Consider the following 56,117-nt stretch of genomic DNA (forward strand, 5'->3'; position numbering starts at 1 on the left):
GCCGCCGCTGCCGGGACCACCCTCGCAGCCGTGGTCGAGCAGCTCAAGTCCCTGACCGCGCAGCTCGTGCCGACGTCGGAGACCTACGCCGCGGTCGCCGTCGCTGCCGAGGGTTCCGGCGGGCGGGACGTCGACGTGGTCCGGCTGGCCCTGCAGGACCGTTCCGCCGTCGCCGCCCGGAAGCAGGCCGAGAAGCCCGAGCCCGAGGAGACCGGCGTCGTCATCGACATCTCCCGCAAGCGGGTCACCCTCGACGGCGAGCCGGCTCCGCTGACCTACAAGGAGTTCGAGCTGCTGCAGTTCCTCGTCCTCCGCGAGGGCAGGACCGTCGACCGCTCGGCGATCATCGACGGACTCTGGTCCGACGGCGAGGACGAGACGCCGAACGAGCGCACCATCGACGTTCACGTGCGGCGGCTGCGGTCGAAGCTCGGTGCGTTCGAGGAGATCGTCCGGACGGTGCGCGGCGTCGGCTACCGGTTCGACCGTCACGCCGACGTGGCCGTGCGGTACGCGTCGACGCCGTCGCCGGACCTCTTCTGACGGTTCTGGGCGGGCACATCGACCACTGTGGGTGAACTCGCAGCGAACACGGCATTCCCGGTCTAGCGCGCCGTTACCGCTTCGTTATACAGTCGTCCCCGCAGGCAGTGTTTGCTGTGGCACCGCCTGTGGAATGTGATTGCAGGACACTCTTGGTGCAAGGGAGAGGGCCGGTCGTCTTCGGGCGGCCGGCCCTCGTGCTTTCCGGAACTGCACCCACCACGCAAGGGAGAGGGCCGGTCGTCTTCGGGCGGCCGGCCCTCGTGCTTTCCGGAACTGCACCCACCACGCAAGGGAGAGGGCCGGTCGTCTTCGGGCGGCCGGCCCTCGTGCGTTCCGGAACTGCACCCACCACGCAAGGGAGAGGGCCGGTCGTCTTCGGACGGCCGGCCCTCGTGCTCCCCGGAGTGCTCCGGCTGGCGGCGGCGTCCGTCTGTCGGGCGTCGTCGGTAGGGTTGGGCGACGGACCGGAGGGAGCAGCAAGGTGAGCGACAAGGCCACTGCGGTCACGGCATGGGAGGCCCTCTTCCGTGCCCAGGTGCAGGTGATGCGGAACCTCAACGCGGAGTTCCCCGGCGGCGAGATCTCGTTCAACGAGTACGACGTCTGCTTCAACCTCTCCACCCAACCGGGCCGACGATCGCGGATGCGCGACCTCACCGGGCACCTCCTCCTCACCCAGCCGAGCGTGAGCCGGCTCGTCGACCGCCTGGCCGCGCGCGGCATCGTCGAGAAGCAGCCCGACCCCACCGACGCGCGGGGGGTCTACGTCGCGCTCACCCCGCACGGGTTCGACGTCTACCGCGCGGTCGCGGTGCAGCACGCCGCGAGCATCGCTGCGCAGCTCGGCGCCGGGCTCACCGAGGGCGAGCTCCGCACCCTCACGGAGCTCTGCACGAAGGTCCGCCGGGCAGCCGGCAGCGGTGTCCCAGCACGACGTCCGTCCCCCGACACGGCCTCCGTGTGACCGGCGCGATCGTCTGGCTCCGCGACGACCTCCGGCTCGCGGACAACCCGGCACTCCGGGCGGGCATCGACCACGGCGGGACACTCACGGTCGTCTACGTCCTCGACGACGAGTCCGCCGGCGTCCGGACGATCGGCGCCGCGGCTCGGTGGTGGCTCCACCACTCGCTGACGGCGCTCGACGGCGCACTCCGGGAGCGCGGGTCACGACTGGTCCTCCGTCGCGGTGCCGCGGCCGACGTCGTCGACATGCTCGTCGCCGAGACCGGGGCGGACGCCGTGTTCTGGAACCGCCGCTACGGTAACGCAGAGCGCGAGATCGACGCCGGCATCAAGTCCGCCCTCCACGAGCACGGCGTCGAGGCGCACAGCTTCGCCGCGAACCTGCTCTGGGAGCCGTGGACGGTCACGACGGGTCAGGGCCAGCCCTTCAAGGTCTTCACACCCTTCTGGCGTGCAGCGCAGGCGATGCCGGAGCCACGGCACCCGCTCCCGAAGCCGCGCGACCTCCCGGCTCCGACGGACGTCACTGGCGACGACCTCGACGACTGGGCGCTCCTGCCGACGAAGCCGGACTGGGCCGCCGGACTCCGCGACGCCTGGACACCCGGCGAACTCGGCGCACACCGTCGCCTCGAGCACTTCGTGGAGCACGCCCTCGAGGACTACGACCAGCGCGACGAACCGTCGATGGACGCCACGAGCGGCCTCTCCCCGCACCTGCGATGGGGCGAGATCAGCCCGTACCAGGTGTGGCACCGCCTGCACGGGGAGCTCGAGCCGTCGCAGCGGCAACAGGCGCCGGCGTTCCTCCGGCAGCTGGCCTGGCGCGAGTTCAACTGGAACGAGTACTTCCACTGCGAGGACATCGCGACGGTGAACGTCCGTCGTGAGTTCGATGCCTTCCCGTGGCGCGACGCCCCCGAGGCCGAGCTCGACGCGTGGCGGACCGGCACGACGGGGTTCGACCTCGTCGACGCCGGCATGCGGGAACTCTGGCACACCGGTGCGATGCACAACCGGGTGCGCCTGGCGGCCGGCAGCTTCCTCGTGAAGAACCTGCTCGTGGACTGGCGCGTGGGTGAGCAGTGGTTCTGGGACACCCTCGTCGACGCGGACGCCGCGAACAACCCGGGCAACTGGCAGTGGGTGGCGGGATCGGGCTTCGACGCGGCGCCGTACTTCCGGGTGTTCAACCCGGAGCGCCAGCTCGAGCGCTTCGACCCGCACCGCGAGTACGTCCGACGCTGGGTCCCCGCGGACGAGGAGCGGCCGGAACCGATCGTCGACCTCAAGGCGACCCGGCAGCGGGCGCTCGACGCCTACGACCGGATGCGCCGCTCGTGACCTCGGCGGAGGTCGTCGCCCGGGTCGACGCGGTCTTCGCAGACCGTGTGGCGCGTGGTGTCGCACCGAGCTCGGTCTGGGGCGTCTTCGACCCGAGCGGGCTCGTTGCGTCGGGCGGGCACGGCGACCGTGGTGACGGCACCGCACCCGATGTCTCGACGGTCTACCGGATCGCGTCGTGCACGAAGAGCGTGACGGCGGCGACCCTGCTCACCCTCGTCGCCGACGGCCGCCTCGACCTCGACACAACGGTGACCGAGTTCGTCCCGGCGTTCCGCGTGGTCCGGCTCCCGACGCCGGACTCCCCCGTGCCCACCGTCCGGATGCTGATGACCATGTCCGCCGGGTTCCCCACCGACGACCCCTGGGCGGACCGTCAGGAGTCCATCAGCGACGCCGAGCTCGACGCGGTGCTCGCTGACGGCCTGCTGTTCGACAGCGTCCCCGGCACCGGCTTCGCCTACTCGAACCTCGGCTACGCCCTGCTCGGTCGGGTCGTCGCGGTCGCGTCCGGGACGCCCTACACGACCGCTGCGAGGGACCGGGTGCTCCGCCCGCTCGGACTGCACGACACGGTGTTCTCCGCCGCCGACTCGGACCGCTTCGTCGTGACCGGGGTCCGACCGCACGCCGGCACGTGGGAACCCCTGCCACTGACCGGCCCCGGCGCGTTCTCGTCCATCGGAGGGCTGTTCTCGACCGTCTCGGACCTGGCTCGGTGGGGTGGTCACCTGGCGTCGGCGTTCTCCGACCAGCCCGAGTCCGGGCCCGTGTCACCGGCCGACCGACGGCTCATGCAGCAGGCGATGCGGGTCGTCCCACCGGTCGTCGTCCCGGGTTCGACCCGTCCGACCGCGTACGGGTTCGGTCTCTTCGTCGAGCAGGACGACCGTCACGGTCCGATCGCCTCGCACTCCGGCGGCTACCCGGGCTTCTCCGCCCACATGCGGTGGTCCACCCGGCACGGCATCGGCATCGTCGCGTTCGAGAACGCGACGCAGGCCAAGGTGTCACAGGCCGCCACCGAGGCCCTCGACCTCGTGCTCGACGCGCGCGAGGGCACGCCCCGGCGATCCGCGCGGCCTCCGGTCGGGGACGACGTCGCGGTGCTGCCGCAGACCCGCGACGCCCAGCGCCTCGTCTCCACGCTCCTCGCCGCGTGGGACGACGCCCTCGCCGAACGGGTCCTCTCGCCCAACGTCGCACTCGACGAACCCTACGAGCGCCGGCGTCGACAGCTGGCCGAGGCAGCCGCTGCCGTCGGCGCCGACCTCGCAGCGGCGCCGGTCGAGGAGCGCTCGGTCGCGCCGACGCACCTCCGGTGGTGGTTGCCCGGCACGAGTGGTCGGCTGCGGGTCGAGATCCGACTCGCGCCGCTCGCCGTCGGCCTCGTGCAGACGATGACGGTGACGGCCGAGCCGAACGAGGCCTGAGCAGCGGTCGCAGGTCAGACCGGCGGACGCCCACCCACGAACCCGAGCGCCCGCGCAGCGACGCGGCCCCCTTCCCGCGCGGCCGAACCGATCCGCACCGGGTCGGTCGCCCAGGCACGGAGGAACCCCGCGGCGAAGGCGTCCCCCGCCCCGAGCGTGTCGACGACCGTCGCCGGCGTGGCCGCCACGCGCTGGGGAGTCCGCCCGGGTCGCCCGACGAGTGCCCCGTCGGCGCCGACCGTGACGACGACCAGCGGGACGTGTTCGGTGAGCCGCCGGATGCCCTCGCGGAGGTCGGCGGCCCCGGTGAGCGCCAGGGCTTCCGCACGTCCGGGGAACAGCACGTCGACACCGGCGAGGGCATCGAGGAACGCCGGGGCACCGACCGCCCGGACGACCGCCGGCGACGACGGGTCGAGTGACACCCGGGCCGTTCCGGAGCGGGCGCACGCGACGAGTTCGGCGAGTCGGCCCGCGCCGCCGCCGGACAGCATCCCCGCACCGGTCAGGTGCACGATGTCCGCGCGGGCGACGAGGTCGGCCGGCACGTCGTCCGCCGACAGCACGCCCGCGGCAGCCGGGTCGGACATCGCCGTGCGCCCGCCGCTGTTCCGCACCGACACCTCGGTCCCGGTGCTCGACCGTGCGTCGTACCGGATGTGGGGACGGACACCGGCGTCCTCGAGACCCCGCTCGTGTCGGTGCACGTCGTCGACGCCCACCCGGGCCACGAGGTCGACCTCGGCTCCGAGCCACCCGAGCCACGTCGCGGTGTTCCCGCCAGCGCCGACCGTTCGGTGGCGGATGGTGGCCGCCGGGTCGTGGACGCCCATGGTGTCCGCGGTGGTGTGCACGAGGATGCCGTCGAGGACGTCGCCGATGACCAGGAACCGTTTCCCGGCGCCCCGGCGCCGTCCACGGTCAGCCGGCAACGCCCGCCGCGTCGCGGACGTCAGTGGCGGCACAGGGTGCTCGTGGGACGTGGACATCGCCCCCAGTGTACGTGGAGCCGAGCATTGCTCCGCTTTCCTCGCAGGTCACACAGGATCCGACTGGCCGAACACATTGCACGTACGGTAATATTTCTTCTGGTCGCACACCGCGGCCGTGCCATCCGTCCCGGAGGACCCCGTGCCCAGGAAGCCCGATCCCACGCTCAAGCCCGCGATCATCGAGAAGGTCACCGAGCACCTGCACGACACCAAGCTCGAGGCGGTCTCGGTCCGGAGCCTCGGGCGGGTCCTCGGGACGAGCGCCTACCCGATCGTCTACCACTTCGGGTCGCGCGAGGCCCTCATCGACGCCGTCGTCGAGCACCTCGACCGGGACCTCGCCCACGTCCAGCTCCTCCCCGATGCCGACGGCACTGCCCTCCGCGACTGGCTGGTCACGGTGTTCGGCGGGCTCACGCATCGCGAACGTTCCCTCGCAGCACGGCTCACCTTCGAGCTCGGCGCGGTCGAGACCCTCGACGGACGGGAGCGCGAGCGCCTCGTGCACCGTGGGCACCTCGCCTCGGTCGCCGCCTGGTGCACCACCCACGGCTACGCGACGGCCCACGCCGAGCTGGCAGCGAGCGAGGCGATCTGCGCCGCGCGGGGCGTCCAGTGGGCAGCGCTCGTCGACCCCGACGGCACCGACGTCGACGGCGCGCTGCGCGCGATCGGCGGGCGACTCTCCGAGGCAGCGCCGCTCCCCGCCGCGTAGGGCGGCCCCGGGGCGCGGTCGACTGCCCCACAGACGGACTGGAGGCGCGGTGCCAGCCGGCACCGCGCCTCCAGTCCGATCCGGATCGCGTCACGCGACCCGCTGCACCCGACTCAGAGCGTGACGAAGCTCTGCGACTTCGCGTTCGCGAAGCGCGCGGCCACGTTCTCCCAGTCGACGATGTTCCACACGGCCTTGACGTAGTCCGCCTTGACGTTGAGGTAGTCGAGGTAGAACGCGTGCTCCCACATGTCGAGCATGAAGATCGGCACGACGCCCAGGGGCACGTTGGCCTGCTGGTCGAAGAGCTGGAACGTGGTGAGCTTCTGGCCGACCTGGTCCCACGCGAGCACCGACCAGCCGGAACCCTGGATGCCGGTCGCGACGGCGGTGAACTGCGCCTGGAACTTCTCGAACGAGCCGAAGAACTCGTCGATCGCCGCGGCGAGCTCACCCTCCGGGACCTTCGTGTCCGGGCCGAGGTTGGTCCAGAAGATCGAGTGGTTGACGTGGCCACCGAGGTTGAACGCGAGGTCCTTCTCGAGCTTGTTCACGTTCGCCAGGTTGCCCGACTCGCGGGCCTCGGCGAGCTGCTCGAGCGCGGTGTTGGCGCCCGTCACGTAGGTCTGGTGGTGCTTGTCGTGGTGCAGCTGCATGATCTTGCCGCTGATGTGCGGCTCGAGCGCCGCGTAGTCGTACGGCAGCTCCGGCAGGGTGTACTCAGCCATGTGAGGTCCTTTCGATCGGTGGTTGGCGGAACGGTGCTCCGCGGCTCACGAGAGCCGGGAACGGTCGGTCAGGGAGTGGAATTCCCGGTTGTGGTAGACGAGCGGCTCGCCGCGCTCGAGACCGACGACGATGTCGAGGACCTCGGCCACGACGACGGTCGACGAGCCGATCGGCGTCGTCGAGAGCGGCCGGCACCGGAGCGCGGTCGCGGCACCCGGCAGGTAACGGTCCCCGGAGGGCAGCGTGCCCCAGATCGGGTCGTCCGCGGCGGGGCTCCCGGTGCTCGCGAACCGCTTGGCCAGCGCGACGCCGAACGAGTCGACGAGGTGCACGACGAAGATCGGCGCGCCGAGGACGACGCCGGCAGACCCGGAGTTCGTCGACAGCGAGAAGACGAGGACCGGCGGGTCGACCGCGACGCTCGCGACGCTCGACGCGGTGAGCCCGGTCGGGCCGTCGGGCCCCTCGGCGGTGATGACGGCGACGCCGGCGGGGTGGCCACGGAAGGCGGACTTGTAGGCCTCGGCGAGGTTCGCGGGCGCGTCGGGCATCGTGGTCGTGGTCGTTCCTGTCGTCGGGGGTGGACCACGAACATCGCGGCCAGGTCCCAACGTAGGACCTGAACCGGGGTTGAGGTCAACGATTCACAGGTTCCCGCGATCCCGGGCGCGCCGTGTGTCCCGCTAGCGACGGCGGAGCATCACCACGGCACCGGACGCGGCGACCACCATGAGCACCGCGGCCACCGACCCGGTGATCGTCACGCCGGAGTCGAACGCCGCGCGGGCCGAGGCGAGCAGCGCCTGCCCGGCCGAGCCGCCGAGGTCCGCAGCCGCCGAGACCGCACCGCCGAGGGTCTCCTGGGCCGCGATGTGCGCGGTGGAGGACAAGCCGTCGGGCACCGCCACGTGCGCACGGTAGGCGGTCGCCAGGATCGTCCCGAGCACCGCCGTCCCGAGCACGGCCCCGATCTCGTACGCCGTCTCGGACAGGGCGGACGCGGCACCGGCCTTGTCGGCGGGCGCCGTGGAGATGATGAGGTCGTTCGTCACGGTCTCCGACGCACCGATCCCGATGCCGAGCAGCACGAAGGCGAACCCGAGGGCGACCACCGTCGCGTGGTGCCCGAGGACCGCGACCATGGCGTACGCGGCCGCCGAGAACAGCAGCGCCACGGCGACGACCCAGCGCGGTGCGACGCGGGCGACGATCGGCACGACGACGAGGCCGGCGACGATCGTCAGCACGGAGCCGGGGATGAGCACGACACCCGAGGCGAACGGGTCGAGCCCGGCCACGAGCTGCAGGTGCTGCGCGATGAAGAACAGGAACCCGGTCAGCGAGAACATCGCCGCGAGGTTCATGAGCACGCTGCCCGTGAACGCCGTACTGCGGAACAGCGTCAGGTCGAGCATGGGCGTGCGGGAGCGCAGCTGCCGACGGACGAACGCGATGCCGCACACCACGCCGACCGCGAGCATCGCGATCGCGAGACCCCGCTCCTCCGGGTGCACGACCGACTTGATCGCCCAGGCGACGGGACCGAGGGCGCCGAGGGACAGCAGCATGCTCGGCACGTCCACCGGCCCGGGCGCGGGGTCGCGCGACTCCGGGACGAAGAACGGCACGCCGACGAGCATGAGCACGAGGATCGGCACGGCGACGAGGAAGACGCTGCCCCACTGGAAGTGGGCGAGCAGGACACCGCCGACGAGCGGACCGAGCGCGTTGCCCGCCGCGAACATCGTCGACCAGACCGCGAGCGCCAGTCGCCGCTCCCCCGCCTCCGTGAAGACGTTGCGGATGATCGAGAGCGTGGCGGGCATGAGCATCGCACCGAACACGCCCATCGCGATCCGTGCGGCGACGAGCATCCAGGCGTCGGTGGCGAAGGCAGCCGCAACGGAGAGGAGCGCGAAGCCGGTGGCACCGACCACGAGGATGCGTCGGCGTCCGATCCGGTCGCCGATGCTCCCCATCACGACGAGGAGACCGGCGAGGACGAGCGGGTAGGCGTCGACGATCCACAGCTGGGTGGTGGCGTCGGGGTCGAGGGCGCGGCTGATCGACGGGAGCGCGAAGCTCAACACGGTGTTGTCGATCGAGATGAGCAGCACGGGCAGCATCAGCACGGCGAGCGCCGCGAAGCGTCCGGCGCGGCTGCCGGCGGCGACGGTGGGGACCGAGCTGGTGAGCAGAGCGGACACGCAGGACTCCTGGAGGACTTCGAGCCGGACCAGGTCGACGGCACTTCGGTGGGGGTGGTCCGGGACGGGGCGCGGAGATCGACACGCGCCCCGTCAGGACTCCGTTAGTGTACCGTCTGGACGGTGTTGGTTGCAAATGCAACCAAGCGTCGGCCGGGAGGCACGGTGCGGCCTCGCCACGAGCCTCCAGGCCGGTACGCGGCGCGCCGCGCTGACGCGACCCGGGACTGCTACGCGCTCTCGCGCACCAGCAACCGGTGCCGGACCGTGCGCTGCACGGTCGCGCCGCTGCGCGGCAGCTCCCCCGCGAGCATCCCGAGCGCGAGGTCGAGGGCCTCCCGCGCGACGGCGTCGAGGTCGACCGCCAGGGTGGTCAGGGTGGGTGAGACGAGCGCGCCGAGGGGCAGTCCGTCCACTCCGACGACGCGGACGTCGCCGGGGACGTCCTTGCCCACGCGACGGCAGGCCTGCAGCACCCCGAGTGCCATCACGTCGTTGAAGGCGAGGATCGCGTCGAGCCGGCGCCGGCGGGCCAGCACCTTCGCCGTCTCCTCCGCCCCGCACTCCGCTGTGCCGTGCGGCCCGTGCACGAGCTCGGGCAGGTACCCGCGCCGGTGGAGGGCGTCGAGCATGAGGACGCCCCGCGCGCTCGGCTGCCCCGGCTGGGAGTTGTCGAGCACGACGGGGTGCCGGACCCCGGTCGCGACGAGGTGGTCGGCGAGCTCCTCGACGGCCTCAGCGGGGTCGATCCACACGGCTGCGGTCGGCGGGTCCGCCGACGGGTCGAGCTCCACCATGGGCACCGACCCGAGGAGCGCGGTCCAGCGCTCGCGCCGGTTGCCGAGGTAGCCGATGACGACGTCCGTCTGACTGCCCAGCGCCGCGACGATCCGGTCGGCGTCCCCGGCGAGCGTCGTGTCAGCGAGCATGACGTTCCAGCCCTGCTCCGCCGCGAGCCGGTACACGGCGGACGCGAGCTGCGGGGAGTAGGGGTTCCGGAGGTCGTTGACGACCAGGCCGAGCTGGTGGTCGCCGCCCGTGACCAGACCGCGGCCGAACCGCGACGGCCGGTAGGCGAGCTGCTCGGCGACGGCGAGCACCCGCTCCTTCGTGGCGGCGCTGATCCCGGACATGCCGTTCATCGCGCGGGTGACCGTCTGGCGGGAGACCCCGGCGGCGGCGGCCACGTCGATGATCGTGGCCCGGGGCCCCGCCGGGCTCGCCGGCGCCTGCGCCTGCGGTGCCTGCTCCGCTGGCGCCTGCGCCGCGGGCGTGCCGGACCGGTCCGGCGCGCCCGTGGCGTGCTGCGGATCGGTCAGTCGCGGAGGTCCAGCCATGCCACCTGTTCGGGAGTGAGGTCGACGGAGAGGCCCTGCATCGAGGACCGGGCTTCCGCGATCGTACGCGGTCCGAAGAGCGGGAACGTCGGGAACGGCTGGTCCAGGACGTAGGCGAGGGCGATCGCCGTCGCCGGCACCCCGAACTGCTCGCCGAGCTCCCGGGCGCGACGGAGCCGCTCGAAGTTCTCGTCCGAGTAGTAGCAGCGGACGAGTTCGGCGTCGCTGGTGTCCTCCGGCTTCGCGCGGCCGGTGAAGAACCCGCGCGCCTGCGACGACCACGGGAGCAGCGGGACCTGACGTTCTTCGAGCCACCGCTTCGACTCCGGGTCGGTCGCGTGGCGGCAGCCCGCCCACGGCACGTCGTACGCCTCGGCGAGGCCGAAGTGGTTGCTCAGCACCTCGAAGCCGTGCCTGCCGTTCGCCGCAGCGTACGCGTTCGCCTCGTCGAAGCGCGCGAGGCTCCAGTTCGAACCGCCGAACACCCGGATGCGGCCGGCGCGGCGGTGCTCGTCGAGGACGTCGACGAACTCCCCCACGGGGACGTCCTCGTTGTCGCGGTGCATCATGTAGATGTCCGCGTAGTCGGTCCCCTGGCGATCGAGGCTCTCGAGCAGCTGCCGGGTCAACGACTCCGGGTCGCAGTACGGGGTGTGTGCGCCCTTCGTGATGACGACCACGTCCTCGCGGACACCGCGGTTCTGGATCCACTTCCCGAGGCGGCCCTCCATCGTGCCGCCGCCGTAGATGTAGCCGGTGTCGAAGACGTTGCCGCCGCGGCTGACGAAGTGGTCGAAGATCGCGCTCGCGTGGGCGAGGTCCACCTGGTTGTCGACACCCATCACGAGCCGCGACAGCCGCTTGCCGACGCCGGGGATCTCCCCGTACCGCATCGGGTTGTCGGCGCGGTCGGGTTCGTGGGCCGCGACGGTCAGCGGCTCCCCGCTCACCGTCGGGATGTCGGCATCCTCGGCCTCGAACGGGTAGCGGAGGCCGATCGCCGCGCGCCAGCGGTCGAGGGTCCTGGCGGTCGCGAGCGACTCGTCGGTCGTCATCTCCGGGGCGTCCGTGCGAACCTCGCGCAGGGCGGCCGCCGTGGCGTCGGCCTCGAGCGCGTACGGTGCGGCACCGGCGAACGAGAGCGTCCGGGGTTCCTCGTCGACCGTACGGACCTCGATCGTCGGGTCGTCGCCGAGCGTCCACGGGTCGGTGAGCACGATGCGGCCGCGGGTGCCGTACACCGTCACGGCGTTCTCGTCCTGCACCCGCACACCGGTCCGGACCACCGCGGTGATGCCGGACGGGTAGGTGAGGTGTGCCGTGGTCCACTCGTCGACACCCGTCGGCCCGAGGGTCCCCGTCGCGGTCAGCTCGGTCGGTTCCGCGACCGCGACGCCCGTCGCCGCCTGGACGATCGCCGCGGTCATCGTGACCGGGTACCCGCCGACGTCGAGGATGCCACCACCGGCGGTCTCGACGTCGAACAGGCGCCCGGTACGGGAGCCGGCGCGGAAGGCGAAGGACGCGTCGACGTGCGTGACGTCGCCGATCGCGCCGTCGCGCACGAGCTCGCGGAGCGCCGCGGTCTGCGGGTGGAAGCGGTACATGTAGGCCTCGACCAGGGGCAGCCCCGCCTGACGTGCGGCGTCGACGAGCGCCATCGCGGTGCCGTGGTTCGGGGCGAGCGGCTTCTCGCAGAGGACCGCCTTGCCTGCGGCGAGCGCCTGCAGCACGAGACGCGCGTGCCCGGTGTGCACCGTCGAGACGTACACGGCATCGACTCGCGGGTCGGCGAGCACCTCGCCGTAGCCGGCCGCGGTCACGTCGGCGAAGCCGTGCTCCGCAGCCTCGTCCGCGAACGCCTGCGCTCGGCCGGGGTCGCTGCTCCCGGCGGCCACCAGCACACCGCCGACCGACGGGTCGACGTCGCCCGTGACGCCGTTCCCGCTCGCCGGCAGCTGGGAGAGGAACCGGCGCGCGATGCCACCGGGCCCGAGGACGGCCCACCCTTCCTGCGTGCGGGTGGAGGTGGGGGTCGCGGTCTGCGCTGACATGCGGATCCTGTTCGTCGTGAACCTTCACGGTCGCTGCGACGCTAGCCCGATCTCCGCCCCGGCACAATGCTGTCGATGCTTGACACGGCGTGTCGCGGAGAGCATGCTCTGACCACTTCGTGAGCGTTCACGGTTGAACGCTCGGCACGGTTCTCGACGATGAGCGCCCGTGCGCCGGCCGCTGCCCGACGAGCGCGCCGCCGAGGTGTCCGGCAATCTCAACGACGAGAGCAGGTCGTCCGTGACAGCAGCACCATCCGTCCGTCTCAGCAGGCGGGGGTTCCTCGCCGGCGCAGGAGCCCTCGGGGCACTCGCCACCACCACGCTCCTCACCGGGTGTTCCACCGGGACCGCGATCTCGAAGGACCCCGACGAACTCGTCCTCTGGTACTGGAACCGGTCGCTCGACCCGAAGTTCCTCCGCCGGGCGGCCGGCGGCATCCCCGGGCAGGGGGCGAAGCGGCTCCGACCGGACCTCATCGGCGGGGCCTCGTACGACACGAAGTTCCGCACGGCGCTCGCCGGGAACGCGTTCATCCCGGACGTGCTGATGATCAACTCGAACTGCTGGCTGTACTTCCCCGACGAGGAGCTGTTCACCGACTTCCGGCCGACGGCAGCGGAGAAGGCGGAGTACTACGACTGGAAGCTCTCGCTCGGGCGTACCCCGTCGGGACGCCAGTGCTTCTGGCCCGTCGACACCGGACCCACCGGGTTCTTCTACAACCAGGAGGTGCTGCGGAAGGCCGACCTGCCGACCGAGCCCGACGAGGTCGGCGCCGCGATCAGCACCTGGGCCGACTTCCGCGAGTTCGGCAAGCAGATCAAACGGAAGACCGGCGCGGCGACGATCATCACCGCCACGCAGCTCTTCAACCAGTACATCGCGGCGAGCCCGACCCGGTACTTCGACCGCGATGACGAGCCGCTCTACCAGCGCAACGACAGCTCGGTCCGGAAGGCGTGGGACAACGCCGTCGAGTCGATCCGCGCAGGCATCACCGGCAACCTGCAGTCGGGCACCGACCAGAACGCCGGGTGGGTGGCCGGTCGTGTCGCCGGGCAGATCGAGGGCGCGTGGTGGACGCAGATCATCCACGACACCGCACCCGACCTGTCCGGCAGGTGGCGGATCGCGAAACAGCCGGAGCGCCCCGGCAACAGCGGCGGCTCGTTCCTCGCGGTCCCGAAGTCGTCGAAGGACCCCGAGGCCGCCGTGGCGTTCGCGAAGTGGATCACCGGGTCCGAGATCCAGTCGCACACCTACAACGACATCCAGCTCTTCCCCTCGACCCCGGCTTCGTTCGCCAACGGCCTGATGCGGAACCCGGGCGACTACTTCGGTGACCAGGACCCCCTCGACTTCTTCAGCGACGCCGCACCGGAGGTGCCCGTGACCTACATCTCGAACCGCGAGCGCTTCATCGGCGCCTTCGCCACGGAGATCACCAACGTCGAGTCGACCGGCAAGGACCCGGAGCGGGCGTGGAAGGACGCGGTCGACCAGACCGACCGGGTCCTCGCGAAGCGGGGGGTGGCGGCATGACCTCCACCCGCGAAGCGCCCGCGACCACGGCGAACCCGACCGTCGGCGGCACGCCCACCTCGTCGATCTCGACCGCAGCCGCGGGACGGAGGTCGGGCCTCCGCCGCTTCTGGCCGCAGTACGTCGCGATCGCACCCTTCTACGTGCTGTTCCTGGTGTTCGGGCTGTTCCCGATCGTGTTCTCGATCGTCCTGTCCTTCACCGACTGGGACGGGGTGGGCTCCCCCGCGTGGGTCGGGTTCGCGCAGTACCAGTACCTGCTCGGTGACCCGCGGTTCTGGAACGCCGTCTCGAACACGTTCATCATCTGGATCATCTCGACGGTCCCGATGCTCTTCCTCGCGCTCGTGCTCGCGTTCCTGCTGCACGGCAACATCCGGGCGAAGGGCTTCTACCGCGTCGCGTTCTTCATCCCGAACGTCACGAGCATGGTCGCGATGGCGATCGTCTTCGGGTCCGTGTTCTCGGACGGCTTCGGGCTCGTCAACGCGGCGCTCCGTGCCGTCGGGGCCGACCCGGTCGGGTGGCTGTCGACGTACTGGGGCGTCAAGGTCACGATCGCCGTCATGGTGATCTGGCGCTGGACCGGGTACAACGCGATCATCTACCTCGCCGGGCTGCAGTCGATCCCGACGGAGCTGTACGACGCCGCCAAGGTCGACGGCGCGAACACCTGGCAGATCTTCACCCGCATCACCGTCCCGATGCTCCGACCGGTGATCCTCTTCACCGTCATCACGTCGACGATCGGCGGCCTCGGGCTCTTCACGGAGCCGCAGATCCTGTTCAACGGGCAGGCGGTGGGCGGCCCGGACGAAGCCGGCATGACGATCGTGCTCTACCAGTACGACCAGGCCTTCAACCAGTTCGACTTCGGCTACGGTTCGGCGATCGCCTGGGTGCTCTTCTTCTTCTCCGTGGTCTTCGCGATCATCAACTGGCGCCTGCTCAGTGAACGCGACGGGCTGAAGACGCCGAGACGACTGCGCACGGCCCGCACCCTCGCCCCTGCCGCCACGTCCGGCCGGACCGCGGCCGACCACACCGGTGCCGACACCACTGCTCCGAAGGGGGACCGCGCATGAGCGCCGACACCGCACCGCGCACGACCAACACCGCGGCCGCACTCGGCCGACCGAATGCGGTCGCGGACCGTCCGGACGACCACCGGCGCGGGTTCCGGCACGGCTGGGTCGGACGGCTCGTCACGCACCTCTGCCTGATCGTCGGCGTCGTGCTCTCGATCTTCCCGTTCTACTGGCTCCTGGTGATGTCGACGTCGTCGAACGCGCAGATCTTCGGCTACCCGCCCTCGCTCTGGTTCAGCGACCACACGATGCAGAACCTGGCGACGGTGTTCAGCAGCGTCGACATGATCCGCGCGCTCGGCAACACCGTGCTCGTGTCCGGGGCGACGGCCGTGCTCGTGATGCTGTTCGACTCGCTCGCGGCGTTCGCGTTCGCGAAGTACGAGTTCCCGTTCAAGCGGTCGCTGTTCACGGTCATGCTCGCGACGTTCCTCGTGCCGGGCAGCCTGTCCCTCGTGCCGAGCTTCGTCCTCATGGCGCACCTCGGCTGGATCGGAGGACTCCAGGCACTCATCGTCCCCGGGGCGGCGAACGCGTTCGGCATCTTCCTGCTCCGCCAGTTCGCGACCGGGTCGATCCCGAACGAGATCATCGATTCCGCACGGGTGGACGGCGCCGGGTTCTTCCGGACGTGGTGGTCGATCGCCGTGCCGATGCTCCGCGGCGGCCTCGCGTTCCTCGGGATCTTCACGTTCATCAGCTCGTGGAACGACTACGTCTGGCCCCTCATCGTGCTCATCGACCCGAAGGGCCAGACGCTCCAGGTGGCGCTGGCGTCCCTCAGCTCGGTGAACGCGACCGACCTCGGTTCGGTGATGGCGGGCGCGGTGATCAGCGTCTTCCCGCTCATCGGGGTGTTCATCATCGGCTCGCGGCACTTCATCGCGAACATCGCCGCCGGAGCACTCAAGGGCTGACCCGACCCGCAGGCGCCGTGGAGGATGGCCCACGGCGCCTGCGCGCTGCCCGTGCGCCCCGCACCCGTACGCCGCGCAGGCCCGACGCCGGGCCACCCTCCGCGCCGTGCGCGCTCCCGCCCGCCCGCGCATGGCAGACTTCCGGCATGGCAAGCGCCCGCGATCGTGTCCTGGACAGCTTCGTCGCCATCGTGTGCGAGGAAGGCGAGCGTCCGGCGACCCTCGACGCCGTCGCCGCACGCGCCGGCGTCTCGAAGGGCGGGCTCCTGTACCACTTCGGCTCGAAGGCCGCTCTCGTCGAGGGGCTCTGCGAGCGACTCTCCGACCTGTCGCACATCGACGTCGAGCGGATGCGCGAGGCCGAGGACGGCGTCGCACGCTACTTCGTGCGCAACTGCCAGTGGGTCGGCAGCGAGCTCGACCTCGCCCTCCTCGCGGCCAGTCGCCTGCAGCAGGCCGGGTACGAGGAAGCCGGCCGGACCCTCGACGACACCGAGAACGCGTGGCTCGAGACGCTCGTCGACGAGCTCGGCGACGAGCCGACGGCGCAGGCCGTCAAGCTGCTCGGCGACGGGCTCTACCACCAGGCCTCCCTCGGTGCCACGACGGACGTCCGACCCACGCGTGGGGTCGTCGACATGGAGGCCCTGCTCGCCGTCGTCGACCGCCTGATCGCGACCAAGCCCGCGGCGTGAACCAGCACCCGCGCTCCTGGGGATAGACTGGCGACTGCATCACCCGCTGATTCCGGAGGTACCACCGTGGGCCGCGTCATCGCCGCTGTTTTCTCGATCCTGCTGCTGCTGGTGTCGATGTACCTGTTCGGTTTCGCGTTCCAGGTCGCGTCGGGTCAGGCGTTCGTCTTCATGGGCGGCCTGATCCTCATGTGCATCTCGTTCTTCCTGCCGATCCACGTGTTCGGCAAGCGGTAGCCACCACCGCACACCACGTTCGGCCTCGCACCCTCCGGTGCGGGGCCGTCGTCGTTTCCGCTGTGCGCACGGCCGGGAGGCACGGCTCGGATCCGCCACTCGGCTCCCTTCCGCTGGCGGGCCCGCCGACTGTGCTTCCGCCCGACCGAGGCGCCAGCCAGCTCGCTCCGCGCGCCACGACGGCTGGCGCACAACCAAGGACACCCCGAACAGCGTCGATACGCGGTTCGGGATGTCCTTGATCGTGCGGCGTCGCGGGGCGCGCGCCGCCCGTCAGGCGGCGGTCAGGCGGGGACGCGCAGCGACCGGAGCGTGACCGCGGTCGCGATCGCCGCGTGCGCAGCTTCGGCGCCCTTGTCCTCCTTCGACCCGGGCAGTCCCGCGCGGTCGATGCCCTGCTGTTCGTCGTCGAGGGTCAGGACGCCGAAGCCCACCGGCTTCCCGGTCTCGATCGCGACCCGGGTCAGGCCGCTCGTCGCCGCGTCCGACACGTACTCGAAGTGCGGGGTGCCGCCGCGGATGATGACGCCGAGCGCGACCGCCGCGTCGAACCCGGACTCGAGCGCCGACTTCGCCACCACCGGCAGCTCGAAGCTCCCGGGCACGGGGATGACGGTCGCGGACGCGCCGAGCCGTTCGACCTCGCGCTGCGCCCCCGCGAGGAGGCCCGCCGCGATCACGTCGTGCCACTGCCCGGCGACGATCGCGACCCGCACCCCGGTGCCGTCGACGTGACCGCGCTCCGCAGCTCCCGCTCCGCTCATCGTGTCGTTCCTTCCGTGGGCGACTTCCCCGCCCGGTCGGCCGCGTCCAGCCACTCGACGAGCGCGGCGATGGTGATTACGGGCACGCCCTCGCGCGCCCCGAGTTCGACGAGCCGCGGCAGCCGCATCATGCTGCCGTCCTCGTCGACGATCTCGCAGATCGCCGCCGCCGGGCGGAGGCCCGCGGCGGTCACGAGTTCGATGGCCGCCTCGGTGTGGCCGGCGCGCTCGCGGACGCCGCCGGGGCGGGCACGGAGCGGCACCACGTGGCCGGGACGGTGCAGGTCGGAGCGGACGGACGCCGGGTCGGCGAGCACCCGCAGGGTCCGGGCGCGGTCGTGCGCGCTGATCCCGGTCGTGATGCCGGACGCCGCGTCGACCGTCACCGTGTAGGCGGTGCCGCGCGGGTCTTCGTTGTGCGCCACCATCGGCGGGAGGTCGAGCGCGTCGGCGATCTCGGCGGAGACCGGCGCGCAGACGAACCCGGACGAGTGCGCCACGGTCCACGCGATCCACTCCGGGCTCGCGAGCTCGGCGGCGAGGATGACGTCGCCCTCGTTCTCCCGGTGCTCGTCGTCCGCGACGATGACCGGACGGCCGGCGGCGATCGCGGCGACGGCATCGTCGATGCTCGACAGTCCGGGGACGCGGTGCTCGCCGGGACCGGTTGCGGCGACGGGTGCGACGTGCGTGACCATCACCGCGCCTCCAGGACGGGGTCGGCAGCACCGGCCTGCCCGGCAGCGGTCGCCGCGGCGTCGAGCCGGAGCATCCGCCGGACGTGCCGGGCGAGGACGTCGGTCTCGACGTTCACCCGGTCTCCGGGCACCCGGAGCCCGAGGGTCGTGGCCTCGAGCGTCTCCGGGATGAGACTGACCTCGAACCACGCGGCGTCCGGGGCGGTGTCCTCCGACGAGACACTGCTCACCGTGAGGGAGACGCCGTCGAGCGCGATCGATCCCTTGTCGACGACGAGCGGGCTCAGCTCGGGCGCGAGGGAGAACCGTACGCGCCGCCAGCCGTCACCGTCCGAGGTCTCGAGCACGGTCGCCGTGCCGTCCACGTGCCCCTGCACGATGTGTCCGCCGAGGCGGTCCCCCACCGACGCGGCGCGCTCGAGGTTGAGGCGGTCGCCGACGACGAGCGCTCCGTGCGCACTCATGTCGAGCGTCTGCTTCATGACGAAGGCGGTGAAGGTGTCGGGGGTCTGCTCGACGACGGTCAGGCAGACGCCGGACGTGGCGATGGAGTCGCCGTGCGACGCGTCCGCGACGACGAGCGGGCCGCGGACGGTGAGCGCGACCGAGTCGCCGTGCTGCTCGACGGCGGTGACGGTGCCGAGTTCCTCGATGATGCCGGTGAACACTGGTGTCCTCTCAACGGGACTCCGGGTGTGGCCGACGGTCGTCGACACGGGCGGACGGGCCGACGCGGTCGACCTGCCCGCCAGCGCTTCCTCCCATCCGGACTCTCACCGTCGGTCCTGGAATCCCACCAGGTCAACCTCTGCCGGGTTCGCACCCGTCATCAGTTCGTGGACTGTCACCACCGGTTCGGACTTGCACCGACCCCGGAGCGCTTGCGTACCCGGAACGATACCCCACACACATGACGGTCAGGTTGCGCCGGTTGCGCCCCGTGACGTGACACGGCCTGGAGGCGCGGAGCGGGGCCGCCACGCGCCTCCAGGCCGCTCCCGGTCGCGTCGGTCAGCGGCGCCCGCGCGCGAAGGCGACCGCCTGCCGGAACGACAGGTCGGGCAGGTACGCCCGCACGACCGCGATGCCGATGGCCGGCAACGCGACGGGGTCGGGGTAGGCGAGGACGAGCGGGTGCAGGTCGGGGCCGAACTTCTGCTTGAAGCGCAGCAGCGAGCGGAAGCCGTACACGGGCTCGAGCACCCCACCGACGAGCTCGAGGAGGTTCTGGACCCCGTCCGTCGGCGCCTCCGGGTCCGAGACCTGCGCGAGCGGCGCGGCGGACAGGCTGAGCCGCTCCACGCCGGCGTCCCGCATCTGCTCCGCAGCGCTCGCGACGAGGAACTCCATCACCCCGTTCGGCGCGTGTTCGGTCCGCCGCATCACGTCGAGCGTCCACCCGACGACCCGGCCGTCACGGTGGCTCGGGAGCCAGCTGGTCACGGCGAGCACCGTGCCCTCCGCGTCCTGCGCGACGAGTGTCCGGACGGCCGGGTCCCGCATCTCGTCGACGCCGCCGAGGGTGAACCCCATCTCGGGGAGCTCCCGTTCCGCGACCCACTCCTCCGAGATCGCCTCGATCTGGCGGACGGTCGACGCATGGAGGTCCTGCCAGGACGACCAGGTAGCGGTGATGCCCTCGCGTCGCGCCTTGTTCACCGCGGTGCGGACGTCCTGCTTCTTCTTGCCGGTCGTCGTCCAGGTGCGAGGGTCGAAGTCGGCGTCCTCGGCGACCGGCAGCGTGCCCCAGCCCTGCCGGGTGAGGTGCTCCGCCACGTCGGCCTCGACGCCGTAGAACGCGGCGGTCCAGCCGTTGTCGTCGCAGTACCGCGCGAAGTCCGTCATCGCGCGCTCCCGCGCGTCGGGCCAGCCGAACGGACCGCCGACCGTCACCGCGACCGCACCGTTGCGCCGGAAGGCGACGCCCGCGCGACCGTCGGCGGCGAACCAGTACTGGTTGCCGAGCCATGTCGTCATCCAGCCGAACGTGTCGCCCCCGCCGGCGAGCAGCAGCGCGCGTGCCCGTTCGCGGGCGGCACGCGAGCCGTCCGCGTCGGTGTCCGGTTCGACCGCACCGGTCGGCCGGACCGCGGCGAGCGCGACGACGACCCAGAGCACCGGCCCGCTCAGGCCCACGACGAGGCGGAGTGCCGGATCGAGTGACGGCAGGCGGTCCCAGAACGACACCGGTGCGAGCGGCCCGAGAGCGGCGAGCGCGAGCCGGACGGGGTCCTCCACCCGGGCCGGCGACGATGCGGCCACCACGAGGACCACCGTGACGAGCACGAGTGCCGCGATGCCCACGGTCACCACGAACGCGACGGTCCGCCGCCGGGAGGGCAGCACGGTGAAGGAGCGGCGGAGCAGGACGAGCACCACCGCGGTCGCGAGCGGCACGACGATCGACGCGGCGATCGACACGTCCACGACGAACTGGTCCTCGAGGCCGTGCAGCGCCGTGACCCGCCCCGGCACGAGCCCGTAGGTGACGGCAGCGGCCACCCCGGTGACCACGTCGACCACGACGACGAGCCACACCGCGAAACGGCTGCCGCGGAAGAGTCCGAGGCCGCCGACGAGCAGGACCAGCAGCGGCGCCACCGCGAGGACGAGCGTCCACGGATCCGTCGCGCGGAACGAGAGCAGCCCGCGGAGGCACTCCCCCGCGGCGCCGTCCGTCCGGCAGCCCCGCACCGGGCTGACGGGCCCGGCACCGACGACCGCGGCGAGCGGTGCGAGCAGCCCGACGCGGGCCCGGGAGACGAGCGCGATGACGGGGCCGACCGCCGAGACGAGGACGACCGTGCCGAGCAGCACGCGGATCTCCCGGTGGGAGCTGCGGAGCCACCCGGTGCGCTTCGGCGTCCGACGGAGCAGTTCACCGAGTACCCAGCCGGCCGCGGCGGCGAGCACCGCGTACAGGTCGGAGACGTGCCCGGCGTACAGGAGCAGTGCGGCGACCACGGCGAGGGCGTTCGCGCGGATGCGGCGACGCCAGAGGGTTCCCGCGAACGCGCTCGCGGTGACGATGGTGCCGACGATCGCGGTCCAGGGGTCGAACGCCGTGGCGCGGCCGAGCAGGAGGTGCCCGACGTCGCGACCGTCGCTGTCGACGAACGCGGTGAGGGCACCGACGCCGGTGCCGACGACGGTCGTGACGACGAAGGCGACGATCGTCCGCCACGGACCCATCAGGCGTTCGGACGCACCGATGAGGACGACGACCCCGGCGATCGTCACGAGGATCGCGAGCAGGCCCGTCGACGCGGCGAAGACCCGGAGCGGACCGAACGACGCGGGTTGGGTCCCGTGCTGCACGCGGAGCGCGACGGCGGTGACGGAGGTGACGAGGACGATGAGGGCGAGCGTCGCGGTGACCGGGTACCGCCGCAGCGTCTGCTGCACGCGCCGCGGCCACGCTCGGGTCTGCGGACTCACAGGGCACCGCTCGCGGGGAGGCCGAGGTGGGCGATCACCGTCGGGAGTCCGTGGGCGAGGACGTACCGCACGGTGTTCCAGTCGTGCGCCGAGCCGGGCGAGACGATGACCTCGGTCGCGATGCCCACCCTCCGGGCAGCAGCGTCGAGCATCGCCGTCGACCTCCGGTACGGCGCGTCGTCCTGGCCGACGCCGAACACCGTGAGGTGGTCGACGTAGTGCCCGTGTGCCGCCATCAGTGCTGCGGGCGCGGCGGCCCGGTACTTCGCGGCGGAGCCGTCGAACGCCACCGTGATGCTGTTCGCGGCGCTCCCGGTCAACGGTGCGGGCTCACTCGAGATGGCGAGCGCCGAGCCGAACACGTCCGGGAACTCCGAGGAGAACTGCATCGCGCAGGTCGCCCCCTCGGAGAAGCCGGCGACGGCCCACCCCGACGGGGCGGCGGCCACCGGGAGGTGCTTCCGGATCCAGTCGACGGTGTCGGTCATCACGTAGGTCTCGCTCCGTCCGAGGCGCCGGGAGTCGACGCACATCGGGTTGCGGTTCGGCGCGCCGAGCTGGTCCGGCGACACCACGATCGGGGCGAGCCCGTCGTGGGCAGCAGCGTAGCGGTCGAGGAAGCGCCCCATGTCGCCGGTCTGGAAGAGGTCCGACGGCTCGCCCGGCTGTCCCGAGAGCGCGACGATCACGGGCAGGGTCGGCGGGTGTGCGGTCCGTGCGGCCGGTGGCAGCCAGACGACGGCCTTCCGCGCGTGGAAGTGCGACACCGTCGCCGGGATCCGGACACTGATCGCCTCGCCCTTCGCCGGCATGCCAGCGGGAGCGTGCCACCCCGACGGGTCGAGGGCGGGCCGGGACGTCGGCCCCGTCGCGAGCACCGGCAGGTCCTTGTACGGGTAGGGGTTCGTGACGAGCGCCTGCTGGATGTCCTTGTAGAACCCGAAGTCGACGTTGACGCCCAGTCCGGCCGCGAGGACGACCGCTCCGGCCGCCGTGAGCGCGATCGCCCGACGTCCCCATCCCCCCTGCACGGCGACGGTCACGAGGAGTGCGACGGCGGCGACCGCGAAGGCCACCCACATCCGGGTGATGGGCGTGAACGCAACGCCGAAGGCGTCCTGCACGTCGCCGAACCACCACACGAGGCCGAGCCCGACGACGGCTCCGAGGCCCATCGCCGCGATCCGGACGAGGAACCGCGGGAGCGACCACGGTCGGACGACGAGCGCCCAGAGCACGAGGAGGCCGGCGATGACGTCCACCGGGACGAGGACGTCGCTGTCCGTGATCTTGAGACGCAGCAGTTCGTGGAGCACGTGCCAATCGTGGCCCCGGCGGGCTGCCGACCAGCCGCCGAGCCGCTTCCACTGCTCACAGGATGGGCATCACCGCCCTCCAGGTGACGTTCGGTCGGCTCACAGCAGGACGGTGCGCCGGGACCACCTCGACCGAGATGGTCCCGGCGCGACCTCCGTGGGTCGCCCGTGCCGTCAGTACCGACGACGGAGCGTGAGTACCCCGGCTCCGGCGAGGAGCAGGAGCAGCGCTGCGGTCAGCGGCAGGGCCGGGGACGATGCGCCGGTGTACGCCAGACCGCTCGCGGTGCTCCCGGTCGCCGTGCTCGCGGCCGCGGTGTCCGCGGTGGTGAGCGCCGGGGTGACGGTGGCCGGCCGGGAGGCACGGCTCGCGTCGGCCACGACGGCTGCGGTCACGGGGACCGTCGCCGTCACGGGCGCCACGCCGGTGCCCGTTCCGGTGCCGGCTCCGGGGGTGGTGCCGGTGCCCGGCGTCGTCCCGGTCCCCGGGTCGGTGCCCTCACCCGGGTCCGTGCCGTCACCCGGATCGGTGCCCGTCCCGGGGTCCGTGCCGTCGCCCGGGTCCGTGCCGGTCCCCGGGTCGGTGCCCGGCGTCGTGCTGGTGCCGTCACCGATGATGCCGATGCCGTTCCCGCCGATGGTGATCGGGAGGCTGATCACCGGGGTGACCTGCGTCCCCGAACCGATGCCGTCCGAACCGTCCGTCGTCCCACCGGCCGACGGCGTCGAACCGGTCGAACCCGTCGTCGAGCCCGAGCTGGTGCCGTCACCGACGACACCGATCCCGTTCCCGCCGACCGTCACCGGGACACTGATCACCGGGGTGACCTGCGTCCCCGAACCGATGCCGTCCGAACCGTCCGTCGTCCCACCGGCCGACGGCGTCGAACCGGTCGAACCCGTCGTCGTACCGGACGTCGAGCCCGAGCTGGTGCCGTCACCGACGACACCGATCCCGTTCCCGCCGACCGTCACCGGGACACTGATCACCGGGGTGACCTGCGTCCCCGAACCGATGCCGCCCGAACCGTCCGTCGTCCCACCGGCCGACGGCGTCGAACCGGTCGAACCCGTCGTCGTACCGGACGTCGATCCCGAGCTGGTGCCGTCACCGACGACACCGATCCCGTTCCCGCCGACCGTCACCGGGACACTGATCACCGGGGTGACCTGCGTCCCCGAACCGATGCCGCCCGAACCGTCCGTCGTCCCACCGGCCGACGGCGTCGAACCGGTCGAACCCGTCGTCGTGCCGGACGTCGAGCCCGAGCTGGTGCCGTCACCGACGACACCGATCCCGTTCCCGCCGACCGTCACCGGGACCGAGACGAGACCGCCGACCTGGGTGCCGGAGAGCAGTCCGTCGGAACCGGACGTGGTCGCCGCGGATCCGCCCGAGGACGATCCGGTCGGAGCCGTGGACGTCGGGCCGGAGGCCGCGCCGTCGCCGAGGACGCCGATCCCGTTGCCCGAGACCGTCACCGGCACGGACACGACGGGGGCGACCTGTGTGCCGGACGCGGTGCCGTCCGACCCTGAGGTGGTCGGTGCCGCCGCGGCGGACCCCGACGGAGCCGGCACCGGGGTCGGCTCCGCGGACGGTGCGGACCCGCTCACTGCGTCGCCCGCGACGGCGATCGCGTTGTCCGTCACCGACACCGGCACGGACACGTCGCCGGCGACCTGGGTTCCGGAAGCGGTGCCGTCGGCGCCCGAGGTGCTCGGCGCCGTGGCGGCCGGGGCCGCAGTGGTCGGAGTCGAGGGTGCCGGTGCCGGTGCCGGTGCCGGCGGAGCGGTGGTCGACGCGGCGTCACCCGCGACACCGACCGCGTTCCCGGAGACCGTCACCGGGACGCTGACGTCCGGCACGACCTGCGTACCCGAAGCGGTGCCGTCCGCCCCCGACGTGACGGGCGCAGGGGCGGGAGACGGTGCGGGTGCCGGTGCCGAGGTGGCGCCGGACCCGGTCGCCGTGGACACCGCGTCGCCGAGGACGCCGAGCGCGTTGCCGGTGACGGACACCGGGGCGTCGACGGACGGGGCGACCTGGGTGCCCGAGACGGCTCCGTCCGCTCCGGAGGTGGTCGCGGCGTTCGCTGCCGCGGCTCCCCCGAGGGTCAGGCCGCCGACGAAGAGGGCGAACCAGAGCCCTCTCGAGACGTACTTGTTCATGGTCGTTCACTCCTGATCGAGATCGGTTCCCGACCGCTGTCACGGTCGGGGATGTGTGCGTGCCTGCCGTGACGGACAGGCGCACCGATCTCAGTCAGGGGCGACGTCGTGGTCGCCGACGAGCGACGTGGGGACCACGTCGTCGGCGAGGGAACCGCGTGACCCCGCGGCGAGGGAGAACCAGGGGCCGGAACCGACAGCGGTGCCGACGGGGGCGCTGGCCGAGGACCCTCCGCCGGCGCTGCCGGAGGTCCCGGGGGCGGCGGGGCCGTCGACCGGCAGGTGCACGGGGGCACCGCCCTCCGGCACGAGGAGTCCACGCCCGTCGACGACCACGGAGGAAGTCGAGGGAGCGTCGGAGGACGCGCCACCGAACGCGGGGACCCGAACCGCCGCGGCCGGTGACGTGGTCGATCCCGCGGCATCGGCCGGCGCGGCCGTGTCCGCGCGGGAAGGAGCCGTCGCGGACGCGACCGCGGGGTGCTCGGAGCCGCTGCCCACCGGAGCCAGGACGGTCCCGGTGACGGGAGTCGCGCCTCCAGGCAGGGTCGGGTCGGACGGGAGCACACCGTCGACCGGCGGCAGCACGCCGCCCGGCAGGAGCGGGACGGTTCCGTCGACGACGCCGGGGAGCGTCCCGACCGTGCCGCCGACGCCTCCGAGCGTGTCGTCGACGAGGCCGGTGACGGGCGCGGTGACGGTCCCGAGGGCCTCGTCACCGACGATCGGTCCGACGACCGGCAGCCCGCCGACGACGCGGTCGAGGGCATCGACGAGCCCCGTCACGGGGCGCGCGTCGGTGGCGTCCTGCACGACCCCGGCGACGGGGCGCAGTGCTGTCGCGAGTGTGCCGGTGAGCGGCCGGGAGGCAGTGGTCGCCTCCGTCGCGGAGTCAGACGTCGCCGTCGGTGCGGGAGCCGTGTCGGAGGTCGTGGTCGGTGCGGTCTCGGGCTTCGCGGGTGCCGGTCGGGCCGGTTGCGCGGCAGGTCGCCCCGGAGCGGGCTGGGCCGCGGGAGCCGGAGCGGGCTGGGCCGCGGGAGCCGGAGCGGGCTGGGCCGCGGGAACCGGAGCGGGCTGGGCCGCGGGAGCCGGCTGCGCTGCGGGAGCCGGAACGGGCTGCGGCGCCGCGGGCTTCGGCGCGGGCGCCGCGGGCGCCGCGGGCTTCGTCGCGACGGCGGTGCGGACGGGGTCGACGACCTCACCGACCACGGATCCGACGCCACGCGTGACCCCCTGCACGGTCGAGCCGAGGAGACCCGCGCGGTCCGCGGAGGACGTGCTGGACGTCGGGGCAGCGGTCGACGCCGAAGCGGACCGCACACCGAGGACGAGCGTGAGCAGCACGAGGGCAGCAGCGAGCCCGATGCCCAACAGGGCGTACCGGACCAACGTGCTCAGGGGTGCACGCATCGCCTGGTCCATGCGCTCACCTCCTGATCCTGGCTGCGCACGTAGAGTGGTTGGCCGGTACGGTACGCCCGTTCGCCCGAGTTCGCATCCCTTTTCGTGGGGGAACGTCAGGAAAGGCCGGAATTGGTCCCGATCTTCAGCGCCCCGACCCGCAACCTCGATCCCGTGACGCTGCACGAGATCCTCCGGCTGCGGCAGGACGTCTTCGTGGTCGAGCAGGGCGCCGCGTACGACGACATCGACGGTCGCGACCTCGAGCCGGGGACGGTGCAGTTCTGGGCGGGACGCGGATCGGTGGACGCGACGGTGCGGCTGCTGCGCGAACCGGACGGCAGCGAGCGCATCGGCCGCGTGGCCACCGCACGGCACGCCCGCGGACAGGGGCTCGCGGGACGGCTCATCGAGGCAGCGATCGGCGAGGCCCGTGCCGCCCGGATCCACCTCGGTGCCCAGGAGCACCTCGAGGACTACTACGGCCGGTTCGGCTTCGTGCGCTCCGGTACCCCGTACTCCGAGGACCGCATCCCGCACATCCCGATGACCCTCACCCGCTAGAGCGCTCCGCACGCCACCGGCGGAGCTCGTCGAACGACCGGCCCTGGTGCGTCCGGTCGGCGACGAGCCGCTCGAACACGATGTTCGTCTGGGTCGTCGCGACCGACGGGTCACCGCTGAGCTCGTCGGCCACGAAGTCCCGGAGCTGCTCGGTGGACGTGCACGCGATGTGCACGAGGAAGTCCTTGTCGCCCGCGAGGAACGACACGTCCTGCACGACGGGCACCCGCAGCAGCCGCTTCGCGAAGTCCCGGAGCTCGTGCCGCGCGGCGGCGTGGACCCGGACCGACACCATCGCCTCGATCGAGAACCCGAGCCGCGCGACGTCGACGTCGGCCCGGTACCCGCGGATGACCCCGGCGTCCTCCAGGGCGCGGACCCGTGCGAGGCACGTCGACGGGGCGATGCCGACCGCGGCGGCGAGGCGGTTGTTCGGGATGCGGGCGTCCTCCGCGAGGGTCCAGAGGATGCGCTCGTCGACCTCGTCGAACCGCGGGGTGGGGTCGGGACGGCGGGCGGCGCGTTCGGACATGCCACGACGCTACCGCCCCGGGTGGCGACGACACGATCCTCGCGACGCTGGCCCGTCTGCGCGCCGACGGCACTGCGCGCGAGACCGACGCGTAGCCTGGCGGGTCACCCCCGCTGCGCCGACGAACAGGAGTCCCGTGAGCACCACCGGACCAGATGACCAGGACACCGCCAAGCCGTCCTTCCGCGACTCCGTCACCGCCGGGCTCGTGCAGAAGGCCCTCGAGCCGCTCCTGCGCGCCGTCCGGGAGGAGGTCGCAGCCGCCCGCCGTGAGGTCAGTGCCCGTGCGAAGGGCGCGAGGACGGGCCTGGTGCTCACGGGGGCGGCGGTCGCGTTCGCCCTGACGACCCTCGTCCTGCTCGCGGGCTTCGTGGTGGCGCTCCTCGCCCTCGCGCTCCCGGTCTGGGCGGCGACGGGGATCACGCTCGTCGTGTTCGCGGTCGTCACGGGCGTCCTCGCGACCGTCGGGGTCCGCGGCATCCGCCGCGGTGTCCCGCCGGTGCCGAAGGACACCCTCCGTGCCGCGAAGGACCGCGTCGCGCGCACGTCCGACGAGGCAGCGCGCGACTGACCGCTACATCGCGAGGGTCATGCCGACCACGGCGACCGTCATCGCGAAGACCTCGCCGCTCCGGACCGCCCGACGGTCCTCCCGCGCCCACTCGTACCGCAGGAGCCACCCGCTGAACGCGCAGTAGCCGATCACGCCGGCGCCGAGGACCGCGGTGAGCGCGATGCCGTGACCAGCGTGCCCGTCGACGGCACCGGTCGCATGGCCCATCAGGAGCATCCCGGCCATCACCACCGCCGAGAGCGCGCGGTGCACGTCCATCGGTTCGGCGCGTCGCCCGTCCTGCCGACGGCGTCGAACCACCGGGAGCGGCGCGAGCAGCAGGAGGACGGTCGCCGCGAGGAGCGTCCACACCGCTCCCGCGTGCACGACCGGCAGCAGCATCGCGACGAGCATCACCGTCGCCGGGACGATCACACCGATGCGCGGCCGGTAGCGGTCACCGACGATGCAGCACACCGACGCGAACTGCGGGACGACGAGCATCGCGTCGGCGACGGTCTCGTGCACGGCGGTCATCGGTGGTCGGCGGGGCTCAGTCCTCGGAGCGGGCGGCCTTCGCGGCACGCTCCTGCTTCACCCGGGCGTTCTCGGCGTGCACCGCAGCCTGGGTCGCGCGCTCCTGCACGAGCCATTCGGGCATCTCCTGCAGCAGCGTCTTGATCTCGGCCGTGGTCAGCGGCTCGTCGACACCGGCCCGTGCGAGCCCGGAGATCGACACGCCGAGCTTCTGCGCGACGACGGGTCGCGGGTGCGGGCCGTCGCGACGGAGGTCCTCGAGCCACGCCGGCGGCTCGGTCCGGAGTTCGTCGAACGCGGTCCTGCTGATCGGCGCACCGCGGAAGGACTCCGGGGCGGCCGACAGCAGGATGCCGAGCTTCTTCGCGGCCGTCTCGGGCTTCATGGTCTGTTCCTGCGCCATGCACACCAGGGTACGGCCCCTATGCTCGGTTGCATGACCGAGGCCCTCACCATCGCCTTCGTACCGGGGGTCTCCCCCGCGAAGTGGGCCCGCGTCTGGCGCGAGCGCTTCCCCGACGTCGAGCTCCGACTGCGCCCGATCGGAGCGGACGAGGTCGACGAGACGCTCGCCGGGGAGGCCGACATGGTCTTCGCCCGCGAACCCGTCGCCGAGGTCCACAACGCGATCCCGCTGTGGACCGAGACCGCGGTCGTCGCGATGCCGAAGGACTCCTCGCTCGCCGACCGCGCCGAGGTCGACCTGACGACGACCGACGTCCACGTGGTCGACGCCGGCCCCGTGCCCGCCGACGTCGACGCGACGCTGGACCTCGTCGAGGCGAACGTCGGCGTCGCGGTCCTGCCGCAGTCGCTGTTCCGTGCGGCCAGTCGGAAGGACCTCGTCGCCCGGACGCTGGCGGGCGCACCGGGCACCCGGATCCTGCTCGCCTGGCGCACGGAGGACGCCTCCGAGAGCACGGAGGAGTTCATCGGCGTGGTGCGCGGTCGGACCGCGAACAGTTCCCGAGGCGGTCAGGACCAGCCGGGAGGCACGGATCGCGCCGACGGGACCGGCTCGCGCCCGTCTACAGCCGGCTCGGGCTCGTCATCGGGTTCCGGCTCCCGCGGTGGCAAGGCGACGGCGGCGAACAGCCGCACCACGGCCAAGCGCGGCGCCACGAAGGGCACCAGCGGGAAGACCGGCGGTGGCAAGGCCGGACGCGGCAAGGTGCAGCGCGGCATGAAGGGCAAGCCGAAGCGCGGCTCGAAGGGCAACCGGTAGGGACGCACCCCTGCGTCAGGGGATCACCGCTGCCGCCGCACGCGCGACACGGTCGCCCCGTGCCGCCTCGGCCGCGGCGCGTGCCTCGGTGACGAGTCGGGCGTCCGCCCGCACCGCCGACCCGGCGTCGAACGGCGGCTGCGGGTCGTACTCGATCTGCAGCTGGATACGCTCAGCCGCCGGCCGTCCGGCGAGCTCGCCCGCGAGCCACAGGGCCATGTCGATGCCCGCGCTCACCCCGGCCGCGGTGACGACCGCGCCGTCGTCGACGATGCGCTGCTCCACCGGGTCCGCGCCGAACGCGGCGAGCATCGGCTTCGAGGCCCAGTGGGTCGTCGCACGCTTCCCGGCGAGCAGTCCGGCCGCGCCGAGCACGAACGCGCCGGTGCACACCGACGTCACCCACGTGGCGTGCTCCGTCGTGCGACGGACGAACGCCACGACGTCCGGGTCGAGCATCGCGTCGAAGGCGCCCTCACCACCGGGGACGACGAGGACGTCCGCCGCCTGCGCGGTCGCGAACGTCGCGGTCGGCACGAGCGCCAGACCGCAGTCGCTCGGCACCGGGTCGAGGGTCGCCGCGACGTACTCGACCGCCGCGCCGGGCACCCGTGCGAGGACCTGAGCCGGTCCGGTGAGGTCGAGCTGCGTCAGGTCGGGGAAGAGCAGGAACGCGATCCGGACCTCGGCCGGGTCGTGCTCGGGACGCGCGTCGCCGGTCGTCTCCGGTTCGGGCGCCGCGGTGTCGACCGGCACCTCGACGTACTCGGCGCCGATCGGGTGCACCGGGACCGTCCGAGGTCGGTTCGGGGCAGGGTCCGGTTCCGAGGTCATGCCCCGACCGTAGCCCCGCCCGTGCTCCGGGGACCGCTCAGCTCCAGATGCCCGAGCTCCCGCGCCGGTGACTGCCGAGCAGGTGCGTGTCGACGATGCCGATCGCCTCCATCAGTGCGTACATCGTGGTCGGCCCGACGAAGGCGAACCCGCGCTTCCGGAGCGCCTTCGAGAGCGCCACGGACTCGTCGGACTTCGTGGGGACGTCGGCGAACGTGACGGGCTCGGGCGTCCGCTCCGGCCGGAAGGACCACACGAAGTCGGCCAGTCCACCGTCCTGACGCAGGGCGATCGTCGCGTTCGCGTTCGTGATCGTCGCGAGGATCTTCGCCCGGTTCCGGACGATGCCCGCGTCGGCCATGAGCCGCGTGACGGCGTCCTCCCCGAACCCGGCGACGGTGTCGGGGTCGAAGTCCGCGAACGCGCTGCGGAACGCCGGACGCTTCGCGAGGATCGTCCGCCAGGACAGCCCGGACTGGAACGCCTCGAGCGACAGGCGCTCGAACACCCCCCGCTCGTCACGGACGGGCATCCCCCACTCGGTGTCGTAGTAGCCGCGCAGCAGCTCGTCGGTGGACGCCCACACCGGCCGCGCGAGCCCGTCCGCTCCGACGACGAGGGACGGCTGGATCTCGGGCGGTTCAGTGCTCACGCTCCCATCCTGTCGCCCGCCCCCGACACCGCTGTGCGCGCACACTGCTACTCGCCCGTCGGGCCGTCCTGCATCACGGTCTGGTCCATCCAGACGTGCTCCCAGCGGTGACCGTCGGGATCGGTGAAGCTCCGCTGGTACATGGAGCCGAGGTCCATCTCGGGACGGTCCTCGTGTCCTCCGGCCATGACCGCGGCGTCGACGACCCGGTGCACGTCGTCCTTCGAGTCGGCGCTGAGGGAGTTGATCACCTCGATCGTGTCCGGCCCGGCGATGGCCTTGTCGGTGAACTCGGCGAACTTCGCGTGGGTGAGGAGCATCACGTACACGGTGTCGCTCACCACGGCGCACGCGGCGGTCTCGTCGGTGAAGTCGGGGTCGATCGTGTAGCCGAGGGCCTCGTAGAAGGACTTCGACCGGTCGAGGTCGGCGACCGGCAGGTTGATGAACACCATCGTGGGCATGAGGGCTCCTTCGCTCCCCCAGAACCTCTCGCAGACTTCGTCCCGCGGCAAGTACGGTCTGAACGCAGAACGTTCGTGATACGCAATATGCTGCCATCATGCACCGCGCGTACTGCGACGAATCAGAGCCTGGTGGCGGACTCGACCACTGCACGTACATCCTGGCCGCGGTGATCGTGGACGACTCCGAGCGTGACGCCCTCCGAAGTGCCGTCGAGCGACTCCGGCCGGCACGCATGAAGAAGTTGCACTGGTACGAGGCGATCGAGGTGCAACGCCACACCTGGCGTGGTCTCCTGAGGCTCGCGGTGGCGACGATCATCGTCCGGTACGACGGCTCGCCTGCTCGTGCGGAACGTCGTCGCCGACGCTGCCTCGAGCGCCTGGTGTTCGAGCTGGAGTCGCGAGCGGTCCGCCACGTGACGATCGAGTCTCGCGGACCGGCACTCGACCGCGCCGATCGCAGAGTGCTCGATGCGTTCCGAACGCACGGGGTCGGCCGATCGATCGTGTGGGATCACGCTCGCGGCGATGGCGAACCCCTGCTGGCTCTCGCGGACATCGCGTGCGGCTCACGCGGAACACTGAGGGATGAGCACCTCGACGTGACCGAGATCACCGTCGCGTGAAGAAGCGGGGCGGAAAGCGCTGATCCCCGGGCCCCGCGCTCGCTGCAGGTAATCCGGGGACCACTTCCGACCGAGAGCACTCGATCGACATATCAATACTAAGACCGCACCCGCCCGACTGTCAACGCTACGCGACCCTGACGCCCGCGTGAGCGGCGGGGCGGAGGCCCCGGTGCCTCCAGGCCGCAGTCCCGACGACCGACGGCCGCCCGCCGGAGCGGACGGCCGTCGAGCCGGTGCGCTGTGTCAGGCGAGTTCGCGACCCTCGCCGGCCGCCTTCTGGTGCTCCTCGGCCTCGGCTTGGCCGATGATGTCCGCAGCGGGCACCGGGTTCAGCCGGTCCCAGAGGAAGAACAGCAGCCCGCCGACGAGCAGGGAGAGCCCGACCCACAGGTTGATGTGGATGCCGCCGGTCTTCTCCGGGTCGGTGCCGTAGTTGACGATCCCGACGATCGTCGTGATCACGCCGTAGACCACGAAGAGGCCTCCGAGGATGCGGCGCAGGTCGAGTCGGCGGGTGGAACGGACGAGGGCCTGCTGCTCCTCGGTCATCGTGGTGGTGTCGTCACGCATGAGCGATCTCCTTCGAGCGGATCAGAGGAACGGGAGGTAGAGGGCGACGCACAGCACGAGCGCGACGGTCCCGAGGAGGGCCGGCGAGCGGTACCAGGCGGTGTCGGTCGCGACGGCCCCGGCGGTCATGTCGATCTTGCCGACGCCGTAGACGAGCCCGCCGAGCTCCGACACGTCCTTTGGCTTCGTGGCGAGCGACACGGCCACGGCGACGACGAGCACCGTGACGAAGGAGATGATCGCGCCGTAGAGCGTCTCGGCGGTCGCGGTGGCGAACAGGTCCGGGTTCACCAGGTAGGCGATCCAGGTGATCGTCGGCGCGATGATGCCGAGGATGTAGCCCCACAGTGCCCCGGCGGTGGTCATCCGCTTCCAGAGGAGCCCGAGGATGAACACGCCGAACAGCGGTGCGTTGAAGAACGAGAACAGCGTCTGCATGTAGGTCATGATGTTGCCGGCCTGCGCGGCGAGGAACGCGGTGCCGATGCCGACGAGGACGCCGATGACCGTGACCCAGCGCCCGGTCTTCAGATAGTGCAGGTCGGGCATGTTCGGCTTGATGTAGCGCTGCCAGATGTCGTACGTGAAGACGGTGTTGAACGACGAGACGTTCGCGGCCATGCCCGCCATGAACGAGGCGAGCAGACCCGTGACGGCGATGCCGAGCACACCGGTCGGCAGGTACATCTGGATGAGCTTCGGGATCGCGTCGTTGTAGGTGAGCGCACCCGAGGCGAACTGGTTGCCGACGACGGCCGCGGCGATGAGGCCGGGGATCACGACGATGAACGGGATGAAGAGCTTCGGGATCGCGGCGATCAGCGGGGTGCGGCGCGCGGCCGACATGTTCTTCGCCGAGAAGGCGCGCTGGACCTCGGTGAAGTTCGTCGTCCAGTAGCCGAACGAGAGCACGAAGCCGAGGCCGAGCACGATCGCGAGCCAGTTCGCACCGATCGGGTTGGTGACGTCGCCGGTGCCGGTGCCCGCCCACGCCTGGAGGTGCTGCACGCCCTGCGTCTGCTTGATCGCCTCGGTCAGGCCGCCCCACCCGCCGACGCGGTGGAGGCCGACGATCGTCAGCGGCACGAGACCGGCGATGATCACGAAGAACTGCATGACCTCGTTGTAGATCGCGCTGGAGAGGCCGCCGAGCGTGATGTACGCGAGGACGAAGGCGGCGGAGACGAGGATCGCGAGCCACTCCGGCCAGCCGAGCATCGCCTCGATGACGATCGCCATCGCGTAGAGGTTGATGCCGGCGATGAGGACGTTCGACACCGCGAAGGCGATCGAGTTCACCAGGTGCGGGGCCTTGCCGAAGCGGCGGAGCATGAACTCCGGGACGCTCCGGACCTTCGAGCCGTAGTAGAACGGCATCATCACGAGGCCGAGGAACACCATCGCCGGCACCGCGCCGATGAGGTAGTAGTGCAGGGTCGCCATGCCGATCTGGGCACCGTTCGCCGCCATGCCCAGGATCTCGGTCGCGCCGAGGTTCGCGGACACGAACGCGAGGCCCGTGATCCAGGCCGGCATCGACCGTCCGGACAGGAAGAAGTCCATGCTCGTGCGGACCTGCCGCCGGGCGGTGAACCCGATGCCGATCACCACCGCGAAGTACACGATGATCATCAAGTAGTCGACCCAGCCCAAGTCGAGCCGGATCCCGCTGTTCGCTGCCGCGAGAACCATTCACACTCCACGTCGATGTGTTGCAGCCGACAACTCCTCCGGCCCGGACGGAGACGCTACACCGATTTGTGACCGTTCACATAGCCGAGGCATGCATCACCTCGGCATGCCCGCTCGATCCTGTGGCCGCGGCCCGTCGGTAGGCTCGGCGCATGACCGCACCGCGCATCCTCGTGCTCAACGGCCCGAACCTCGACATCCTCGGCCGTCGAGACCCGGCGCAGTACGGCACGACGACGCTCGCTGAGATCGAGGCCATCGTGCACACCGAGGCGGCGGTCCACGAGCTCGAGGCCGACTTCCGACAGACGAACCGCGAGGGCGAGCTCGTCGAGTGGCTGCACGAGGCGCTCGACGACTTCGTCGGCGTGGTGATCAACCCCGCTGCCTACGCGCACACATCGGTCGCGCTGCACGACGCGGTCGAGGCCCTCACCGTCCCGGTCGTCGAGGTGCACCTGTCGAACACGTGGAAGCGCGAACCGTTCCGGCACGTCGACCACGTCGCGACCGCGGCGACGGCGGTCATCGCCGGCGCGGGCGCCGACGGGTACCGGCTGGCCGTCGCGCACGTCGCGTCCCTGGTCGCGGACCCGACCGACTGACGGCCTGGAGGCACGGTGCGGGCCCGCCCCGCGCCTCCCGTCCGCCTGCTGGTCGCGTCCGGCACGCCCGCGGCGGGCGCCGACAGCGGCCGCTCCGGCGGGCGCTGCCCGAGACTCGGCCTGGCGGACACTTCCGCGGCTGCGGCGCCACGAACGTGTCCGCGGAGCCGAGACTCGGTGCGGCGCGGCGCGGGCCGCTAGAACTCGGCGGGGCGGCGCACGTCCGCGATGCCCGCGGTGGCGAGGCCTCCGCGGATGATCGGCAGCGCGCGCCGGACTGCCTGGTCGATGCGCAGCTCGAGGTCGACGCTCGCGATGTCGTAGCCGCCCTCGCGCTTGGTGAAGTCGCGCTCGTTGCCGAACACGCCGAGCGGCAGGGTCGTCGACTGGAAGAAGCCGAACAGCGGGCGCATCTGGTGCTCGACGAGCAGGGCGTGCCGGTCACTGCCGCCCGTGGCGGTCAGGAGCACCGGGGTGTCGACGAGGTCGTACTGCCCGACCCAGTCGAAGAAGAGCTTGAAGGCGCCGGAGTACGCAGCCCGGAACGCGGGGCTGCCGGCGACGAGGACGTCGGCCGACTCGACGAGTTCGAGGGCACGGATCGTCTCGGGGGCCATCGCCTCCCGTGAGCCCGCCGCACCGAGGTCCGCGAGGAGCGGCCCGATCTCCACGGTCTCGGTCCGGGCGTCCTCGAACTCCTGCCCGAGGCGCGCGACCGTGGCCGCGACCAGGGTCGAGGTCCGTGACGGGTCCGACGGGCTGCCGCTGACGCCGACGACGAGTGCTGCGCTCATGTCCAAGATGCTCACACGCACCGCTCCTCCGCGGTGCGCGTGTGACGGCATGTGTCGGGGAGCCCTGCCAGCGCGCGACGGGTAGCGTCCGGTCGATGCAGACGTTCCTGCCGTACGCCGACTTCCGCGCCTCGGCCGAGGTGCTCGACGACCGTCGGCTCGGCAAGCAGCGCGTCGAGACCCTGCAGGTGATGCGGGCGCTGACGCTTCCGGGCTACGGCTGGCAGAACCACCCGGTGACGGCGATGTGGCGCGGCTACCGGCCGGCGCTCATGGCCTACCAGGACGCGACGTGCGCGGTGTGGGTCGAACGCGGACACCCCGACACCTGCCGCGACAAGACCGTGGCGGACCTGGCACTCGTCCCCGAGGACCTCGAGGCCTACGCCTCGGGTGACTTCGCGGTGCCGCCGTGGAACGAGGACGAGGCGCTGCACCGCTCGCACCGGTCGAAGCTGCTGCACAAGGCACCGGAGTTCTACCGGCCGGTGTTCCCGGACGACCCCGACGACCTGGCCTACGTCTGGCCGGGCACGGTCGCGGCACCCGTGCGCGACTGACGACACCGGGCCCGCCGTGGGCGTCAGGGGGACGGCGTCGCAGGGTCGACGCCACGCCCACGGCGGGTCGCGGTGTGCGGCGGGGCACGACGACAGGGGGATGTCGTGCCCCGCGCCGGACGCAGATCAGGGGGTCGCGTCCGGCTGGGTGCACCACCGACCCACAGGGGGACGGGTCCGGCGGTGCTGGTCCGGTGGAGCCGTACTTCAGAGGGGGTGTTCGGTGTCCTCTCGGTACCGGTCCGATTCGGTCGGTGCAGGCATCGACCGGTGCTCAGGGGTGGTCACGGCTGCTCGGTCGACCGCCGGCCGGATCATCGGGAGCAGGGCGCTCCCGACGGTCGCGAGGGCACCGACGACGGCGACGACCGCGAGGGGTCCGGCGCCGAGGTCGTGCTGGGCGGCCACGACGAGCGCGAGCACGGTCGCAGGTGCGGGGAGGAGCTGGACTGCCCGGAAGCGGTCCTCCCGCCGGACCCGAGTCGTGATCGCGTTTGCCATGCGGACAGCCTGACGCACTTCGTCGGTCCGCAAAAGGGGGGACACGACCCCACTCATGGAGTAGAACGTCTAGTACACCCCGCCCGAGCCGCCGTGGCGGTCGGCTCAGGCCAGTGCGCGCACCGCGGCGACCGCGTCCCGCACGGCACCGACGACGACCGGTACGTCCGACGACGCGAGGGACCCGTCGAAGGTCAGCCGCACCGCCGACCGGGCCGTGTCCTCGTCGAGCCCGAGCGCCGTGAGGACGTGCGACGCTTCCGTGCTGCCCGCCGCACACGCGCTCCCCGACGACGACACGACGTCCCGCTGCTCGAGCTCGAGCAACACCGTCTCCCCGTGCACCCCCGGGAAGCAGAACGACGCGTGCCCCGGGAGCCGCGACGTCCGCGATCCGGTCACGATCGCCCCCGGCACGGCCGCGAGCACCCCGTCCAGCACGGCGTCCCGTGTCGCGGTCGCCCGGGCCGCGGCCTCCGACCGCTCCTCCGCGTGGAGCGCCAGCGCGGTGGCCACCGCGACCGCGCCGGCGACGTCCTCCGTCCCGGAGCGTCGTCCGCGTTCCTGCCCGCCGCCGTGCAGGAGCGGCTCGAGCGGTGTCCCGGCACGCACGACGAGGACGCCGGACCCCTTCGGCGCGCCGAACTTGTGACCGGAGAGGGAGACCGCGTCGGCTCCGGTGTCCCCCGGCCCGACCGGCAGCCACGGCGCGGACTGCACGGCGTCGGTGTGGAACCGGGCGCCCACGCCGTGCGCCACCGCGGCGAGCGCTCGGATGTCCTGGACGGTACCGACCTCGTTCGACGCGTGCGCGATCGAGACGAGCGTGGTGTCCGGACGGAGTGCGTCCGCGAGCACGTCCGCGTGCACGACGCCGTCGCGGTCCACCGGCAGCACGGTCACCTCGAAGCCGTGGTGGCGCTCCAGGTAGCGGCAGCTCTCGAGCACCGCCTCGTGCTCGATCGCGCTCGTGACGACGTGCCGGCCGCGGGGCGCCGCGAGTGCGATGCCCTTGACGGCCGTGTTCGCCCCCTCGGTGCCGCCGGTCGTGAAGACGACCTCGGCCGGCCGGCAGCCGAGGACACGGGCCGCCGCCGACCGGGCGTCGGCGAGGCCCCGGGCGGCGGCGTCCCCCACGCCGTGGGTCGACGAGGGGTTGCCGAACGTGCCGGTCAGGTACGGCCACATCGCCTCGAGCACCTCGCGGCGGACGGGCGTCGTGGCAGCGCGGTCCAGGTAGAACACGTCAGGCCGAGACGGCGACGTCGAGCCCGAGGTCGAGTGCGCGTGCCGAGTGCGTGAGCGCCCCCACCGAGATGACGTCGACCCCGGTGGCGGCGATCGCGGCGACGGTGTCGAGGTTCACCCCGCCCGAGGCCTCGACCAGCGCGCGGCCGGCGACCACCGCGACGCCCTCGACGAGCTCGTCCGGGCCGAAGTTGTCGAGCATGATCGTGTCGACACCGGCCGCGACGACCGGTTCGACCTGGTCGACGCGGTCCACCTCGACCTCGAGGTGCACCGTGTGCCCGAGCCGCTGTCGGGCGGCCCGCACCGCGTCCCCGATCTCGATGCCGCTCGCCAGGAGCACCGCGAGGTGGTTGTCCTTCGCCATCACGGCGTCCGACAGCGAGGTCCGGTGGTTCCGTCCACCGCCGCACCGGACCGCGTACCGCTCGAGGGCGCGGAGCCCCGGGGTGGTCTTCCGGGTGTCGACGATGCGCGCCGAGGTGCCCGCGACGGCCGCCACGTACGCAGCGGTGAGCGTGGCGACGCCGGACATCCGCTGCACGAGGTTGAGGGCGACCCGCTCCGCACGGAGCACCGAGCGCGCCGGTCCCGACACCGTCACGAGGGCGTCCCCGGCGACGAACCGGGTGCCGTCGGTCACGTGCACCTCGGCCACGATCGACGGGTCCACCGCGTGCATGACGGCGACGAAGACGCCGCCGCCGCTCAGCACGCCTGGTTCGCGCGCCGAGAGGGTGGCGGTCGCCGTGGCGGCGAGCGGGATGAAGGCCTCGCTGGTGACGTCGCCCCACGGGGCGTCCTCCTCGAGCGCGGTGTCGATCACGCGGCGGAGCGCGTGGTGCGGGATCGTGCCCGGATCGAGGACGGCGGCTCGGTCGGGGACGGCGGTGGTGTCGGTCATGCGGGTACCTCCTGCGGGACGGCCGCGGGTCGGAGGACCCAGCCGTTCGGTCGTGCGGCTCGGGGATCGGTGTCGGGGTGGTCGGTCCGGGCGTGCGCGCCGCGGGACTCGGTGCGGGCCTCGGCGGCGCGGGCGGTCAGCCGGGCGAGGTCGAGGAGGGCGCGGTCCTCGTGCTCGCGGACGCCGGTGGGCGACGCCACGGCGAGGTGGTCGAGGTCGCGGCGGGCGCTCGCGAGCCCGGTCGCGTCGCGGAGGAGCCCGACACGGTCCGTCATGACGGTCTGCACCGCCTGACGGACGTCCGCAGCGCCGGTGCGGTGATCCGGGCCTCCCGTCCGGTCCTGCCGGGAGGCACGGGTCTCGTCCGCCGCGTCGGTGACGGTCACGACGTCCAGCGTCGCGTCGCCGCGCAGGCGGACCCGGCCGGGTCGCGGTGCGCCGAGCGCGTCCGCGGCGCGGACCGCGAAGACGAGGCCCTCCAGCAGCGAGTTCGAGGCGAGCCGGTTCGCGCCGTGGACCCCGGTGCAGGCGACCTCGCCGACCGCGAGCAGTCCGGGAAGGCTCGTGCGTCCTTCCGCGTCGGTGGCGATGCCGCCCATGGCGTAGTGGGCTGCGGGGGCGACGGGGACGCCCTCGCGGGTCCAGTCGAGCCCGGCGGCGCGCGTGGCGCGGGTGAGGCCGGGGAACCGTCGGACGAGGAAGTCCGGGTCGAGGCCGGTGGCGTCGAGGAGCACCGGTGCGCCGCCCTGGTCGCGGACGACGGCGGCGATGCCCCGGGCGACGACGTCACGCGGGGCGAGTTCGGCGTCCGGGTGGAGACGGGTCATGAAGCGGTCACCGCGGGCGTCGCGGAGCACGGCACCCTCGCCGCGGACGGCCTCGGACACGAGCCCGCCGTCCGGCACGGCCAGGCGGGTCGGGTGGAACTGGACGAACTCGACGTCGGCCAGGACGGCTCCCGCGCGCCACGCCGCGGCCTGGCCGTCCCCGGTCGCGACGAGCGGGTTCGTGGTCTCGCGGTAGAGGTGTCCCGCGCCGCCCGACGCGAGGACGACCGCGTCGGCGTCGAGCCGTCGCGGTTCGCCGAGGAGGTCCAGGACGTCGAGGCCGACGACCGCGCCTTCCCGGACCACGAGGTCGACGAGGCAGGTGCGCTCGAGGATCGTGACGTGGCGGCGGTGCAGGGCGTCCGCCAGGGTCCGCTCGATCGCCGCACCGGTCGCGTCACCGTCGGCGTGGACGACCCGCCAGCGGCCGTGTGCGGCCTCGCGTCCGCGGGCGAGGTCGTCGCCGTGGCGGTCGAGGCTCGCGCGGTCGGTGGTGCGGTCGAACGGCACGCCGAGCGCGAGCAGGTCGCGGACACGGGCGGGTCCGTCGGTGCAGAGCACCTCGACGGCGCGGGCGTCGGCGCTGCCGGCGGCGGCGACGTGCGTGTCCGCCTGGTGCAGGGCGGCGGAGTCGTCCGCGCCGAGCGCCACGGCGACCCCGCCCTGGGCGTACCGGGTGGCGCCGTCGGTCAGCGTGCCCTTCGTCACGAGGGTGACGTCGTGGCGGCTGCTCGCGCGGATCGCGGCGGTGAGCCCGGCGATCCCGGACCCCACGATGACGACGTGCACGGTGTGCTCCTCCCGTCCCTGCGGCCCGGGCGTCAGCCGCGGGGCCTGGCCGCGAGCATGCGCTCGAGGGCGACCTTCGCGTCGGCCTGCACGTCGGCGGGCACGACGATCTCGTTGAGGACCTCACCGCGGACGAGTGCCTCGAGCACCCAGGCCAGGTAGCCGGGGTGGATCCGGTACATCGTCGAGCACGGGCAGACCACCGGGTCGAGGCAGAAGATCGTGTGCTGCGGGTACTCCGCCGCGAGCCGGTTCACCATGTTGATCTCGGTGCCGATCGCGAAGGTCGTCGGCTCGGTCGCGGCCGCCACGGTCTTCCGGATCAGGTCGGTGCTGCCCGCGTGGTCCGCCGCGTCGACGACCGCCATCGGGCACTCCGGGTGGACGATGACCTGCACGCCGGGGTGCTCACGGCGCGCCTGCTCGATCTGGTCGACCGTGAAGCGCCGGTGCACCGAGCAGAACCCGTGCCAGAGGACCACCCGTGCGTCGAGCAGCGTCTCGACGTCGTTGCCGCCGAGGGCCTTCCGCGGGTTCCACATCGGCATGAGGTCCGTGCTGATGCCCATCGCCTTCGCCGTGTTGCGGCCGAGGTGCTGGTCAGGGAAGAACAGGACGCGCTGCCCACGCTCGAACGCCCACTCCAGGACGGTCGCGGCGTTGGAGCTCGTGCACACGATGCCGCCGTTCCGTCCGCAGAACGCCTTGAGGTCCGCCGCGGAGTTCATGTAGGTGACGGGGATGACCGGCACGCGACCGTCGGCGTCCAGCTCGGTGCCGTACACCGCCGTGAGCTCGGCCCAGGCCTGCTCGACACTGTCGATGTCCGCCATGTCGGCCATCGAGCAGCCGGCGGCGAGGTTCGGCAGGATGACCCGCTGGTCGTCGCGCGCGAGGATGTCCGCCGTCTCCGCCATGAAGTGGACGCCGCAGAACACGATGGCCTCGGCGTCGGGCTTCGTCAGGGCGGCGTTGGCGAGCTGGAACGAGTCGCCGAGGAAGTCCGCGTGCCGGACGACCTCGTCCCGCTGGTAGAAGTGCCCGAGGACCACGACCCGGTCCCCGAGGGTGGCCTTCGCGCGCTCGATGCGCTCGTGCAGTTCCTCGTCGCTCGCGGTCTTGTACTCGTCGGGGATGCCGCCCTGCCGAGGAGCCCCGGTCGGGATGACGTCGGACATGGACGAGCCCGGGCCGTAGCCGGGCCGGGAGTCGAAGTCCCACGTGGGCATCGCGAGGTCCGGCGTGCACGTGCTGCCGGCGGCCCCGCCGTTGGAGATGAGCTCGATCGTGGTCGCGATGGACACGGTGGTTCCTATCGGTTCGTTGGCTGCTCGGCCCGCTGCAGTGGACCGTTGTCCGCGTAGGCGAGGTCGGGGTTGGAACGGTAGAGCCGGGCCGGACGGTGGCGGCCCCCGCTCGTGGTCTCGTCGGTGGGCAGGACGGCATCGGTCTTCTCGACCTGTCGCCGGAAGTTCGCGGGGTCGAGCGCCCGCCCGAGCACGGCCTCGTAGACGCCACGGAGCTCGGCGAGGGTGAAGCGGTCGCCGAGGAACGCCTGGGCGATCCGGGAGTACGACACCTTGTTCCGGAGCCGCCACAGCGCGTACTCGACGATGCGGTCGTGGTCGAAGGCGAGCGGCGGGTGCTCGTCCGCGAGGAACCAGCGGACGTTCCAGTCGTCGGGCACGACGTTCGCCTCGTCCGGGTGCACGAGGGCCCAGTACACGATCGACACGACCCGGCTCGGGGAGCGGTCGACGTCGCCGAACGCGTAGAGCTGCTCGAGGTACCGCGGTTGCACGTTCGTGGTCTCCCGGAGGCGCGCTGCGGCGGAGTCCTCGAGCCCCTCGTCCGGCTGCACCCACCCGCCCGGGAGCGCCCACGAGCCCTCGTACGGCTCAGCGACCCGACGCACGAGCGGCATCCACAGCGCCGGCGCACCCGTGTCGGGGTGCGGGCGCAGCGCCACGATCACGGTGGAGACCGCGACGCGGATGGGGAGCTCGGAAGTTAGTGTCATGTTGACTCGAAGTGTTCGGGTTGCGATGACTCTATCACCGGGTTTCACGAGTCGGTAACACCGCCGAAAACTCGTCCGGGGAGCGCACGCCTACGGTGATGGCATGACGACGGTGACGAGGATGCACGCGGTGGTGTCGGGCACGGTGCAGGGGGTCGGTTTCCGGTACTGGACGGCGCGGAAGGCCGACGGGCTCGACCTCGTCGGGTACGCGCGGAACCTCTTCGACGGGACGGTCGAGGTCGAGGCGGAGGGACCGTCCGCCGCGGTCGACCGGCTCATGGACCTGCTGCACAGCGGGCCACCGTCGGCCGAGGTGACCGAGGTGTCGCTCCGGCCGGTCATCCCGCACGGTGACACCGAGGGTTTCGCGATCCTGCACTGAGCGGTACGCGCGGGCCGCGCGTCGCAGCCCGCGCGTCGCAGCCCGCGGTCGCTGCCCGCGGGTCGCGGCTCGGACTCGCCGGTGTCGGACGCAAGCGGAATAATCGAATCCGTTCAGGCGGTTGCCCTGTCTGCGCTCCGGCGCCCCCTCGTCCCGTACGTCGCGATCCACCAGGAGCCCCGCATGACCCAGGCCGTCGATTCCGCGCCCCGCACCGGGAGCGTGACGCAGCCGTCCCCCGGTGAGACCCGCCTCGTCATCGGGCTCCTGCTCGTCTCCGCGTTCGTGGTCATCCTGAACGAGACGATCATGGGCGTCGCGCTCCCCCGACTCATGGACGACCTCGGCATCAGCGCGGCCACCGGTCAGTGGCTGACGACGGGCTTCCTCCTCACGATGGCCGTCGTGATCCCGATCACCGGCTTCCTGCTGCAGCGGTTCAACACGCGACCGGTGTTCGTGTGGGCGATGAGCCTGTTCTCCGCCGGCACGCTGATCGCGCTCCTCGCCCCGGGCTTCACGATGCTGCTCGTCGGGCGCATCGTGCAGGCGAGCGGGACGGCGATCATGATGCCGCTCCTCATGACGACGGTGCTCACGCTCGTCGAGCCGGCGCACCGCGGACGCGTGATGGGCAACATCTCCATCGTCATCTCCGTCGCCCCGGCGGTCGGCCCGACGATCTCCGGACTGATCCTCAACGCGTTCTCGTGGCGCTGGCTCTTCGGCTTCGTGCTCCCGATCGCGATCGCCGCGTTGATCCTCGGCATGGTCAAGGTCCGCAACGTGTCCATCCCGCGGAAGGCCCCGATCGACGTGCTCTCCGTCGTGCTGTCGGCCTTCGCGTTCGGCGGGCTCGTCTACGGGCTGTCGAGCATCGGCGAGGCGGGATCGACCGGCCCCCTCGTGCCGATCGTGTCGCTGGTGGTCGGCGTGGTGGCCCTCGCGGTCTTCGTGCTCCGCCAGACCCGCCTGCAGCGCAGCGACTCGGCCCTGCTCGATCTCCGGACCTTCCGCACCGCCGGGTTCACCATCCCGATCGTCGCGATGGTCGTCAGCTTCATGGCGATGTTCGGCACGCTCATCCTGCTGCCCATCTACCTCGAGCGCGTGCTCGGGCTCGAGGTCCTGCAGGTCGGCCTCCTGCTGCTCCCGGGCGGGCTGATCATGGGGCTGCTGTCGCCGGTCGTCGGTCGCGTCTACGACCGCCGCGGCCCGCGGGTGCTGCTCATCCCCGGCTCGATCATCGTCAGTGCCGTGCTCTGGGCGCTGTCGACCGTCGGCACCGGCACGAGCGTGTGGTTCGTCCTCGGTGCGCACGTCGTCCTGAGCATCGGGCTGGCACTCACGTTCACGCCGCTCTTCACGTCGGCACTCGGCGGGCTGCCCCCGAAGCTCTACTCGCACGGCAGCGCGGTGCTCGGCACCGCCCAGCAGCTCGCGGGCGCAGCAGGCACGGCGCTCTTCGTGACCCTGCTCACCATCGGTGCGGCGGGCGCGGCGAGCACCGGCGCGGCGGACGTCGCCTCGGCCACCGCGACGGGCGTGAAGACCGCGTTCCTGGTCGGGGCGGTCATCTCCCTCGCCGGCATCGTGACCGCGTCGATGGTCCGTCGCCCGAAGAACCCGGAGGGCACCCCCGCTCCGTCGATGCACTGACGGCCGCGCTCCCCCCGCGGCTGTCGGCGGCGCGTGGCATCGTGGGCGACATGCGGTCGACGACGAGCGAGCTGAACTGGTCCGGCACGGTCACCTACACGGCGGAGCGCGTCGTCCGGCCCGGGTCCGTCGCCGAGGCCGCCGAGGTCGTCGCACGCTCGCCACGGGTGCACGGGCTCGGAACCCGGCACTCGTTCAACGACGTCGCGGACACCTCGGGGGTGCTGCTCGACCTCACGGGTGTCCCGACCGACCTCGTCATCGACGCCGGTGCACGGACCGCGACGATGGGCGCCGGGACCCGCTACGGACTCGTCGCCCCGGAGATCGACCGCGCTGGGTTCGCCCTGCACAACACGGGTTCCCTCCCCCACATCTCCGTCGGCGGGGCGGTCGCCACCGGCACGCACGGCTCCGGCACGACGCTCGGTTCGCTGAGCACGGCCGTCCGTTCGCTCGAGCTGATCGGCCCGGACGGCGGTCTCCGCACCGTGCACCGCGACGACACTGGGTTCGCGGGCACGGTCCTCCACCTCGGACTGTTCGGCATCGTGACCAGGGTCACGCTCGACCTCCAGCCCACCTACGACATGCGGCAGGACTCGTACGGCCCGATGCCGTGGGACGTCTTCACCGCGCACGTCGCCGAGGTCCACGCGGCCGGCTACTCGGTCTGCTCGTACACGGTCTTCGGCGACGAGATCAGCGACGTGCTCATGAAGTCCCGCGTCGCCCACGGGGCCGTCGACGTCGCCGTGCCGGAGCACCTCCTCGGTGCACCGAAGCGGCCGGGGACACCGGGTGACGGCCACCACACCGCCCGCGACGGGTCGGTCGGCCCGTGGTGGGACCGCCTGCCGCACTTCCCCATCGAGTCGGTCCCGAGCGTCGGGTCAGAGGTCCAGAGCGAGCACTTCGTCCCGCTCCGGCACGCGGCGGCAGCCCTCGACGCCGTCCGGACGATGGCGGACCGCATCCAGCCACACCTGCACGTGTGCGAACTCCGGACCATGGCGGCCGATCCGTTCTGGCTGAGCCCGACCCAGGGCGAGGACGTGCTCTGCATCGCCTTCACCTGGAGGAAGCACCCGGCCGAGGTCGCCGCGCTCCTGCCCGACCTCGAGGGCCTGCTCGCCCCCTTCGACGGGCGGCCGCACTGGGGGAAGATGAGCTCCCTGGACGGCGAGGCCATCGCCGGGCTGTACCCGCGCCTCCCGGCCGTCCGCGACCTGGTCCGCGCCGCGGACCCGGACCGCGTCTTCGGCTCCGCCTTCGCCGAGCGCGTCCTCGGAGTCTGACGGACGGCACGCTGACGGCGGGCGGGCGGGCGGCCGCCGACCGGCCGACGCAGCCGGGAGGCTCGTCCCGGCACCGACCCGCTCCTCACGCCAGCGGCGTCACCGTCTTCGTCTCCCCGTCCCAGAAGCGGACACCGCCCACCTCGAGCACCTCGGGCAGCGGTGCCCGCCGGAGCGCCGCCAGGGCCCGCGGGAGATCGGCGTCCCGGACCCGGCGGGCGAACGACAGGTGGGGCGACCACGCGCCCGGCAACGAGGTGTCGACGCCACCGGGAGCGGCTCGGTGCACGGCCTCGTGGAAGGCCGCGAGCGCGTGGTCGACGACGACGGCCCGGACGAGGACGGACCGCTCCGGGCCGGCCGGGAAGAGCAGGACGCCACCGAGTCGGAGCGTCGGGGGCGCGGGCGCGTCGAACCGGGGCGGGACGAGCAGGTCCGGACCGGCAGCGAGGGTGACGTGCGGCGCGTTCGAGTCCGACACGTGCCGACCGAGGCTCGGCAGGTCTTCCGCGATCAACTCGTCCCACACGGCACGCACGGCTGCGTCCGCGGCCGGGGACAGGACGAGTTCGATGCTCCGCACCCGTCCGAGTGAACCGGACCGCGCTGTCACACGGCTGTAACACGGCGGAACGCAACTCGCGACCCGCGCTGGTCACCGGTCACACTCGACGGACGCCGCGGACCACCGCGACACCGACCACCGCACCGCTCACCCCACGAGGAGCACCATGTCCGCACCTGCCCTGCCCCAGAAGCCGAAGGGCAAGCGTCCGATCGGCTGGATCATCGCTGCGGCCGTCGTCGTCGTGGCGATCGTCGTCGCCGTGATCGTCGGTGCCGTCCGCGCCGGTGGCGACGGAGGAGCCGGTGCCGCTGGTGAGGGCGCCGCGAAGACCGTGAAGATCGGTGTCGCGGACAAGGCGCTGCCGTACTGGAAGACCTACACGAAGCTCGCGAAGGACGAGCTGAACGTCACCGTGCAGCTCGTGAACTTCTCCGACTACTCGCTGCCGAACCCTGCGCTCAAGGACGGCCAGGTCGACATCAACCAGTTCCAGCACATCCAGTACCTCGCGGACTACAACACCACCTCGAACGACGACCTCCAGCCGATCGGCTCGACGGCCGTCTACCCGCTGCCGCTCTACGCGACGAAGTACGACAGCGCCTCGGCCCTGCCGGCGGACGCGAAGGTCGCGATCCCGAACGACGCGATCAACCAGGCGCGCGCCCTCCTCGTGCTGCAGGACGCGAAGCTCCTCACGCTGAAGAACGGCGGGACCCCCTTCTCGACCACCGCTGACATCGAGACCCACAAGGTCGACGTGCAGACCCTCGACGCATCGCAGACCGCGAACGCGCTGCAGCAGGGCTCCGTCGCCGCGGCCGTCGTGAACAACAACTTCGCGACCAGTGCCGGCCTGCCGGTCGAGGACGTCATCTCGAAGGACGACCCGTCGAGCGCCAGCGCCGCTCCGTACGTCAACGTGTTCGCCGTCCGGAACGCCGACAAGGACGACACGACCTACCTGGCCCTCGCGAAGCTGTTCCAGGACAGCGCCGTGCAGAAGGCGTTCAAGCAGGACTACCCGCAGGCCGTCGCGCGCAACGTGAGCGCGACGAAGCTGCAGAGCGAGCTCGCGACCGTCGAGCAGGACGCGAAGGCGGCCAAGCAGTAGTGCCCGCGCTCGTCGAACTCCGCGGCGTCTCGAAGCACTACCGCCGCGCCGACACCGGCGAGAGCGTCACCGCGGTCGAGGACGTCTCCCTGGACGTGCACCAGGGCGAGGTCCTCGGGGTGATCGGGTACTCCGGTGCCGGCAAGTCGACGCTCGTCCGGCTCGTCAATGCCCTGGAGCTGCCGAGCTCCGGGTCGGTGACGGTCGCCGGACAGGACCTGACGGCGATCCCCGAGCGGGATCGCCGTCAGGCGCGTCGGCGCATCGGGATGATCTTCCAGCAGTTCAACCTGTTCCGCTCCCGGACGATCGCGGGCAACGTCGCGTACCCGCTCAAGGTCGCCGGTGTCGGCAAGCAGGAGCGTGACCGTCGCGTCGCGGAGCTGCTCGACTTCGTCGGGCTGCTCGACCGCGCGTACGCCTACCCGGAGCAGCTCTCCGGCGGGCAGAAGCAGCGCGTCGGCATCGCCCGGGCGCTCGCGTCGAACCCCGAGCTGCTGCTCGCCGACGAGGCCACGAGCGCCCTCGACCCGGACACCACGTCGGAGGTCCTCGGGCTGCTCCGCCGCGTGAACCGGGAGCTCGGCGTCACGATCATCGTCATCACGCACGAGATGGACGCCGTGCGGCAGATCGCGGACCGCGTCGCCGTCATGGAGCACGGCCGCGTGGTCGAGGTCGGCGACGTGTACGACGTGTTCTCGAAGCCGCAGACCCCGGCCGCGCAGCGGTTCGTCCGGACCGCTCTGCACGACCGACCGTCGGATGAGCAGCTGGCGCGGCTCCGTGAGCACCACGCCGGTCGACTCGTCACGGTGCAGATCTCCGACGAGGTCGGCCTGCAGAACCGGATCGACGCGGCGTGGCGCGCGCACGGTGTGACGGCCGAGCTCGTCTTCGGCGGTGTCGGCGAGATCCGTGAGCGTCGCATCGGCTCGCTCACCTACGAACTGACGAGCGACGACCCGCACGCCGTCGACCGCGCCGTCTCCGAACTGCGCGGCAGCGGCACCACCGTGGACGAGGAGGCAGCGGCGTGAACAACACCTTCCAGAGCGTGATCGACTCGTTCGACGTCTTCGTCTCCTCGGTGCGCGACACCCTCGTGATGACGATCATCTCGCTCGTCGTCGCCGGTGTGATCGGCCTCGTCCTCGGGCTCGTGCTCTACGCCACCCGACCGGGCAACCTGCTCGGGAACCGGACCGTCCACACCGTCGCCAACGTCGTCGTGAACATCGTCCGGCCGATCCCGTTCGTGATCCTGCTGGCCGCGATCGGCCCGCTGCAGCGAGAGGTCGTGGGCACCACGATCGGCGTGCCCGCGGTGACGTTCGCGATCTCGTTCGCGGCGTCGTTCGCGGTCGCCCGGATCGTGGAGCAGAACCTGCTGGCGGTGGACCCCGGCGTGGTCGAGGCCGCTCGTGCCTCGGGCGCACACCCGGTGTCGATCCTGCTGACCGTGCTCATCCCCGAGGGCCTCGGACCGCTCATCCTCGGGTACACGTTCATCTACGTCGGCATCGTCGACATGACGGCGCAGGGCGCGATCGTCGGTGGCGGCGGCCTCGGCGAGTACGCGATCACCTACGGCTCGCAGCGCTACGACTGGTGGATCGTCTACGTGTCGGTCGCAGCGATCGTGGTCATCGTGCAGCTCGGGCAGTTCCTCGGGAACCGCCTGGCGCGAGCGACGTTGCGTCGCTGACGCGGCGCGGGTCGCGGACCCGACCCGGACCGGACGGGAGGCGCGGTGCCGGCTGGCACCGCGCCTCCCGTCCGTCGCCCGGTGCTTCGAGGACCCGTGAGGTTCCACGACTCGCCGCTCGTGTCCCAACGAGGTTCCACGCACAGCCGAATCGGCTGCCGACATGCCGCGATTTCGGAACCTCGACGGGGCGCTCCGGCGCACGGTGCGCGGCCGGACGCGCCCGCGCGTCAGGCGGCGGAGGCGTCGACGGTGGGGTAGCCGGCGGTGTCGCCGGGGTGCTCGTAGTGCGCCCGGACCAGGATCGGCCGGTGGTCGGAGACGCCGGCGGGCAGGGTCTCGACCCCCGCGATGTGCAGGCCGACGCTGGTCGCGAAGTCGAAGTGCCCGGTGAACTTGCGGTAGCGCAGGTACGTCGGCTGGTCCGAGAGGGACAGCGCGAAGCCGTGCTGCTCGATCTTCCGTCGCAGGTTCGTCTGGAACCACGGGTAGTTGAAGTCGCCGACCATGATCGCCGGGGCCTCGCTCGAGAGGTCGCGGACGAACTGGTGCGCGGCCTCGATCTGCTTGCGGCGCAGGGAGTTCGTGGCCGTCAGCGGCGACGCGTGGAACGAGGCCACGATGACCTCGGCGTCGGCCTCGCGGTCGCGCAGGTGCATGGCGATGAGCCGTTCGTGCGCGGGCGCGAGGACGCGGTCGTGCAGGGACTTCTGCAGCGAGTGGATGCTGAAGTCCTGCAGGTCGAAGCGGTCGTCGCGCTTGTAGATCGCGAGGCCGAGTCGGTTCGCCTTCGTCGAGGCCGCGAGTGAGAGCCCGCCGACGGTCGGCGCGAGGTCGTTGGAGTCGCATTCCTGCACGCACAGCACGTCGGCCTGGGAGGCCTCGGCCAGGGACGCGAGTTCGCCGTTCGCGGTGTGCTCGCGGAGGTTGTAGCTGACGACGCGGAGTGCGGTCGGCTGCACGTCGGCGTCGGGGTCGAGCGTCCCGTGCTGCTGTGGAGCGGCCATGCTGCCTTCCTGTTCCGGGTGGCGTCCTGTCCGGGGTACCGGGTCACCCTGCCGCAGCGAAACTACTCGGCCTCCACAGCAGGTTCCTGAGACTGTAGCGCGGTGCGGGTCCCGTGCGGGTGACCAGGTCGCGAACGGACAGCGGAGGCGGCGCGGCACGCTGCGAGGGCCGCCCGTGGCAGCCGTCCTCCGCGGATCGGTGCCCGCCGGGCGGGTCGGACCGTCAGGCGCGGACCCGCACCCGCCGGGCGGGTCGGACCGTCAGGCGCGGACCCGCACCCGCCGGGCGGGTCGCACGGTGTCCCCCGCGGTCCGGCTCATGAGCACACCCTCGACGCACGCGACGACGAGGAGTGCCGCGATGACCCAGAACGCGACCACGTACGGCCCCGACCCGCCGAGCCCCGACGCCGCACGGATGACCACGGCGGCGACGGCCACACCGAACCCCGCCGCGGTCTGCTGCAGCGTCGAGGACAGCGTGTTCGCCGGGGTCATGTCCGCCTGCTCGACGTCGGCGAACGCGATCGTGTTGTACGCGGTGAAGCCGACGGACCGCGCGGCGCCGCTCACGACGAGCAGCACCGCGAGCAGCCAGAACGGCGTGTCCGGGGTCATGAACGCCATCGCCACGACGCTGAGCGCGGCGACGGCGGACGACACGACGATGACGGGCCGGTACCCGAACCAGCGGAGGAACGGCGTCGTCATGGGCTTGATGCCGAGGTTGCCGACGAAGACCCAGAGCACCGCGGAGCCGGCGAGCACCGCACTCCACCCCCACGCGTCCTGGAAGAGCAGCGGGAGCACGAACGGCACCGCCGACACGGCCAGGCGGAACAGGCTGCCGCCGGCGTGCGACACCCGGAAGGTCTCGAGCCGGAAGGACTCGAGCCCCATGATCGGGTGTGGGGCTCGCCGGAAGTGCCGGACCGCGAGCCAGCAGCACGCCGCTCCGACGACCCCGGAGACGACGACCGCGAGGACCGGCACCACGTCGAGCGCCAGCAGCGATGCCATCACGACGAGCGCGCCGAGCCCGAAGCACGCGAGGAGCGAGCCGAGCCAGTCGAACGGCACCCGCTCCGGCGCCCGTTCCTGGGGCACGAGCACGAGCGCGGCGACGAACGCGATCACCCCGAGCGGGATGTTGATGAGGAAGATCCAGTGCCACGTCAGGGTGTCGACGAGCACCCCGCCGACGAACGGCGCGATGATCGGGGCCGCGAGCGCCGGCCAGGTCAGGATCGCGATCGCCGTGACGAGCTGGTCGCGTCCGGCACTCCGGAGGACGACGAGCCGGCCGACGGGCACCATCATCGCGCCGCCGAGGCCCTGCAGGATGCGCCAGAGGGTCAGCTCCACGAGCCCCGTCGACGCGGCACACAGCGCGGACGCGATCGTGAAGAGCGCGATCGCCGCCGCGAAGACGGTGCGGGAGCCGACGCGGTCGGTCACCCAGCCACTCACCGGGATGAACACCGCCAACGTCACGAGGTACGCGGTGATGGCGACGCCGACGGCCGCCGAGTCGACCCCGAGGTCGCGGCCCATCGCGGGCGCTGCCGTCGCGAGGATCGTGCCGTCGAGCAGCTCCATGAAGAAGGTGCCGGCCACGAGGACGGCCACCGCCGTGCTGCGGGTCCGCCGAGGGGCGGGCGTCGATGTCGTCGTCGTCATGTCGAACGAAATGCTATGCCTGCTCGGGTTCCGGACCGCCCTGGGCGCGTGATGTTCTGCGCTGCACAATGGAGCAGGCGGCTCCGTTGTCCAGACCGCGCCGGACGGACGAACGTGGCAGAAGCGCAGCGTCGCAGCACCCCGGCTGCTTCGCACTCGACGAGGAGGCCCGATGACGACGCACGTGCTCGACGACGTCCTGCTGCCGACGATGACGCTCCGCGAGTCCGCCCTCGCGTCGAACGCCGCCGTGATGCAGGCCTACGTCGACCGCCACGGCCTGCTGTTCGCGCCGCACATGAAGACCCACATGGCGCCGGCACTGGCCCGCCGACAGCTCGACCTCGGCGCCTGGGGCGTCACGGTCGCCTCCGTCCAGCAGGCCGTCGTGGCATGGCGGCACGGCATCCACCGCATCCTCGTCGCGAACGAGGTGCTCGACCCGGCCGGCCTCGCCTGGATCGCGGGTCGACGCGCCGAGGACCCGGACGGCGACGTCCTCTTCCAGGTCGACTCCCCCGCCGGGGTCGCCGCGGCAGCGACCCACGGACCGCTCCCGGTGCTCGTCGAGGTCGGGTTCCCGGGTGGTCGGACGGGCGTCCGGTCGCCCGAGGACGGGATCGCCCTCGCACGGACCGCGCACGACGCCGGGCTGGAGCTCCGCGGCGTGACCGGCTACGAGGGCGGGTTGCCCGGCCCCGACAAAGCCCGCGAGTACGTCCGCGGGGTGCTGGCGGTGACCGAGGCGGTCCGCCCGCTCGTCAGCGCGCCACGGATGCTCCTCAGCATGGGTGGCAGCGCCTGGTTCGACGCCGTCGTCGAGGCCGTCGAGGACCGGCCCGACGACGTCGACGTCCTGCTGCGTTCGGGAGCGTCGCTGACGCACGACGACGGCTTCTACGCCGAGCGGACGCCCTTCGGCCGCCACCCCGAGGAGGGGCGGCTCGAAGCCGCCATCCGCGTCTGGGGTCGGGTCACCTCCGCCCCGGAGCCCGGCCTGGTCCTCGTGGCCGTCGGCAAGCGGGACATCAGCTTCGATGAAGGGCTGCCGGTCGTGCGCGAGGTCCGGCCGGGAGGCACGGCTGACGCCCGCCCCGTCGCTCCCGCTCCGGGGTCGGTCACCGTCACCCGCCTCGACGACCAGCACTGCTACCTGCGGGCCACCGACGACGCACCCGCCCTCACCCCGGGGGACGTCGTGGTGTTCGGCATCTCACACCCCTGCACGGTGTTCGACAAGTGGCACCGGGTCCTCGTGCTCGCCGACGACGACACCGTGCTCGACACGATCGAGACGGAGTTCCGGTGACCACCCCGCCCGACATCCCCGCCCGCAACGCCGCGCTGTCGCTCCGACGAGGACTCCGGCTGCTCGACCACGTCGCCGAACGCACCCGGAACGGCGAGGTGTCCGTCAGCCTCGGCACCCTGGCCGCGGAGCTCGGGACGTCGAAGTCGACCGTCCTCCGTCTGACGGCCCCGATGGTCGAGACCGACCTGCTCCGCCGGACCGCGGACGCCGGGTTCACGCTCGGGCTCGGGGCGCTGCTCCTCGGCCAGAGCTACCTCGAGGGCATCGACCTCCGGGCGGCCGCGGCCCCGTTCCTCCGCCGGACCGCCGAACGCACCGGCCTGACCTGCCACCTCGTCGTCCCGGACGGCACCGACATCGTCTACGTCGACAAGGTCGAGACGCGCGGGACGGTCCGGATGGGCTCGCGCATCGGCAACCGCCTCCCGATGCGCAACACCGCCTCCGGCAAGGCGATCGTGGCGTTCGGGGAGTCCGACCTGCTCGCCCGGGTGCTCGCCGAACCCGTCCGCGCGATGACGGACCACACGATCACGGACGACGTGCGCTGGCGCCGCGAGGTCGACCGGACACACCAGCGCGGCTACGGCATCGACGACCGCGAGAACGAACCGGACATCCGGTGCGTCGCCGCCCCCGTGTTCGACCACGCGAACCAGGTCGTCGGGGCGATGAGCATCTCCGGACTCGCATCGCGGTTCCCGGCAGCCGCGGTCCGCGACCTCGGGTCCGGGGTCGTCCGGACGGCGCACGAGATCTCGGTCGCGCTCGGGTCGTCCTCCGCGCAGCTGGCCCTGAACCGGACCGCGAACCGGAGCGCACGGTGACCGGTCGGGTGGTCGCCGTCGGCGAGACGATGCTCCTGCTCAGCGGGCGGTCCGTCGGAGCCGTCCCCGACCTGGACACCATGCACGTCGACACCGGCGGCGCCGAGAGCAACGTCGCGATCGGGCTCGTCCGGGCCGGGGTGCCGGCGACGTGGGTCGGCCGCGTCGGGACGGACCCGGCGGGCGACCGCGTCGTGGCGGACGTCCGCGGCGCGGGCGTCGACGTGGTCGCGGTCCCCGATGCCGACCGCTCGACCGGACTCATGATGAAGGAGCGGCTGGCCGACGGTCGGACCCGCGTGACGTACCACCGCCGGGGTTCCGCCGGATCGGCGATCGGGCCCGAGGACGTGCCGGCCGGACTCGTCGAGCAGGCCGCACTCGTGCACCTCAGCGGGATCTCCCTGGCGCTCTCCGACCGCTCCCGTGCGACCGTCGACGCGGTGCTCGACCGAGCCGAGGCCGCCGGGGTCCCGGTGTCCTTCGACGTGAACCACCGGCCGAAGCTCGTCGACCCGGACTCCGCGCGGCGGCACTACCGCGCGGTCGTCGAGCGGTCGACCGTGGTGTTCGCGAGCGACGACGAGGCCCGGCTCGTGCTCGGGCGTGAGGAGCGACGGGACGACGAGGACGACCTCGCCCGCGGGCTCGCCGCCCTCGCGCGCGGCACCGCGGTGGTGAAGCTCGGCTCCCGCGGGGCCGTGGCCGCGGTCGACGGTGTCCTGCACCGTCGTGCGGCAACGCCCGTCCGGGTGGTCGACCCGGTCGGCGCCGGTGACGCCTTCGTCGCCGGATGGCTCGCCGCGGTCCTCACCGGCGCTGCTCCCGCCGAGGCGCTCGACCGTGCGGCGGACGCCGGCGCGCTCGCCTGCACCGTGGCGAGCGACTGGCGGCTCCCGGACCCCGACACGGTCGTCTCCGTGACCGACGCCCCCGAGATCGACCACGCCGTGCACGACCGGGTGGACCGCTGATGGTCGCCCCGACGACAGGAGGACCCCGATGACCGACACCGCCGCTCCCACCACGACGGCCAGGCACCGCCACGACGCCGGGCCCGCGGTCGCGATCCTCCGCGGCGGCACGGGCGAGCACGTCGAGGACGTCATCCGGGTGCTCGTCGAGTCCGGGGTCCGCGCGATCGAGCTCACCACGAACACCCCGCGGTGGCAGGACGGCATCGCCTGGGCGGTCGACCGGTACGGCAGCGGCGCCGCGGTCGGCGTCGGGACCGTCCTCGAACCCCGGCAGCTCGACGAGGCCGCCGCCCTCGGCGCGACCTTCGCGGTCAGCCCGCACACCGACCCCGCGATCGGCGAGCGCGCCCACGAGCGGGGCCTCGGCTGGTACCCGGGTGCGGCCACGCCGACGGAGATCGTCACGGCGTGGCGGCACGGAGCGCGGGCGGTGAAGGTCTTCCCGGCCGCGCAGCTCGGCGGGCCGGCGTTCCTGCAGCAGGTG

Annotated in this window: 56 protein-coding genes, 1 pseudogene and 1 riboswitch (1 of these 58 running past the window's edge); of the genes and pseudogenes, 26 read left to right on the forward strand and 31 right to left on the reverse strand. The window is 72.2% G+C overall.

The window, feature by feature from the left end; genetic code table 11:
• The 4 genes from NS184_RS05040 to NS184_RS05055 all read left to right on the forward strand — a co-directional run.
• Nucleotides 1-543: winged helix-turn-helix domain-containing protein (locus NS184_RS05040; RefSeq protein ID WP_058725049.1), on the forward strand; the 543-nt coding region annotated here is incomplete at its 5' end.
• A 484-nt stretch (nucleotides 544-1,027) separates the two neighbouring features.
• Nucleotides 1,028-1,510, forward strand: coding sequence for a MarR family winged helix-turn-helix transcriptional regulator (locus tag NS184_RS05045; protein WP_058725050.1), 483 nt, complete (start codon nucleotides 1,028-1,030; stop codon nucleotides 1,508-1,510).
• Entirely contained in the window at nucleotides 1,507-2,856 is a 1,350-nt protein-coding gene (locus tag NS184_RS05050) for a cryptochrome/photolyase family protein (protein WP_058725051.1), read from the forward strand. Before NS184_RS05045 ends, NS184_RS05050 begins: the two co-directional genes overlap by 4 nt.
• Nucleotides 2,853-4,289 (forward strand): serine hydrolase domain-containing protein, encoded by a 1,437-nt coding sequence (locus NS184_RS05055; RefSeq protein WP_058725052.1) that lies wholly within the window; start codon nucleotides 2,853-2,855, stop codon nucleotides 4,287-4,289. Before NS184_RS05050 ends, NS184_RS05055 begins: the two co-directional genes overlap by 4 nt.
• A gap of 14 nt (nucleotides 4,290-4,303) precedes the next feature.
• Here the strand turns inward: NS184_RS05055 and NS184_RS05060 are convergent, their stop codons facing one another.
• Complete coding sequence (locus NS184_RS05060; RefSeq protein WP_083513467.1) at nucleotides 4,304-5,278, reverse strand: carbohydrate kinase family protein; 975 nt, start codon at nucleotides 5,276-5,278, stop codon at nucleotides 4,304-4,306.
• Between the two features lie 142 nt (nucleotides 5,279-5,420).
• On the opposite strand from NS184_RS05060, the gene NS184_RS05065 reads away from it, so the two are divergent.
• Nucleotides 5,421-5,996: a TetR/AcrR family transcriptional regulator gene (locus NS184_RS05065; protein ID WP_152998067.1), complete on the forward strand. Its 576-nt coding sequence runs from the start codon at nucleotides 5,421-5,423 to the stop codon at nucleotides 5,994-5,996.
• A 113-nt stretch (nucleotides 5,997-6,109) separates the two neighbouring features.
• On the opposite strand, the gene NS184_RS05070 is transcribed toward NS184_RS05065, so the two are convergent.
• From NS184_RS05070 to NS184_RS05090, 5 genes are all read right to left on the reverse strand, one after another.
• Nucleotides 6,110-6,724, reverse strand: coding sequence for a superoxide dismutase (locus NS184_RS05070; protein ID WP_058725055.1), 615 nt, complete (start codon nucleotides 6,722-6,724; stop codon nucleotides 6,110-6,112).
• A gap of 45 nt (nucleotides 6,725-6,769) precedes the next feature.
• Entirely contained in the window at nucleotides 6,770-7,276 is a 507-nt protein-coding gene (locus tag NS184_RS05075) for a flavin reductase family protein (RefSeq protein WP_058725056.1), read from the reverse strand.
• Nucleotides 7,277-7,408: 132 nt separating this feature from the next.
• Nucleotides 7,409-8,932 (reverse strand): MFS transporter, encoded by a 1,524-nt coding sequence (locus NS184_RS05080; protein ID WP_058725057.1) that lies wholly within the window; start codon nucleotides 8,930-8,932, stop codon nucleotides 7,409-7,411.
• A 230-nt stretch (nucleotides 8,933-9,162) separates the two neighbouring features.
• Nucleotides 9,163-10,269, reverse strand: a complete 1,107-nt coding sequence (locus NS184_RS05085) for a LacI family DNA-binding transcriptional regulator (protein WP_083513468.1) — start codon at nucleotides 10,267-10,269, stop codon at nucleotides 9,163-9,165.
• Nucleotides 10,248-12,323 (reverse strand): aldo/keto reductase, encoded by a 2,076-nt coding sequence (locus tag NS184_RS05090; RefSeq protein ID WP_058725058.1) that lies wholly within the window; start codon nucleotides 12,321-12,323, stop codon nucleotides 10,248-10,250. Before NS184_RS05090 ends, NS184_RS05085 begins: the two co-directional genes overlap by 22 nt.
• A 241-nt stretch (nucleotides 12,324-12,564) precedes the next feature.
• On the opposite strand from NS184_RS05090, the gene NS184_RS05095 reads away from it, so the two are divergent.
• The 5 genes from NS184_RS05095 to NS184_RS18220 all read left to right on the forward strand — a co-directional run bounded on the left by NS184_RS05095 (nucleotide 12,565) and on the right by NS184_RS18220 (nucleotide 16,806).
• A complete protein-coding gene (locus tag NS184_RS05095; protein ID WP_058725100.1) occupies nucleotides 12,565-13,869 on the forward strand; it encodes an extracellular solute-binding protein in 1,305 nt (434 codons plus the stop codon).
• The gene (locus tag NS184_RS05100) at nucleotides 13,866-14,954 is read left to right on the forward strand and encodes a carbohydrate ABC transporter permease (RefSeq protein WP_083513469.1); all 1,089 of its coding nucleotides are present in this window, start codon (nucleotides 13,866-13,868) and stop codon (nucleotides 14,952-14,954) included. The genes NS184_RS05095 and NS184_RS05100 overlap by 4 nt, the downstream gene beginning before the upstream one ends.
• Nucleotides 14,951-15,874, forward strand: a complete 924-nt coding sequence (locus NS184_RS05105) for a carbohydrate ABC transporter permease (RefSeq protein WP_058725059.1) — start codon at nucleotides 14,951-14,953, stop codon at nucleotides 15,872-15,874. The genes NS184_RS05100 and NS184_RS05105 overlap by 4 nt, the downstream gene beginning before the upstream one ends.
• Before the next feature lie 146 nt (nucleotides 15,875-16,020).
• Nucleotides 16,021-16,569, forward strand: coding sequence for a TetR/AcrR family transcriptional regulator (locus NS184_RS05110; protein WP_058725060.1), 549 nt, complete (start codon nucleotides 16,021-16,023; stop codon nucleotides 16,567-16,569).
• A gap of 66 nt (nucleotides 16,570-16,635) precedes the next feature.
• Nucleotides 16,636-16,806: a hypothetical protein gene (locus NS184_RS18220; RefSeq protein ID WP_175329491.1), complete on the forward strand. Its 171-nt coding sequence runs from the start codon at nucleotides 16,636-16,638 to the stop codon at nucleotides 16,804-16,806.
• Nucleotides 16,807-17,090: 284 nt separating this feature from the next.
• Here NS184_RS18220 and ribH read toward each other — a convergent pair whose 3' ends face one another.
• From ribH to NS184_RS18225, 7 genes and pseudogenes are all read right to left on the reverse strand, one after another.
• A complete protein-coding gene (ribH, locus tag NS184_RS05115) occupies nucleotides 17,091-17,570 on the reverse strand; it encodes a 6,7-dimethyl-8-ribityllumazine synthase (RefSeq protein ID WP_058725061.1) in 480 nt (159 codons plus the stop codon).
• A gap of 35 nt (nucleotides 17,571-17,605) precedes the next feature.
• A pseudogene (ribB, locus tag NS184_RS05120) lies at nucleotides 17,606-18,268 on the reverse strand (3,4-dihydroxy-2-butanone-4-phosphate synthase); the annotation flags it as partial.
• Complete coding sequence (locus tag NS184_RS05125) at nucleotides 18,268-18,936, reverse strand: riboflavin synthase (protein WP_058725062.1); 669 nt, start codon at nucleotides 18,934-18,936, stop codon at nucleotides 18,268-18,270. The gene NS184_RS05125 and the pseudogene ribB, both read right to left, overlap by 1 nt.
• Nucleotides 18,937-19,017: 81 nt before the next feature.
• A riboswitch (FMN riboswitch) is annotated at nucleotides 19,018-19,151 on the reverse strand.
• A gap of 128 nt (nucleotides 19,152-19,279) precedes the next feature.
• On the reverse strand, nucleotides 19,280-21,706 hold the full coding sequence (locus NS184_RS05130) for a bifunctional lysylphosphatidylglycerol flippase/synthetase MprF (protein WP_152998068.1): 2,427 nt from the start codon (nucleotides 21,704-21,706) through the stop codon (nucleotides 19,280-19,282).
• Nucleotides 21,703-23,022 carry an alpha/beta hydrolase gene (locus NS184_RS05135; protein ID WP_058725064.1) on the reverse strand — a complete coding sequence of 440 codons (1,320 nt, stop codon included), beginning with the start codon at nucleotides 23,020-23,022 and terminating at the stop codon, nucleotides 21,703-21,705. The genes NS184_RS05130 and NS184_RS05135 overlap by 4 nt, the downstream gene beginning before the upstream one ends.
• A gap of 174 nt (nucleotides 23,023-23,196) precedes the next feature.
• Nucleotides 23,197-25,194, reverse strand: coding sequence for a hypothetical protein (locus NS184_RS05140; protein ID WP_058725065.1), 1,998 nt, complete (start codon nucleotides 25,192-25,194; stop codon nucleotides 23,197-23,199).
• 90 nt (nucleotides 25,195-25,284) lie between these two features.
• Nucleotides 25,285-26,616 carry a hypothetical protein gene (locus NS184_RS18225; protein WP_058725066.1) on the reverse strand — a complete coding sequence of 444 codons (1,332 nt, stop codon included), beginning with the start codon at nucleotides 26,614-26,616 and terminating at the stop codon, nucleotides 25,285-25,287.
• A gap of 111 nt (nucleotides 26,617-26,727) precedes the next feature.
• Here NS184_RS18225 and NS184_RS05150 point away from each other — a divergent pair, with 111 nt between their 5' ends.
• Nucleotides 26,728-27,159 carry a GNAT family N-acetyltransferase gene (locus NS184_RS05150; RefSeq protein WP_058725067.1) on the forward strand — a complete coding sequence of 144 codons (432 nt, stop codon included), beginning with the start codon at nucleotides 26,728-26,730 and terminating at the stop codon, nucleotides 27,157-27,159.
• Here NS184_RS05150 and NS184_RS05155 read toward each other — a convergent pair.
• Nucleotides 27,149-27,691: an Lrp/AsnC family transcriptional regulator gene (locus tag NS184_RS05155; RefSeq protein WP_058725068.1), complete on the reverse strand. Its 543-nt coding sequence runs from the start codon at nucleotides 27,689-27,691 to the stop codon at nucleotides 27,149-27,151. The genes NS184_RS05150 and NS184_RS05155 overlap by 11 nt on opposite strands.
• Before the next feature lie 136 nt (nucleotides 27,692-27,827).
• Between NS184_RS05155 and NS184_RS05160 the strand changes: the two genes are divergently transcribed.
• On the forward strand, nucleotides 27,828-28,262 hold the full coding sequence (locus NS184_RS05160) for a phage holin family protein (RefSeq protein WP_058725069.1): 435 nt from the start codon (nucleotides 27,828-27,830) through the stop codon (nucleotides 28,260-28,262).
• 3 nt (nucleotides 28,263-28,265) lie between these two features.
• On the opposite strand, the gene NS184_RS05165 is transcribed toward NS184_RS05160, so the two are convergent.
• Together NS184_RS05165 and NS184_RS05170 are read right to left on the reverse strand one after the other, a co-directional pair.
• Nucleotides 28,266-28,772, reverse strand: coding sequence for a hypothetical protein (locus tag NS184_RS05165; RefSeq protein WP_193750398.1), 507 nt, complete (start codon nucleotides 28,770-28,772; stop codon nucleotides 28,266-28,268).
• 25 nt (nucleotides 28,773-28,797) lie between these two features.
• Nucleotides 28,798-29,184, reverse strand: a complete 387-nt coding sequence (locus NS184_RS05170; RefSeq protein ID WP_058725071.1) for a DUF5997 family protein — start codon at nucleotides 29,182-29,184, stop codon at nucleotides 28,798-28,800.
• Nucleotides 29,185-29,217: 33 nt separating this feature from the next.
• Between NS184_RS05170 and NS184_RS05175 the strand changes: the two genes are divergently transcribed.
• Nucleotides 29,218-30,006 (forward strand): LysR family transcriptional regulator substrate-binding protein, encoded by a 789-nt coding sequence (locus NS184_RS05175; protein ID WP_058725072.1) that lies wholly within the window; start codon nucleotides 29,218-29,220, stop codon nucleotides 30,004-30,006.
• 15 nt (nucleotides 30,007-30,021) lie between these two features.
• On the opposite strand, the gene NS184_RS05180 is transcribed toward NS184_RS05175, so the two are convergent.
• From NS184_RS05180 to NS184_RS05190, 3 genes are read right to left on the reverse strand one after another with little or no spacing between them, the layout of a single operon-like run.
• Nucleotides 30,022-30,840 carry a DJ-1/PfpI family protein gene (locus NS184_RS05180; RefSeq protein WP_083513472.1) on the reverse strand — a complete coding sequence of 273 codons (819 nt, stop codon included), beginning with the start codon at nucleotides 30,838-30,840 and terminating at the stop codon, nucleotides 30,022-30,024.
• A gap of 37 nt (nucleotides 30,841-30,877) precedes the next feature.
• Nucleotides 30,878-31,492: a DNA-3-methyladenine glycosylase I gene (locus NS184_RS05185; RefSeq protein ID WP_058725073.1), complete on the reverse strand. Its 615-nt coding sequence runs from the start codon at nucleotides 31,490-31,492 to the stop codon at nucleotides 30,878-30,880.
• Nucleotides 31,493-31,539: 47 nt separating this feature from the next.
• Complete coding sequence (locus NS184_RS05190) at nucleotides 31,540-31,956, reverse strand: VOC family protein (protein ID WP_058725074.1); 417 nt, start codon at nucleotides 31,954-31,956, stop codon at nucleotides 31,540-31,542.
• 98 nt (nucleotides 31,957-32,054) lie between these two features.
• Here NS184_RS05190 and NS184_RS05195 point away from each other — a divergent pair, with 98 nt between their 5' ends.
• The gene (locus tag NS184_RS05195; RefSeq protein ID WP_058725075.1) at nucleotides 32,055-32,585 is read left to right on the forward strand and encodes a hypothetical protein; all 531 of its coding nucleotides are present in this window, start codon (nucleotides 32,055-32,057) and stop codon (nucleotides 32,583-32,585) included.
• Between the two features lie 246 nt (nucleotides 32,586-32,831).
• Here NS184_RS05195 and NS184_RS05200 read toward each other — a convergent pair whose 3' ends face one another.
• Complete coding sequence (locus NS184_RS05200; protein WP_083513473.1) at nucleotides 32,832-33,158, reverse strand: hypothetical protein; 327 nt, start codon at nucleotides 33,156-33,158, stop codon at nucleotides 32,832-32,834.
• 21 nt (nucleotides 33,159-33,179) lie between these two features.
• Entirely contained in the window at nucleotides 33,180-34,850 is a 1,671-nt protein-coding gene (locus tag NS184_RS05205; protein WP_058725076.1) for a sodium:solute symporter family protein, read from the reverse strand.
• A 152-nt stretch (nucleotides 34,851-35,002) separates the two neighbouring features.
• Between NS184_RS05205 and aroQ the strand changes: the two genes are divergently transcribed.
• Nucleotides 35,003-35,455 (forward strand): type II 3-dehydroquinate dehydratase, encoded by a 453-nt coding sequence (gene aroQ / locus NS184_RS05210; protein WP_022903679.1) that lies wholly within the window; start codon nucleotides 35,003-35,005, stop codon nucleotides 35,453-35,455.
• A 197-nt stretch (nucleotides 35,456-35,652) separates the two neighbouring features.
• Here the strand turns inward: aroQ and NS184_RS05215 are convergent, their stop codons facing one another.
• Entirely contained in the window at nucleotides 35,653-36,249 is a 597-nt protein-coding gene (locus NS184_RS05215; protein ID WP_058725102.1) for an NAD(P)H-dependent oxidoreductase, read from the reverse strand.
• 95 nt (nucleotides 36,250-36,344) lie between these two features.
• Between NS184_RS05215 and NS184_RS05220 the strand changes: the two genes are divergently transcribed.
• Complete coding sequence (locus tag NS184_RS05220; protein WP_058725077.1) at nucleotides 36,345-36,809, forward strand: MSMEG_6728 family protein; 465 nt, start codon at nucleotides 36,345-36,347, stop codon at nucleotides 36,807-36,809.
• Nucleotides 36,810-37,016: 207 nt separating this feature from the next.
• Here the strand turns inward: NS184_RS05220 and NS184_RS05225 are convergent, their stop codons facing one another.
• The 6 genes from NS184_RS05225 to NS184_RS05250 form a co-directional block, all read right to left on the reverse strand.
• Nucleotides 37,017-37,310, reverse strand: a complete 294-nt coding sequence (locus NS184_RS05225; RefSeq protein WP_058725078.1) for a hypothetical protein — start codon at nucleotides 37,308-37,310, stop codon at nucleotides 37,017-37,019.
• A 105-nt stretch (nucleotides 37,311-37,415) separates the two neighbouring features.
• Nucleotides 37,416-38,555: a cysteine desulfurase family protein gene (locus NS184_RS05230; protein ID WP_058725079.1), complete on the reverse strand. Its 1,140-nt coding sequence runs from the start codon at nucleotides 38,553-38,555 to the stop codon at nucleotides 37,416-37,418.
• 1 nt (nucleotide 38,556) lies between these two features.
• Nucleotides 38,557-39,462: a carboxylating nicotinate-nucleotide diphosphorylase gene (gene nadC / locus NS184_RS05235; RefSeq protein ID WP_083513474.1), complete on the reverse strand. Its 906-nt coding sequence runs from the start codon at nucleotides 39,460-39,462 to the stop codon at nucleotides 38,557-38,559.
• Nucleotides 39,459-41,078: an L-aspartate oxidase gene (gene nadB, locus NS184_RS05240; RefSeq protein ID WP_058725080.1), complete on the reverse strand. Its 1,620-nt coding sequence runs from the start codon at nucleotides 41,076-41,078 to the stop codon at nucleotides 39,459-39,461. Before nadB ends, nadC begins: the two co-directional genes overlap by 4 nt.
• A gap of 32 nt (nucleotides 41,079-41,110) precedes the next feature.
• Nucleotides 41,111-42,382, reverse strand: coding sequence for a quinolinate synthase NadA (gene nadA / locus NS184_RS05245; protein ID WP_058725081.1), 1,272 nt, complete (start codon nucleotides 42,380-42,382; stop codon nucleotides 41,111-41,113).
• Between the two features lie 8 nt (nucleotides 42,383-42,390).
• A complete protein-coding gene (locus NS184_RS05250; protein ID WP_058725082.1) occupies nucleotides 42,391-43,098 on the reverse strand; it encodes an NUDIX hydrolase in 708 nt (235 codons plus the stop codon).
• Nucleotides 43,099-43,201: 103 nt separating this feature from the next.
• On the opposite strand from NS184_RS05250, the gene NS184_RS05255 reads away from it, so the two are divergent.
• The 3 genes from NS184_RS05255 (at nucleotide 43,202) to NS184_RS05265 (ending at nucleotide 46,440) form a co-directional block, all read left to right on the forward strand.
• Nucleotides 43,202-43,483, forward strand: a complete 282-nt coding sequence (locus NS184_RS05255; protein ID WP_058725083.1) for an acylphosphatase — start codon at nucleotides 43,202-43,204, stop codon at nucleotides 43,481-43,483.
• 183 nt (nucleotides 43,484-43,666) lie between these two features.
• Nucleotides 43,667-45,142, forward strand: a complete 1,476-nt coding sequence (locus tag NS184_RS05260) for an MDR family MFS transporter (protein WP_058725084.1) — start codon at nucleotides 43,667-43,669, stop codon at nucleotides 45,140-45,142.
• 50 nt (nucleotides 45,143-45,192) lie between these two features.
• A complete protein-coding gene (locus NS184_RS05265; RefSeq protein ID WP_058725085.1) occupies nucleotides 45,193-46,440 on the forward strand; it encodes a D-arabinono-1,4-lactone oxidase in 1,248 nt (415 codons plus the stop codon).
• A gap of 85 nt (nucleotides 46,441-46,525) precedes the next feature.
• Here NS184_RS05265 and NS184_RS05270 read toward each other — a convergent pair whose 3' ends face one another.
• A complete protein-coding gene (locus tag NS184_RS05270; protein WP_058725086.1) occupies nucleotides 46,526-47,023 on the reverse strand; it encodes a 2'-5' RNA ligase family protein in 498 nt (165 codons plus the stop codon).
• Nucleotides 47,024-47,171: 148 nt separating this feature from the next.
• On the opposite strand from NS184_RS05270, the gene NS184_RS05275 reads away from it, so the two are divergent.
• The 3 genes from NS184_RS05275 to NS184_RS05285 are packed head-to-tail and all read left to right on the forward strand — an operon-like array spanning nucleotide 47,172 to nucleotide 49,830.
• The gene (locus tag NS184_RS05275) at nucleotides 47,172-48,122 is read left to right on the forward strand and encodes a MetQ/NlpA family ABC transporter substrate-binding protein (RefSeq protein ID WP_058725087.1); all 951 of its coding nucleotides are present in this window, start codon (nucleotides 47,172-47,174) and stop codon (nucleotides 48,120-48,122) included.
• Nucleotides 48,122-49,162, forward strand: coding sequence for a methionine ABC transporter ATP-binding protein (locus NS184_RS05280; RefSeq protein ID WP_058725088.1), 1,041 nt, complete (start codon nucleotides 48,122-48,124; stop codon nucleotides 49,160-49,162). Before NS184_RS05275 ends, NS184_RS05280 begins: the two co-directional genes overlap by 1 nt.
• Nucleotides 49,159-49,830, forward strand: a complete 672-nt coding sequence (locus NS184_RS05285; RefSeq protein ID WP_058725089.1) for a methionine ABC transporter permease — start codon at nucleotides 49,159-49,161, stop codon at nucleotides 49,828-49,830. The genes NS184_RS05280 and NS184_RS05285 overlap by 4 nt, the downstream gene beginning before the upstream one ends.
• A 230-nt stretch (nucleotides 49,831-50,060) precedes the next feature.
• Here the strand turns inward: NS184_RS05285 and NS184_RS05290 are convergent, their stop codons facing one another.
• Together NS184_RS05290 and NS184_RS05295 are read right to left on the reverse strand one after the other, a co-directional pair.
• Complete coding sequence (locus NS184_RS05290; protein WP_058725090.1) at nucleotides 50,061-50,837, reverse strand: endonuclease/exonuclease/phosphatase family protein; 777 nt, start codon at nucleotides 50,835-50,837, stop codon at nucleotides 50,061-50,063.
• A 261-nt stretch (nucleotides 50,838-51,098) separates the two neighbouring features.
• Nucleotides 51,099-52,517 (reverse strand): MFS transporter, encoded by a 1,419-nt coding sequence (locus NS184_RS05295; RefSeq protein ID WP_058725091.1) that lies wholly within the window; start codon nucleotides 52,515-52,517, stop codon nucleotides 51,099-51,101.
• A 172-nt stretch (nucleotides 52,518-52,689) separates the two neighbouring features.
• Between NS184_RS05295 and NS184_RS05300 the strand changes: the two genes are divergently transcribed.
• The 4 genes in view from NS184_RS05300 to NS184_RS05315 are tightly spaced (at most 28 nt apart) and all read left to right on the forward strand, a layout consistent with a single transcriptional unit that may run on beyond the window.
• The gene (locus NS184_RS05300) at nucleotides 52,690-53,826 is read left to right on the forward strand and encodes an alanine racemase (RefSeq protein ID WP_058725092.1); all 1,137 of its coding nucleotides are present in this window, start codon (nucleotides 52,690-52,692) and stop codon (nucleotides 53,824-53,826) included.
• Nucleotides 53,823-54,656, forward strand: a complete 834-nt coding sequence (locus NS184_RS05305) for an IclR family transcriptional regulator (protein ID WP_058725093.1) — start codon at nucleotides 53,823-53,825, stop codon at nucleotides 54,654-54,656. Before NS184_RS05300 ends, NS184_RS05305 begins: the two co-directional genes overlap by 4 nt.
• Entirely contained in the window at nucleotides 54,653-55,630 is a 978-nt protein-coding gene (locus NS184_RS05310) for a sugar kinase (RefSeq protein ID WP_058725094.1), read from the forward strand. Before NS184_RS05305 ends, NS184_RS05310 begins: the two co-directional genes overlap by 4 nt.
• A 28-nt stretch (nucleotides 55,631-55,658) precedes the next feature.
• Nucleotides 55,659-56,117: the 5' portion of a bifunctional 4-hydroxy-2-oxoglutarate aldolase/2-dehydro-3-deoxy-phosphogluconate aldolase gene (locus tag NS184_RS05315; protein WP_058725095.1), read on the forward strand. It continues 192 nt past the right edge of the window; the window shows 459 of its 651 coding nt (coding positions 1-459); the start codon lies at nucleotides 55,659-55,661; the stop codon falls past the right edge of the window.

Source organism: Curtobacterium luteum, assembly GCF_001475545.1.
GTDB lineage: Bacteria > Actinomycetota > Actinomycetes > Actinomycetales > Microbacteriaceae > Curtobacterium > Curtobacterium luteum_A.

Coding starts and splice junctions, on each gene's coding strand:
- NS184_RS05060 (WP_083513467.1), bottom strand. CDS start 5,278: ATGTCCACGTCCCACGAGCACCCTGTGCCGCCACTGACGTCCGCGACG.
- NS184_RS05070 (WP_058725055.1), bottom strand. CDS start 6,724: ATGGCTGAGTACACCCTGCCGGAGCTGCCGTACGACTACGCGGCGCTC.
- NS184_RS05075 (WP_058725056.1), bottom strand. CDS start 7,276: ATGCCCGACGCGCCCGCGAACCTCGCCGAGGCCTACAAGTCCGCCTTC.
- NS184_RS05085 (WP_083513468.1), bottom strand. CDS start 10,269: ATGGCTGGACCTCCGCGACTGACCGATCCGCAGCACGCCACGGGCGCG.
- NS184_RS05090 (WP_058725058.1), bottom strand. CDS start 12,323: ATGTCAGCGCAGACCGCGACCCCCACCTCCACCCGCACGCAGGAAGGG.
- NS184_RS05100 (WP_083513469.1), top strand. CDS start 13,866: ATGACCTCCACCCGCGAAGCGCCCGCGACCACGGCGAACCCGACCGTC.
- NS184_RS05105 (WP_058725059.1), top strand. CDS start 14,951: ATGAGCGCCGACACCGCACCGCGCACGACCAACACCGCGGCCGCACTC.
- NS184_RS05110 (WP_058725060.1), top strand. CDS start 16,021: ATGGCAAGCGCCCGCGATCGTGTCCTGGACAGCTTCGTCGCCATCGTG.
- ribH (WP_058725061.1), bottom strand. CDS start 17,570: ATGAGCGGAGCGGGAGCTGCGGAGCGCGGTCACGTCGACGGCACCGGG.
- NS184_RS05140 (WP_058725065.1), bottom strand. CDS start 25,194: ATGAACAAGTACGTCTCGAGAGGGCTCTGGTTCGCCCTCTTCGTCGGC.
- NS184_RS18225 (WP_058725066.1), bottom strand. CDS start 26,616: ATGGACCAGGCGATGCGTGCACCCCTGAGCACGTTGGTCCGGTACGCC.
- NS184_RS05155 (WP_058725068.1), bottom strand. CDS start 27,691: ATGTCCGAACGCGCCGCCCGCCGTCCCGACCCCACCCCGCGGTTCGAC.
- NS184_RS05170 (WP_058725071.1), bottom strand. CDS start 29,184: ATGGCGCAGGAACAGACCATGAAGCCCGAGACGGCCGCGAAGAAGCTC.
- NS184_RS05175 (WP_058725072.1), top strand. CDS start 29,218: ATGACCGAGGCCCTCACCATCGCCTTCGTACCGGGGGTCTCCCCCGCG.
- NS184_RS05180 (WP_083513472.1), bottom strand. CDS start 30,840: ATGACCTCGGAACCGGACCCTGCCCCGAACCGACCTCGGACGGTCCCG.
- NS184_RS05190 (WP_058725074.1), bottom strand. CDS start 31,956: ATGCCCACGATGGTGTTCATCAACCTGCCGGTCGCCGACCTCGACCGG.
- NS184_RS05195 (WP_058725075.1), top strand. CDS start 32,055: ATGCACCGCGCGTACTGCGACGAATCAGAGCCTGGTGGCGGACTCGAC.
- NS184_RS05200 (WP_083513473.1), bottom strand. CDS start 33,158: ATGCGTGACGACACCACCACGATGACCGAGGAGCAGCAGGCCCTCGTC.
- NS184_RS05205 (WP_058725076.1), bottom strand. CDS start 34,850: ATGGTTCTCGCGGCAGCGAACAGCGGGATCCGGCTCGACTTGGGCTGG.
- aroQ (WP_022903679.1), top strand. CDS start 35,003: ATGACCGCACCGCGCATCCTCGTGCTCAACGGCCCGAACCTCGACATC.
- NS184_RS05215 (WP_058725102.1), bottom strand. CDS start 36,249: ATGAGCGCAGCACTCGTCGTCGGCGTCAGCGGCAGCCCGTCGGACCCG.
- NS184_RS05220 (WP_058725077.1), top strand. CDS start 36,345: ATGCAGACGTTCCTGCCGTACGCCGACTTCCGCGCCTCGGCCGAGGTG.
- NS184_RS05225 (WP_058725078.1), bottom strand. CDS start 37,310: ATGGCAAACGCGATCACGACTCGGGTCCGGCGGGAGGACCGCTTCCGG.
- nadC (WP_083513474.1), bottom strand. CDS start 39,462: ATGACCGACACCACCGCCGTCCCCGACCGAGCCGCCGTCCTCGATCCG.
- NS184_RS05250 (WP_058725082.1), bottom strand. CDS start 43,098: ATGACACTAACTTCCGAGCTCCCCATCCGCGTCGCGGTCTCCACCGTG.
- NS184_RS05255 (WP_058725083.1), top strand. CDS start 43,202: ATGACGACGGTGACGAGGATGCACGCGGTGGTGTCGGGCACGGTGCAG.
- NS184_RS05260 (WP_058725084.1), top strand. CDS start 43,667: ATGACCCAGGCCGTCGATTCCGCGCCCCGCACCGGGAGCGTGACGCAG.
- NS184_RS05265 (WP_058725085.1), top strand. CDS start 45,193: ATGCGGTCGACGACGAGCGAGCTGAACTGGTCCGGCACGGTCACCTAC.
- NS184_RS05275 (WP_058725087.1), top strand. CDS start 47,172: ATGTCCGCACCTGCCCTGCCCCAGAAGCCGAAGGGCAAGCGTCCGATC.
- NS184_RS05290 (WP_058725090.1), bottom strand. CDS start 50,837: ATGGCCGCTCCACAGCAGCACGGGACGCTCGACCCCGACGCCGACGTG.
- NS184_RS05295 (WP_058725091.1), bottom strand. CDS start 52,517: ATGACGACGACGACATCGACGCCCGCCCCTCGGCGGACCCGCAGCACG.
- NS184_RS05300 (WP_058725092.1), top strand. CDS start 52,690: ATGACGACGCACGTGCTCGACGACGTCCTGCTGCCGACGATGACGCTC.